The organism is Aeromicrobium sp. PE09-221 (assembly GCF_002174305.1).
Classification (GTDB): domain Bacteria; phylum Actinomycetota; class Actinomycetes; order Propionibacteriales; family Nocardioidaceae; genus Aeromicrobium.
In genome coordinates this window covers 113150-158608 of sequence record NZ_MIJB01000010.1, presented here as the reverse complement: position 1 = coordinate 158608, position 45459 = coordinate 113150, and the positions used below count along the sequence as shown (strand labels likewise).

Annotated in this window: 46 protein-coding genes (1 of these 46 running past the window's edge); 31 read left to right on the top strand and 15 right to left on the bottom strand. The window is 66.4% G+C overall.

Annotated elements, in window-relative coordinates; translation table 11 throughout:
• The first annotated feature begins 358 nt into the window (after positions 1–358).
• From BHE97_RS06720 to BHE97_RS06695, 5 genes are all read left to right on the top strand, one after another.
• Complete coding sequence (locus BHE97_RS06720) at positions 359–604, top strand: DUF2892 domain-containing protein (protein ID WP_087623256.1); 246 nt, start codon at positions 359–361, stop codon at positions 602–604.
• The gene (locus BHE97_RS06715; RefSeq protein ID WP_087623255.1) at positions 601–906 is read left to right on the top strand and encodes a hypothetical protein; all 306 of its coding nucleotides are present in this window, start codon (positions 601–603) and stop codon (positions 904–906) included. Before BHE97_RS06720 ends, BHE97_RS06715 begins: the two co-directional genes overlap by 4 nt.
• 110 nt (positions 907–1016) lie before the next feature.
• Positions 1017–1517, top strand: coding sequence for an ArsR family transcriptional regulator (locus tag BHE97_RS20610; RefSeq protein WP_343286113.1), 501 nt, complete (start codon positions 1017–1019; stop codon positions 1515–1517).
• Between the two features lie 666 nt (positions 1518–2183).
• The gene (locus tag BHE97_RS19720) at positions 2184–2402 is read left to right on the top strand and encodes a hypothetical protein (protein ID WP_140400004.1); all 219 of its coding nucleotides are present in this window, start codon (positions 2184–2186) and stop codon (positions 2400–2402) included.
• 507 nt (positions 2403–2909) lie between these two features.
• A complete protein-coding gene (locus tag BHE97_RS06695) occupies positions 2910–4103 on the top strand; it encodes an ArsO family NAD(P)H-dependent flavin-containing monooxygenase (RefSeq protein WP_236757561.1) in 1194 nt (397 codons plus the stop codon).
• Positions 4104–4110: 7 nt separating this feature from the next.
• On the opposite strand, the gene BHE97_RS06690 is transcribed toward BHE97_RS06695, so the two are convergent.
• The 3 genes from BHE97_RS06690 to BHE97_RS06680 are packed head-to-tail and all read right to left on the bottom strand — an operon-like array spanning position 4111 to position 6662.
• The gene (locus BHE97_RS06690; protein WP_236757560.1) at positions 4111–4632 is read right to left on the bottom strand and encodes a GNAT family N-acetyltransferase; all 522 of its coding nucleotides are present in this window, start codon (positions 4630–4632) and stop codon (positions 4111–4113) included.
• Positions 4633–4686: 54 nt separating this feature from the next.
• Positions 4687–5304 carry an arsenate reductase ArsC gene (locus BHE97_RS20360; RefSeq protein WP_236757559.1) on the bottom strand — a complete coding sequence of 206 codons (618 nt, stop codon included), beginning with the start codon at positions 5302–5304 and terminating at the stop codon, positions 4687–4689.
• 17 nt (positions 5305–5321) lie between these two features.
• A complete protein-coding gene (locus BHE97_RS06680; RefSeq protein WP_087623249.1) occupies positions 5322–6662 on the bottom strand; it encodes an FAD-dependent oxidoreductase in 1341 nt (446 codons plus the stop codon).
• A gap of 90 nt (positions 6663–6752) precedes the next feature.
• Here BHE97_RS06680 and BHE97_RS06675 point away from each other — a divergent pair, with 90 nt between their 5' ends.
• Positions 6753–7100, top strand: coding sequence for a metalloregulator ArsR/SmtB family transcription factor (locus BHE97_RS06675; protein ID WP_087623248.1), 348 nt, complete (start codon positions 6753–6755; stop codon positions 7098–7100).
• Between the two features lie 2 nt (positions 7101–7102).
• On the opposite strand, the gene trxB is transcribed toward BHE97_RS06675, so the two are convergent.
• From trxB to arsB, 3 genes are read right to left on the bottom strand one after another with little or no spacing between them, the layout of a single operon-like run.
• On the bottom strand, positions 7103–8053 hold the full coding sequence (gene trxB / locus BHE97_RS06670; protein ID WP_087623247.1) for a thioredoxin-disulfide reductase: 951 nt from the start codon (positions 8051–8053) through the stop codon (positions 7103–7105).
• Positions 8046–8465 carry an arsenate reductase ArsC gene (locus BHE97_RS06665; RefSeq protein WP_087623246.1) on the bottom strand — a complete coding sequence of 140 codons (420 nt, stop codon included), beginning with the start codon at positions 8463–8465 and terminating at the stop codon, positions 8046–8048. The genes trxB and BHE97_RS06665 overlap by 8 nt, the downstream gene beginning before the upstream one ends.
• Positions 8458–9564, bottom strand: coding sequence for an ACR3 family arsenite efflux transporter (arsB, locus tag BHE97_RS06660; RefSeq protein ID WP_087623245.1), 1107 nt, complete (start codon positions 9562–9564; stop codon positions 8458–8460). The genes BHE97_RS06665 and arsB overlap by 8 nt, the downstream gene beginning before the upstream one ends.
• Positions 9565–9741: 177 nt before the next feature.
• Between arsB and BHE97_RS06655 the strand changes: the two genes are divergently transcribed.
• On the top strand, positions 9742–10113 hold the full coding sequence (locus BHE97_RS06655) for a metalloregulator ArsR/SmtB family transcription factor (RefSeq protein WP_087623244.1): 372 nt from the start codon (positions 9742–9744) through the stop codon (positions 10111–10113).
• Positions 10114–10274: 161 nt separating this feature from the next.
• Here the strand turns inward: BHE97_RS06655 and BHE97_RS06650 are convergent, their stop codons facing one another.
• From BHE97_RS06650 to BHE97_RS06640, 3 genes are all read right to left on the bottom strand, one after another.
• Positions 10275–10502 (bottom strand): helix-turn-helix domain-containing protein, encoded by a 228-nt coding sequence (locus tag BHE97_RS06650; protein WP_087623243.1) that lies wholly within the window; start codon positions 10500–10502, stop codon positions 10275–10277.
• A 761-nt stretch (positions 10503–11263) separates the two neighbouring features.
• Positions 11264–11941, bottom strand: a complete 678-nt coding sequence (locus BHE97_RS06645; RefSeq protein WP_236757558.1) for a DUF305 domain-containing protein — start codon at positions 11939–11941, stop codon at positions 11264–11266.
• Positions 11942–12202: 261 nt separating this feature from the next.
• On the bottom strand, positions 12203–12604 hold the full coding sequence (locus BHE97_RS06640) for a four-helix bundle copper-binding protein (protein WP_087623271.1): 402 nt from the start codon (positions 12602–12604) through the stop codon (positions 12203–12205).
• A 190-nt stretch (positions 12605–12794) separates the two neighbouring features.
• Between BHE97_RS06640 and BHE97_RS06635 the strand changes: the two genes are divergently transcribed.
• A complete protein-coding gene (locus BHE97_RS06635) occupies positions 12795–13601 on the top strand; it encodes a M56 family metallopeptidase (protein WP_087623242.1) in 807 nt (268 codons plus the stop codon).
• A 668-nt stretch (positions 13602–14269) separates the two neighbouring features.
• Positions 14270–14410 carry a hypothetical protein gene (locus tag BHE97_RS20605; RefSeq protein ID WP_236757557.1) on the top strand — a complete coding sequence of 47 codons (141 nt, stop codon included), beginning with the start codon at positions 14270–14272 and terminating at the stop codon, positions 14408–14410.
• Between the two features lie 110 nt (positions 14411–14520).
• Here BHE97_RS20605 and BHE97_RS06625 read toward each other — a convergent pair whose 3' ends face one another.
• Genes BHE97_RS06625 through BHE97_RS06615 form a run of 3 tightly spaced genes read right to left on the bottom strand, consistent with a single transcriptional unit; the run spans position 14521 to position 15976 of the window.
• Positions 14521–14730: a hypothetical protein gene (locus BHE97_RS06625; RefSeq protein WP_087623240.1), complete on the bottom strand. Its 210-nt coding sequence runs from the start codon at positions 14728–14730 to the stop codon at positions 14521–14523.
• Positions 14727–15635 carry a cation diffusion facilitator family transporter gene (locus tag BHE97_RS06620; protein WP_087623239.1) on the bottom strand — a complete coding sequence of 303 codons (909 nt, stop codon included), beginning with the start codon at positions 15633–15635 and terminating at the stop codon, positions 14727–14729. Before BHE97_RS06620 ends, BHE97_RS06625 begins: the two co-directional genes overlap by 4 nt.
• Entirely contained in the window at positions 15635–15976 is a 342-nt protein-coding gene (locus BHE97_RS06615) for a metalloregulator ArsR/SmtB family transcription factor (RefSeq protein ID WP_087623270.1), read from the bottom strand. The genes BHE97_RS06620 and BHE97_RS06615 overlap by 1 nt, the downstream gene beginning before the upstream one ends.
• A gap of 124 nt (positions 15977–16100) precedes the next feature.
• Here BHE97_RS06615 and BHE97_RS06610 point away from each other — a divergent pair, with 124 nt between their 5' ends.
• The 5 genes from BHE97_RS06610 (at position 16101) to BHE97_RS06590 (ending at position 20757) form a co-directional block, all read left to right on the top strand.
• Positions 16101–17159, top strand: coding sequence for an NAD(P)/FAD-dependent oxidoreductase (locus tag BHE97_RS06610; RefSeq protein ID WP_087623238.1), 1059 nt, complete (start codon positions 16101–16103; stop codon positions 17157–17159).
• 115 nt (positions 17160–17274) lie between these two features.
• Positions 17275–17634, top strand: coding sequence for a metalloregulator ArsR/SmtB family transcription factor (locus BHE97_RS06605; protein WP_087623237.1), 360 nt, complete (start codon positions 17275–17277; stop codon positions 17632–17634).
• Complete coding sequence (locus BHE97_RS06600) at positions 17631–19553, top strand: cation-translocating P-type ATPase (protein WP_087623236.1); 1923 nt, start codon at positions 17631–17633, stop codon at positions 19551–19553. Before BHE97_RS06605 ends, BHE97_RS06600 begins: the two co-directional genes overlap by 4 nt.
• Positions 19553–20158: a cadmium resistance transporter gene (locus BHE97_RS06595; RefSeq protein ID WP_087623235.1), complete on the top strand. Its 606-nt coding sequence runs from the start codon at positions 19553–19555 to the stop codon at positions 20156–20158. The genes BHE97_RS06600 and BHE97_RS06595 overlap by 1 nt, the downstream gene beginning before the upstream one ends.
• A complete protein-coding gene (locus BHE97_RS06590; protein ID WP_087623234.1) occupies positions 20155–20757 on the top strand; it encodes a signal peptidase II in 603 nt (200 codons plus the stop codon). Before BHE97_RS06595 ends, BHE97_RS06590 begins: the two co-directional genes overlap by 4 nt.
• A 393-nt stretch (positions 20758–21150) precedes the next feature.
• Here BHE97_RS06590 and merA read toward each other — a convergent pair whose 3' ends face one another.
• Complete coding sequence (gene merA / locus BHE97_RS06585) at positions 21151–22575, bottom strand: mercury(II) reductase (RefSeq protein ID WP_087623233.1); 1425 nt, start codon at positions 22573–22575, stop codon at positions 21151–21153.
• Positions 22576–22686: 111 nt separating this feature from the next.
• Between merA and BHE97_RS06580 the strand changes: the two genes are divergently transcribed.
• From BHE97_RS06580 to BHE97_RS06570, 4 genes are all read left to right on the top strand, one after another.
• Entirely contained in the window at positions 22687–23076 is a 390-nt protein-coding gene (locus BHE97_RS06580) for a heavy metal-responsive transcriptional regulator (protein WP_087623269.1), read from the top strand.
• Positions 23077–23182: 106 nt separating this feature from the next.
• Positions 23183–23317: a hypothetical protein gene (locus tag BHE97_RS20960; RefSeq protein ID WP_272896902.1), complete on the top strand. Its 135-nt coding sequence runs from the start codon at positions 23183–23185 to the stop codon at positions 23315–23317.
• 2 nt (positions 23318–23319) lie between these two features.
• Positions 23320–23499: a hypothetical protein gene (locus tag BHE97_RS06575; RefSeq protein ID WP_087623232.1), complete on the top strand. Its 180-nt coding sequence runs from the start codon at positions 23320–23322 to the stop codon at positions 23497–23499.
• 95 nt (positions 23500–23594) lie between these two features.
• Positions 23595–25727, top strand: a complete 2133-nt coding sequence (locus BHE97_RS06570; protein WP_087623231.1) for a heavy metal translocating P-type ATPase — start codon at positions 23595–23597, stop codon at positions 25725–25727.
• A gap of 716 nt (positions 25728–26443) precedes the next feature.
• Here the strand turns inward: BHE97_RS06570 and mobF are convergent.
• Positions 26444–29986 carry a MobF family relaxase gene (mobF, locus tag BHE97_RS06560; RefSeq protein ID WP_201791335.1) on the bottom strand — a complete coding sequence of 1181 codons (3543 nt, stop codon included), beginning with the start codon at positions 29984–29986 and terminating at the stop codon, positions 26444–26446.
• A gap of 376 nt (positions 29987–30362) precedes the next feature.
• On the opposite strand from mobF, the gene BHE97_RS06555 reads away from it, so the two are divergent.
• The 13 genes from BHE97_RS06555 (at position 30363) to BHE97_RS06495 (ending at position 42576) form a co-directional block, all read left to right on the top strand.
• Positions 30363–30950 carry a hypothetical protein gene (locus BHE97_RS06555; RefSeq protein WP_236757556.1) on the top strand — a complete coding sequence of 196 codons (588 nt, stop codon included), beginning with the start codon at positions 30363–30365 and terminating at the stop codon, positions 30948–30950.
• Between the two features lie 422 nt (positions 30951–31372).
• Positions 31373–31882 (top strand): hypothetical protein, encoded by a 510-nt coding sequence (locus BHE97_RS20600; protein ID WP_236757555.1) that lies wholly within the window; start codon positions 31373–31375, stop codon positions 31880–31882.
• A 28-nt stretch (positions 31883–31910) separates the two neighbouring features.
• A complete protein-coding gene (locus BHE97_RS06545) occupies positions 31911–32585 on the top strand; it encodes an SAF domain-containing protein (RefSeq protein WP_087623227.1) in 675 nt (224 codons plus the stop codon).
• Positions 32586–32628: 43 nt separating this feature from the next.
• Complete coding sequence (locus BHE97_RS06540; RefSeq protein WP_236757554.1) at positions 32629–33354, top strand: hypothetical protein; 726 nt, start codon at positions 32629–32631, stop codon at positions 33352–33354.
• Positions 33351–34829 (top strand): ATPase, T2SS/T4P/T4SS family, encoded by a 1479-nt coding sequence (locus tag BHE97_RS06535; protein WP_087623225.1) that lies wholly within the window; start codon positions 33351–33353, stop codon positions 34827–34829. The genes BHE97_RS06540 and BHE97_RS06535 overlap by 4 nt, the downstream gene beginning before the upstream one ends.
• Positions 34826–35674 carry a type II secretion system F family protein gene (locus tag BHE97_RS06530; RefSeq protein ID WP_087623224.1) on the top strand — a complete coding sequence of 283 codons (849 nt, stop codon included), beginning with the start codon at positions 34826–34828 and terminating at the stop codon, positions 35672–35674. The genes BHE97_RS06535 and BHE97_RS06530 overlap by 4 nt, the downstream gene beginning before the upstream one ends.
• Positions 35671–36576, top strand: a complete 906-nt coding sequence (locus BHE97_RS06525) for a type II secretion system F family protein (protein ID WP_087623223.1) — start codon at positions 35671–35673, stop codon at positions 36574–36576. Before BHE97_RS06530 ends, BHE97_RS06525 begins: the two co-directional genes overlap by 4 nt.
• Before the next feature lie 24 nt (positions 36577–36600).
• Positions 36601–36783, top strand: a complete 183-nt coding sequence (locus tag BHE97_RS06520) for a hypothetical protein (RefSeq protein ID WP_087623222.1) — start codon at positions 36601–36603, stop codon at positions 36781–36783.
• Positions 36752–37159: a TadE/TadG family type IV pilus assembly protein gene (locus tag BHE97_RS06515; RefSeq protein WP_087623221.1), complete on the top strand. Its 408-nt coding sequence runs from the start codon at positions 36752–36754 to the stop codon at positions 37157–37159. Before BHE97_RS06520 ends, BHE97_RS06515 begins: the two co-directional genes overlap by 32 nt.
• Positions 37156–37581 carry a TadE family protein gene (locus BHE97_RS06510; protein ID WP_087623220.1) on the top strand — a complete coding sequence of 142 codons (426 nt, stop codon included), beginning with the start codon at positions 37156–37158 and terminating at the stop codon, positions 37579–37581. Before BHE97_RS06515 ends, BHE97_RS06510 begins: the two co-directional genes overlap by 4 nt.
• Positions 37578–38003, top strand: a complete 426-nt coding sequence (locus BHE97_RS06505; protein ID WP_087623219.1) for a pilus assembly protein TadG-related protein — start codon at positions 37578–37580, stop codon at positions 38001–38003. The genes BHE97_RS06510 and BHE97_RS06505 overlap by 4 nt, the downstream gene beginning before the upstream one ends.
• Positions 38000–41083, top strand: a complete 3084-nt coding sequence (locus BHE97_RS06500) for a LysM peptidoglycan-binding domain-containing protein (protein WP_087623218.1) — start codon at positions 38000–38002, stop codon at positions 41081–41083. Before BHE97_RS06505 ends, BHE97_RS06500 begins: the two co-directional genes overlap by 4 nt.
• A gap of 197 nt (positions 41084–41280) precedes the next feature.
• Positions 41281–42576: a hypothetical protein gene (locus BHE97_RS06495; protein ID WP_140399999.1), complete on the top strand. Its 1296-nt coding sequence runs from the start codon at positions 41281–41283 to the stop codon at positions 42574–42576.
• 197 nt (positions 42577–42773) lie between these two features.
• On the opposite strand, the gene BHE97_RS06490 is transcribed toward BHE97_RS06495, so the two are convergent.
• Positions 42774–45459, bottom strand: the 3' portion of a protein-coding gene (locus BHE97_RS06490) for a hypothetical protein (protein WP_087623216.1). It continues 749 nt past the right edge of the window; only the last 2686 of its 3435 coding nucleotides appear in the window; its start codon lies beyond the right edge, outside the window — the gene reads right to left on this strand; it ends in the stop codon at positions 42774–42776.

Sequence of the window (45459 nt, the reverse complement as noted above, 5' to 3'; positions counted from 1 at the left end):
GGGTGGTGGTGGGGGGGTGGGGGTGTAGAGGGGGCAGGGCGTTGGGGTGGTTCGGGCCAGTGTGCGCCCTTCCGGGCTTCGTCACCGGCCCCGCCATCGGCAACGGGGGCCCGGGCCCGTGTTCCCGGTCGGGCCGTTGTTCCGGAGCGAGCCCGAGGGTCACCACGGCTGACGACCCTCGCCCCGACGCCAGCTGCTGCGTGTCCCGGAAACCCAACGGTCGACATGGCACCCCCCCCCCCCCCCCCGAGCGCTTCTTCAACGAACCTTCACGAGACAACGCCGGTCACCTTTATCGCGCGGCGAGAACATCGAATTGGACCGGACATCGGCGGTCGACCAAGAGTTGGAGGAGATCATGAGTAAGCGGTGGAGCATCAACATCACCCCTGCCGAACGCGTCGCTCGAGTGGTCGTCGGAACGCTCGGCACCGTTGCCGGAATCGTGCTGCTGGCCGGCGCCTCATCCACCTGGGCTGTCGTCCTCGAACTGCTGTTGGTGGCGGCAGGCCTCGACCTCATCGTCACCGGAGCGCTCGGACACTGCCCGCTGTACGCCAAACTCGGGCACATGCCCGCCTCCCTGAAAGGAAGAACATCATGAGTACGCCAAACGACATGGATCACGGTGCGCGCGGCGATGGGCACGCGGGGCACCATCCGCGGGAGACCTCGCCCACTTCCGAGACCCACCAAGGCGGGCACGAGTCCGACAGCGTCGGCCACGGGACACATCGTGGTCACGGTTTGATGATGATCATCTGCTGCGTTCCTATGTTGCTCATCGCCGGCCTGCTGTTCCTGACCGGTGTTGCGGGTACCAACCTGGTCGTTGCCGCGCTCCTGTGCACCGCGATGATGGCGGCCATGACGTTCGCCATGCCCGGGGGGCACGACCACAGGTGACACGGACCTCCAGACCGCACGTGAGGGACGTCAGCCGAGCTGAGCCGCAGCACAACATCGGGACCGGTCACCACTGCCGGGCGTAGGCCAACGCGGCTCCCCGTCCATACTTGGATTTGGCTACCCTCGCCGGGCAAGACGCGGACTGCTGCAACCCGCTCACAGCGGCACCAATAGCTCACGAGGACGCGGCCAGTTCGCGCGCAAGTTCAAGGCGCTCGCCGATCCCGCGAGTCCGGCTGCTCACGCTCTGCGACATCACCGAGCCCGTCGGACTGAGCCAGCCCACGGTCTCGCACCACCTCAAGATCCTCGTCGAGGCCGGACTCCTCGCCCGCGAACAGCGGGGCACCCTGGGCCTTCTACTCCAACGCCCCCCGTTTCTTCGGGCTCCTCGCCGAGGTGCTGCACGACCCCACCGCACGCGACACGGAAGCCCTCACCACCTCCTGAACGGGGCCGCACGACCACGGCCCGAATCGCGCCGACTTCGTTGCCACAGGCCCGCCTTGCTGCGACTCCGTCGCCGCAGTAGATCTATCCCCACCAATCGCGACCGCGCTCAGGCGATCTACGCACCACTTCTGGGGGACCGTCGGCCCAGGGGCTAAGACGCCAGACCGCCAGGAATCCGACGAGGGCTGGCGGGGACCGAACTCAGGCGTGGCGGGCTCGAAGCCGAGCGTCTGGACCGCTCCGGTGCAGGAAATGACGGCCCGACATTCCCAGGAGGATCGGCATTGCGACGAGGACCTCTCCGACATTTCCGATGGTCGGCACGCGAGACGATCAGGGGCACTCGCCGCATTCCGAATATCGCGACCCAGACGAACTTCTGCGAGTTCCAGAAGAAGAGGATGGCCAAGAGGTTCACCCAGCCAGGTCCGCTGGACTCAACGATCACGGCACAAAAACTCGACGCGTGGAGGTACCCGATTGAGAGCATGAGCCCGATGGGAATGGCCCAAGTGCTGCCGTGCGGCGAGCGAAGCCAGGCAACGGCGATGTTGGTGGGCGCGACGTGCCGCAGGTACCGGTGAATGGCGGCGCTTGTCCGGAGCGACAAAGTGATCATGAGTCAACTCGTTCGGTGTGGGTGACTCAACTTTCCGGCCCCCACCGACGATGCGCGTCTGCAGGACGTCGATCTGTGGATAAGTCGGGATGGGCCGACCCTGCGGCTCTTAGCGGGACCTCTCGCGGACTGCGATTCGTGGATCTACGACTGGCGAAACGTCGCAGGCTTCGTCGGAGATGGTGCGTGCGCGCCTGATCGCATGAGCGGCTCGGGCGTGGTCAAGTCGCTGGGCGTCGGAGCGAGCGTCGCCCAGAACGGCACTCGAGTCGACGGCATATCGGTCTCGATAGGCGACCACGGTGCGAAGTTCCTGGAGCCATCGTTCGAGCCGCTGGTCCCCGGCCGGGGGTGTACCGAGGCGCTTGAGCCAGGCTTCCTGTTGCGCGAGCGCCGCTTCGGCGAGTGCCGATACGCGTGACTCGATGAGGTGTTGACGTTGAATCAGCGCGTTGGCCATGTCGGGTGCCATCGCTCCGCTTGCGCGGGGTACGCATCACGGCCACCGGAGACTCCCTGAGGTCGGCCAGCCACATGGTGGCGAGCCGGGCGAAGCTGGTGTCACCGGTGATGTCATCGAACTCGCCGTGCATCCGGAGACTTGGCCATTCTGCGTCTCTTTCGGTACCGGGAATTCCACTGGAATTCCCGGTACCTCACGGTCGGGCTGACAGGATTTGAACCTGCGACCCCCTGTCGAGTCCGCGCTCCATACGAGCAAGGACGTTGGGTACCGAGAACCACGGAAATCCCTCCAATGGTGGGGGGATCCCTCTGGGTCACTTCCGACGATACCCGACTGCCCACAACGAACGCTGGGCCAATCAGGCCAGATAACGGCCACCGGAACGTAGGCCCGTCCCACCTGACAACGTCAGACGGGACAGAATCGCAGGAGCGAACGACCGGCTGCGCCTACGCGGCGTTGATGAGTCCGAAACCAGCAACGGAGGTCACGGTGGAGAGCCAGCGGATGGGAGCGTCCTCACGAGACGACTCCCCCTCTGAGACCGCTAGTGCAAAGGCGCGAGAGGTCGAGGTGGCCGTGATCGGTGGCGGTCAGGCCGGGCTCGCGACGGGGTTCTACCTACGCCGCGCGGGCATGGTCCCGGGGCGTGACTTCGTCATCCTCGACGCTGCCGATCGGCCCGGTGGAGCATGGCCCCGGACGTGGGACGGGCTCCGGTTGTTCTCACCGGCGGGCTTCTCCTCGCTCCCGGGATGGATGATGCCGGCGTGGGACGACGCGACCCGTGGCTTTCCGCCGCGGAACCACGTGGTGGACTACCTGACCCGGTACGAGGAGCGCTACGAGCTGTCGGTGTTGCGCCCGTGCCATGTGGAGTCCGTGACGCGCCTTGATGCTGACCCCCGCGGGTCGCTCGGGGTCGTCGCCGGTGACCTCGCGGTGGCTGCTCGATCCGTGGTCTCGGCCACCGGCACCTGGGAGCGACCGTTCTGGCCGGTCTACCCGGGCGCTGCGGCGTTCGCCGGCCGGCAGCTGCACGCCGCCGACTATCGCAGGCCTGACGAGTTCGCCGGGCAGCACGTCGTGGTGGTGGGCGGCGGCAACTCCGCGGCCCAGATCCTCGCGGAGGTCTCCACGGTGGCTGCCACGACGTGGGTGACCAGCCGTCCGCCCAGGTTCCTGGCCGACGAGGTGGATGGAAGGGTGCTGTTCGAGACGGCCAGCGCCCGCGTCAAGGCGCTGGCCGAGGGGCGCGAGCACAGCGGTGTGGCGGGGCTCGGGGACATCGTCATGGTGGCGAGCGTGAAGGACGCCAGAGAACGCGGCGTGTTAGAGGCGCGTCCGATGTTCGACCGGCTCAGCACCGACGGCGTCGCGTGGGCCGATGGCACGGAGCAACCGTGTGACACGGTCATCTGGTGCACCGGCTTCCGACCGGAGCTCCGCCACCTACGACCGTTGGGCCTGCGCCTCGAGGGTGGACGGATCGCTGTCGGAGGCACCTCCAGGACGCAGGCGATCGGCGAGCCGCGGCTGTTCCTGGTGGGATACGGAGATTGGACCGGACCGGCCTCGGCAACTCTGGCTGGCGTCGGCCCAACGGCTCGGTCGACAGCGGCCGCCATCACCGGGACACGCGGGCGGCAGGCGTGACCGTCGCTCAGTCGATGCCCGCGACCTGAGTCCGGCGCTCGACCAGGACGGTGTCCCGCCATCTGCCCGCGGCGGGACCGACGACGGCCTTCGCGACGCGGGTCCGGGTGCCGATGGTCCGGAAGCCGTGCCGTTCGTGAAGGCGAAGGCTCGCCGTGTTCTCGGGGAAGATGCTCGACTGGATGGTCCAGATGCCCGCGTCCTCCGTGGACCCGATGAGCGCTTCGAGGAGCAGACCGCCGATCCCCCCGCCGTGCGCTTGCGGCGCGACGTAGATCGAATGCTCGACCACACCCGCGTACACGGGTCTGCTGGACACCGGCGAGCAGGCGGCCCACCCGGCCACCGCCCCGGAGGCGTGCACCGCCACGAGACGGTGGTCGGGAAGCCGTGAGGAGTCGAACGACTCCCAGGTCGGGACCACTGACTCGAAGGTCGCGTGTCCGGCGTCGATGCCGGCTGCGTAGATGGCCTCCACCTGTGGCCAGTCCTCGGGAGTCATCCCGAGAATCGCGATGTCGTCTCTCACTCCCCCTGGTGGCCCGTGGCCCGAGACCGCCCGCTGACAGGCGCCCCCCGGTTCTCAGATGGCGAGGTCACGGAGCAGATCCGTGACACGACGCTGGATGTCGTCCCGGATGTCTCGTGCCTCTTCGATCGTGGCACCCTCGGGGTCCGAGACGTCCCAGTCCTCGTACCGCTTGCCGGGGAAGTAGGGGCACTCGTCGCCGCAGCCCATGGTGACGATGACGTCCGCAGCGTGCAGGACGTCGTCGGAGAGCGGCTTCGGATACGCCTCGGCCAACTCGATGCCGCGCTCGGCGAGCACCTGGACCGCCAGAGGATTGATCTCGCCCGTGGGCCGGGACCCGGCCGAACGCACGTGCACCTTGCCCGGCGCCAGGTGCGCGGCGATGGCGGCGGCGATCTGTGAGCGTCCAGCGTTCTGCACGCAGACGAACAGGAGCTCGGGAACCTTCTTCGCGATCAGTCCCTTCGTCTGGGCCGAGGCCGTCAAGAGTTCGCGAGCGTAGCGACTGACGAGCAGCGGGACGTGCCGTGCGATCTTCGCGTCGGTCAGCAGCGACTCGGCTGCGCGATCGACGAATTCCCTGACTTCGTCGAGCGCGAACGTGCCTTGGTGCTCGTAGGCGATCTCCGCCGCGATCGCCTCTCGGTTCAACTCGTGCGATGGTTCCACTGTCCTGCCTCCTTGGCTCATGGGGTGGTCGGGCTGCCGAGCGGGATGAGCTCGGGCGCAGCGGGGGCGGCGCAGCAGCTCCCGCCCTCGGCGCTCTCGTCGTCGAAGAGTCCGGCACCACCGCAGACGCCCGTGTCGGGGAGGGTCAGCTCCACGCGTTCCGCGGCTTCGTGGTCGCCGGCGATGGCCGCTACGACCGAACGCGTCTGCTCGAAGCCGGTCAGCGCGAGGAAGGACGTCGCACGACCGTAGGACTTCATGCCGACCAGGAAGAACCCGCTCTCGGGCTGGGCGAGCTGCTTGGCGCCGTGCGGGTAGACGGTGCCGCAGGAGTGCTCGTTCGGGTCGATCAGCGGCGCCAGCTCGCGAGGTGCCTGCAGCACCGGATCGAGGTCCAGTCGCATTTCCGACAGCATCTGCAGGTCGGGGCGGAAGCCGGTCAGGACGACCACTTCGTCCACGTCGGTGACGATCTGTCCGTCGAAGGACTCGATGGTCAGCCTGTCGTCGTCCTCCCGCGAGACGCGCGATGTCCGGAAGCCCTTCATCATCGTCACGGGTCCGGATTCGACTGCTGCCTGGGCCTGCTGACCGAGCTCACCCCGCGCCGGCAGCTCGTCCTGGCCGCTGCCGGCGAACGCCTCCCCCACGCTCGCGCGCCGGACGAGCCAAGTGATGCGCGTCTCGGGCGCCGTCCCGGCCAGGGCGGTGAGCCCGATCAGCGCGCCCTTCGCCGAGGCGCCCGTCCCAGCCACGACGACGTGCTTTCCGGCGTAGCGGTCGAGCTCTTCGGCGTTGCCGAGGTCCGGGATCCGGTAGGAGATGCGGTCCGTCGTCTCGTGCTCGCCGATGGCCGGGACGCCGTCCCCGCCGAGCGGGTTGGGACCGCTCCAGGTGCCGGAGGCGTCGATCACCGCACGGGCGGTGAGGTGCTCGGCCCCAAGGGGCGTGGTGACGTGGACGGTGAACGGGGCCTCGTCGCGACCCGAGCTCACCAAGCGGTCGCGCGACTGCTTGGCCACGGCCTTCACCGTCGTGTTGAAGCGGACCGAGCCACCGAGCGCATCGGCCAGGGGCTGGAGGTAGCCGGCCGCCCAGTCCGCCCCCGTGGGGTAGCGCTTCGGGTCAGGCGGGTTCCAGCCGGCGTCCGCCAGGACCTTCTCGGCAGCGGGGTCGATCAGCTCGGACCACGCGGAGAAGAGCCGCACGTGGCCCCATTCCCGGACAGCCGCACCTGCGGCGTCTCCCGCCTCCAGGACGATGAAGTCCACTCCACGGCCACGCAGGTGGGCGGCGGCGGCAAGGCCGGCGGGGCCCGCACCGATCACGACGACGGGTAGGTCGGAAAGCTCAGACATCAGGACGCTCCTCGCGTACATTGACGATTGTCGATGCCTCGACTGTAGCGGCTCATTGAAGAATGTCAATGAACGATCTAGGGTGGCGTCATGGCCACCGAACTCACCGTGCTGGAACCGGTCTCCACGAGCTGCTGCTCCCCCGTCACCGGCGGCGTCCTGAGCGATGCGGAGGCCACAAGCCTCGCCGCCCGGTTCAAGGCGATGGGCGACCCGAGCCGCCTTCGACTGCTGTCCCTCATCGCCGCCACCGAGACCGGTGAAGCGTGTGTCTGCGACCTGAACGAGTCGCTCGACCTGAGCCAAGGGACGGTCAGCCACCACCTGGGGATCCTCGTCAAGGCCGGACTGCTGACCCGGACCAAGCGCGGCCAGTGGTCCTTCTACGCCCTCGTCCCCGGCGCAATGGCTACCCTCGCCCGTGCGCTGGACGCCTGACGCTAGGCGTTCACCAAGCCCGCCTCGATGTCGGCCAGGAAGCGCTCGGCGTCCAGGGCGGCCTGGCAGCCGGTGCCGGCAGCCGTGATCGCCTGGCGGTACGTGTGGTCCACGAGGTCGCCCGCGGCGAAGACGCCGCGCAGGTTGGTGGCGGTGGAGCCGGGCTGGACGAGGACGTAGCCCTCGTCGTCGAGGTCGACCTGGCCGGTCAGCAGCTCGGAGCGCGGGTCGTGGCCGATCGCGATGAACAGGCCGCTGACGTCGAGACGGCGGGTCTCACCCGTCTGGGTGTCGCGCAGCGTGACGCCCTCGAGGATGCCGTCGCCGTGGATCTGGTCGACGGCGCTGTTCCACGCGAACTCGAGCTTGTCGTTGGCGTAGGCGCGGTCGGCCATGATCTTGCTGGCGCGCAGCTCGTCGCGACGGTGGATCAGGGTGACCTTGTCGGCGAAGCGGGTGAGGAACAGCGCCTCCTCGACCGCGGAGTCGCCGCCACCGACGACCGCGATGTCCTTGCCGCGGAAGAAGAAGCCGTCACACGTGGCACACCAGCTGACGCCGTGGCCCGAGAGCGCGTCCTCGCCCTCGATGCCGAGCTTGCGGTAGCCCGAGCCCATCGCGAGGATCACCGCGTGCGCACGGTAGGTGTTGCCGTTGGCCAGCGAGACGGTCTTGATGTCGCCGGTGAGGTCGACCGAGGTGACGTCGTCGGACACCAGCTCGGCGCCGAAGCGGTCGGCCTGGGCGCGCAGGTTGTCCATCAGGGCCGGGCCCATGATGCCGTCCGGGAAGCCGGGGAAGTTCTCCACGTCGGTGGTGTTCATCAGCGCGCCACCAGCGGTGACCGAGCCCTCGAACACGAGCGGCTCGAGGTTGGCACGGGCGGCGTAGATGGCAGCGGTGTACCCGGAGGGGCCGGAGCCGATGATGATGACGCTGCGGACGTCAGACACGGTTCGCCCCCTCGGGCGACAAGGAGGCGATGAGCTCCTCGATTCGGCTGCGGATCTCGTCACGGATCGGGCGCACCGCGTCGATGCCCTGACCGGCCGGATCCTCCAGGACCCAGTCCTCGTAGCGCTTGCCCGGGAAGTACGGGCACTCGTCGCCGCAGCCCATCGTGATGACGACGTCGGAGGCCTTCACGGCGTCCTCGGTGAGCTTCTTGGGCTGCTCTCCGGCGATGTCGATGCCGACCTCGCGCATCGCCTCGACGGCGACCGGGTTGATCTGGTCTCCGGGCATCGAACCGGCGGAGCGGACGTCGATGCGATCGCCGGCCAGCGCGGTCAGGAAGCCGGCGGCCATCTGGGATCGTCCGGCGTTGTGGACGCAGACGAACAGCACGGAGGGACGATCAGACATGCGGTGCTCCTTGGTCGGAGGTGGTGGAGGGAGTGAAGAACTTGCGGGCCCAGAGCGCGACATAGACGAGCCCGACGAGAACGGGGACCTCGATCAGCGGCCCGACCACACCGGCGAGCGCCTGGCCGGAGGTGACGCCGAACGTGCCGATCGCGACTGCGATCGCGAGCTCAAAGTTGTTCCCGGAGGCGGTGAACGCCAGGGTGGCCGTCTTGGCGTAGCCGAGGTCGAGCACCTTGCCGAGCACCATCCCCAGGACGAACGTGATCGTGAAGTAGGCCAGCAGCGGCAGCGAGATGCGCACGACGTCGAACGGCTGGCTCGTGATCGCGTCGCCCTGCAGGGCGAACAGGACCACGATGGTGAAGAGCAGGCCGTAGAGCGCCCAGGGTCCGAGCCGGGGAAGGAACGTGTCCTCGTACCACTCACGTCCCTTCGCCTTCTCCCCGATCGTGCGGGTCAGGAATCCGGCGACGAGCGGGATGCCCAGGAAGACCAGCACGCTCCCGGTGATGGACCAGAACGAGAACTCGGCCGACGTCGTCTCCAGACCCAGCCATCCCGGCAGCGTCTGCAGGTAGAACCAGCCGAGCGCTCCGAAGGCAAACACCTGGAAGACGGAGTTGACGGCGACGAGCACCGCTGCGGCCTCACGATCTCCGCACGCCAGGTCGTTCCAGATCAGCACCATCGCGATGCAGCGCGCGAGGCCGACGATGATCAGGCCGGTGCGGAACTCCGGCAGGTCCGGCAGCATCAGCCAGGCGAGGGCGAACATGAGTGCCGGCCCCAGGATCCAGTTCATGAACAACGAAGCACCGAGCAGCTTGTGGTCCCCCGTGACGCGCTGGGTCTCGTCGTAGCGGACCTTCGCCAACACCGGGTACATCATCACGAGCAGGCCGATCGCGATCGGCAACGACACCGAGCCGATCTTCACCGAGTCCAGCGCCTCGTCCAGTCCGTCGACCGTGCGACCGAGAACCAGGCCCAGCGCCATCGCCAGGATGATCCACACCGGCAGGAAGCGGTCCAGTCGCGACAGGTGGGCGACGACTTCGGTTTCGGATCTTCTGTCTGCAGCGGGTGCGGACGTCACGTGCGGCTCCTCGAGGACCTCAGTCCTCCATCGACGGTTGTCTATCTAGAAGGAGCCTACCCCGCGTTGCCGGTCGACCTTCCCATGCCGGATGAACGCCCGGTGAACTGTTCCGATCAGATCGACACCCCGCGACCTTGGCCGTTCCCCCTTGCCGAATGGGGACATACTGGGCCCATGGCAACCCCCAACGGACAGGACGCCAGCTGCTGCATCCCGCTGACGGCCGCTCCGATCACTCCGGACGACGCGACCGAGCTGTCACGCAAGTTCAAGGCTCTCGCCGACCCCACGCGCGTGCGGCTGCTCTCACTCGTGGCGGCGCACGAGGGCGGCGAAGCGTGCGTCTGCGACATCACCGAGCCCGTGGGTTTGAGCCAGCCGACGGTGTCCCACCATCTGAAGATCCTCGTCGAGGCGGGACTGCTCGGGCGCGAGCAGCGAGGCACGTGGGCGTTCTACTCCGTGGTCCCCGGGGCACTGGGCCACCTGTCCGACGTACTGCGGGACCCCACCGCTCGCGACGCGCAAAATCTGGTCACCACCTGACCCTCTCGTGGAGGCGTGGCGTCCTGGACGCCTGCGCGCTCCTTGAAGCCCGCAGCAGGTTCAGCCGCCGATCGCATTGGGCCACCGAAGCGATGGTTTCGTAGGCGATGGACCCGTAGGTGCCGATCGCAAGGCATGGCTTGGTCACCGTCGGGCTCCCCTCAGCCAGTGGCCGCGTTGGTCCCGCTGCTCAGCTCGCGCTGGTCGGCGAGCCACTGCTGCACGTCGCTGACGAAGTAGCGCAGTTGCCGGCCGACGCGGATGGGACAGGGTCCGCGTCCGACGCGGCGCCAGTCGTAGAGGGTGCGGATCGGGACGTCGAGGTAGGCCGAGAGTTCCTCGACGCTCATCATCGGTTCCAGTGCGGAAGGGGTGTGGGTGTCGTTCATGCCGGATAGGTGTGCGCACTCGACCGCGCCACTCGGTCACGCACGGTGACGAACCGAACGGAACGTGGAAGCAGCGGGAGGGCGGTCCTGGCGTCCAATGTGGACACAAAAGTGGACACTTGACGATCTGTGATCAAATCCGGTACCGGGAATTCCGCTGGAATTCCCGGTACCTCACGGTCGGGCTGACAGGATTTGAACCTGCGACCCCCTGACGAAGCCGAACTCCACCCGAGCCCACACGCTTGGTACCGAGAATTACGGAATTCCCTCTAATGGTAGGGAGGATTCCCTTGTGTCTCTACCGACAGTACCCGAATACCGGCGAAAGGTGACGGGTCAATCCGGACACAAATTGGCCACTGTTAGACAGCTACGGCTCGACTACGCCATCGCGCGGGTCTTGCAGATCGACGTGAAATCCGACCCTAAATGGCCTTCGACCTCGTCTGGCAGTCAACGGTGCGCATGGGTCGGCGCGTTCTCCCATCGTGCCGCCTCGGCCGAAGACGCAAGGCGACCCGTACTGCGTCTTCGCTGATCACGACCAGCCCCGCAGTCGCGTCCGAGGGGGACCCGAACCAGAAGAACGCACGTTGGGATCTGCAGGGAAATCCGAATCCTGACGGCAATTTCACGGGACGGTCTCTTCGGTTAACTACCGTTACACCCGAAGTCCATCCCTCGGCGTGCACCGACTTGAAGTCTCTTATGGCACAGCGAAACGGGCACGGTGCCCACATGCCGCCAGGCGCATGCGGTCAAGGATGTGGGACGGCCAACAGAGCGACCGTGACGAGGGCATCGATGACATCTTCCAGATGGCTGGCGGCGGTTCCCTCAAAGCTTGGGACGGGACGCCGATCGGCCTCCTCCTGAGTGGTGGCTTGGCCGTTCTCGTCGATGTCCTCGATCAGCCAGTCCATCTCCTTGATCTCCTTGCGCTGGGCCTTGATGATCCCATCGGCGAGCTCTCGAACGCGAACGTCATCGATGTCGGCCCGCTCGCTGGTCAAGATGGCGATCGAATGGTGCGGAATCATGCCCTTCATGTACGCCCGGTCGTCGACCAACGCCTGGGAGCGTGAGAGGTACAGCCCACCTGCACACAGCAGCACCGCCACCGCAACGAGCACGAGGTTGTAGGCGCGGTTCTTGTACATCATGCTGCGCATGAACGCGAACATCACCAACGCCATGGCGCCGCCCATCAATAGCGCCATGTAGAAGCGCTCCTCGCTCCACCGCACGTGGTCAAAGGCGAAGACGTTTGAGTACATCAGGACGAACATCACCACCGTGGAGGTGGCGATCATCAGCCCGAAACGGAGGTACATTCGCCGCTCGTGCGCCTGGTCCTTCTTCGGCTCGTCAGGCTTCTGATCCCGCCCGCTGCGCTCGCTGGCGCCGGACGGCTTCTGCGTGTGATGCGATGACATGGAGATCGCCTTCCTGATGGGGTGATGGTGGCGGTTGACGTCACTCAGATTTTCCGTCAGCTGTCGTCGTCCTCGATCGGAGCGCGAGACATCGCGGTGAGATCGATATCAGAGTCTGAACGGCGTACCCCTTGCCAGTTCGGTCGGGCAAGAGACCATCGTTCGAGAGGCTCCGTCGTCTCGTTCAGCAGCGGAGAAGTCAGTACAGCCTCACCGCCTAGCCGGACCGGGTGGCACCGCAGTGTTCGTGCCCCGCACGGCTCAGAGGCTTACGATCAACTCTCGGCATGCCTGCTCGCATCGCTTGCAAACCTCAGCGCAGATGCGGCAGTGCTCGTGCATGTGCGCGTGCTTGGCGCACTCGGTGCCGCACGCCTTGCAGGCCGTCGCGCAGGCTTCCAACACCGCTTTGATTAGCGTCGCGTCAGACCCAGTTTGCCGTGAGAGGACCTTGCCGGTGGTGACGCAGATATCGGCGCAGTCGAGGTCGGTGCGAATGCACGCGGCTAGTTCAGCGGCCATCTCCTCGCTCAGGCACGCGTCGGCACACGCCGTACACGTTTGGGCACATTCGAAGCATGCGGCAATGCACTCCGCCAACTTCTCCAGGTCGAATCCGCTCAGATCCTTGGGGTGGGCCTTGAGCATCTCCTCGTGAGTCATGATTTCCTTCCCGGCGGGATCGTCCCTCTCTACGATCGGCGTCCGCCTCGTTGCGACATGAGTACCCAAGTACGCCGAGAACATTCCCGCCCTTGATGCCATCATGCCGAGCCCGTCGAACTCAACGCAGCGCCAAAAGACTTCAGAGAATCTTGAGCACACCGCTCTTGCCGAGTTCGCGAGGGCATGCGTGATCGAACTGCAACGCCAGTACGCCCACCCGGGATGGGCGACTCTCACCACCGTGAGCCTGGCGATCTTGGGCCTCCTCGCCTGGCGGATGACGTCGACACTCTGGTTTCAGCGGCGGGCCGACCTGCGCGCCCACCGCGATCACCTGGCAGACCTTGCGTTGGTGGCAGAGCCCGGACACCAAGGAGTCCTCAACGTCGACCACGAGGCCGCCGCCATCTACTGCCTCCCGGGCAATCGCCGCGCCGGAACGCACGACACCGTAGTGGTGACCACAGGTGCACGCGCAGCGCTCACTGATGCCGAGCTGGACCTCGTGCTGCGGCACGAGCACGCCCACCTGAACTCCCGGCACGCTCGACTCGTGGCACGTGCTCGGGCACTGAACCGGGCGTTCCCGCGCGTCGGCTTCTTCCGGGTGGCACACGAGCAGTTGGCACTACTCGCCGAGCTGCAGGCCGACGATGCAGTCAGAGCCGACGAGCGTAGATCGTTGGCCGGCGCCCTCTATCAGCTGGCCATCAGGAACCAGCGAATGCTCACGGCGAACGGACTCTCAGCGACCGGCTCCGATGTGATCCTGCGAGCCCGACGGCTGATGCGCCCCCATGAGCCGCTCGGACGCACCGCTCAGACGATTCTTGCCACATCCATTCTGCTTCTCGGCGCGACGCCGGTCGTCCTGTCGCTGATTCCTGGAGGCCTCAGCGAATCGCACGACTGCTGTTCCACCGCAGGCGTCGTTGCTGCGTCGGAGGCGTCGGGTTCCGGGGCGACGAGCAGTCCCTCGCCCTCCGGCCGCTGAGGAACGGCTCCTCCCCGGGTCGGGCCGCGTCCTTGCCGATGAACTATCGTTCTTAGTAGATCATCTGCACGCCAGCGTCATCGATGCCCACCTGGCCCCGATGGCTGTGCGTCGCGCCTGGACTCAAGGAATAACCGTGACCAACCCAACACAGGGCCCCGCTCTCCGCTCGATCTCGCAAGGCTCTCCCCGGCACTCGGCGGGGTACGTGGCTGGTCCGTACAGTGACCGCAGCCTTCGTTACGCTCCTCGTGCTCGCTCCTGCCGTGCCAGCACAGGCGCACACGGGCCTCATCTCGTCCGATCCGGCGGACGACTCCACCGCGCAGACGACTCCCGACCGCATTCAGTTGCGGTTCACCGACCCGATGTCCAAGGAGTTCTCCAAGGTGAGCCTCACGATCGGCACGTCACCGCAGCGAATCTTGGTATTGGATCCATCGACAAGCGGGCCGACAGTTTCGGTTGACCTTTCGGACGCAAGATTGCCGACCGCTCCCCCGGGCTCGGGCGATGTGGCGTGGGACGTGGCGTACCGAGTGATCTCAGCCGACGGGCACCCCGTGGACGGCAACGTCCGTTTCAGGGCGCCGCTTCCCCCGACCCCGAGCTCACGCGACACGAGCTCCCATGCGAGTGAGACTCCGAGGAGCGAATCCTCCTCGACCGTGGACGAGGACGGCGACGACTTCCGAACCACGGCGATTCTGATCGGCGTGGGCGTCAGCCTGTTCTTCCTGCTCCCGCTGTCGGCCTTGCTCTGGGCGATCGGGCGCGACCGGCGTCGCCAGCGGGCGACCAGCGAATGAACCCCCTCGCCTCCCCCATCAGATCCCGTCACTAAGTGACTTTGATGTGCGGTGACCTGGTCACCGATCGCGGCGTGTGGTTCCGCAGCACGACGGCGTGAGCCGTGGCTTCAGCCTTGATCGGAGGTCTGCCCAGGGACAGTCGCGCTTTCGCCGAGCCACGGCTGCTGGGCTCGCCGCATCGTCATCACGAACGACCCGAGGAGCAAGCCCACCAGTATGAACAGCCCCAGGGTGTAGATACCGGCCAGCCAGCCGATGGGTTCGCTCCCGTCCGCATTGATCCCCTGCTCCATCATGATCTCGAGTGGGATCCTCACCAGCTCACTTCCTCGCACTGCTGAGTGGGGGCCAGCTCCGTCTGCAGCGTGGCGTGCTCGATCCCATAGGTGGTGGCCAGGACTCCCTGGGCCTTGGTCAGGACCAACTGCCCGTCAGAGCCCTTCTCCACCACGAGATGCGCGGTCGCGACGTTCATACCGGAAGTGAGGGTCCAGAGGTGAAGGTCGTGCACGCCCGCGACGCCTGGGAGTGCTTCGAGCGTCTCGACCACCTCGTCCACGACGATGCCTTCAGGGACATGCTGGCCGAGGACGGCCAGCACCTGTCGGCCAAGCACCACCGCTCGTACGGCAACGAAGATGCCGATCGCGACGGCGACGAGCGTGTCCCAGATGGGCTGTCCACTGACGGCCACCAGGATGCCCGCGGCGATCACACCGACGCTTCCCGCAGCGTCGGCAACCACCTCGTAGTACGCACCCTTGACGTTCAGGGACTCGCGCGATCCCTCGCGCAGAAGCAGCATCGAGACGATGTTGACGACCAAACCGAGTGCTCCCACCACGAGCATCGTCCCGGTGGCAACCTCAGGAGCGTCGCCAATTCGACTGATCGCCTCGATGACGACATACGCCGCCACGCCGAGCATGATCAGCACGGTGAAGCCTGAGGCGAAGACCTCGGCCCGGTAGGAGCCGTAGGTCTTGCGGCCCGTGGTGTCCAGCCGCGTCGCAATCCGCGTCGCGACGAGCGCGGCCCCCAAGGCCACCACGTCGGCGGACATGTGCCCGGCATCGGAGATCAGGGCCAACGAGTTCGACATGAGGCCGAAGACCAACTCGACGAGGAAGAACGCGAACACCAGCACGAAGGTGACGGCCAAGCGCCACCGGTGGCGACCCCCGGCGTGACCTGCAGCACCGTGGCCGTGCCCCGCGCCCATCACCGATCACTCTCCACGCCGGCATCGCCGCTGACACCGTGGCCGGGATCGACTGCCAGGACGAGCTCGTGCAAGTCGCCCAGGGCGTGACCCAGCCGCTGATCGGCCAATTCGTACCGGGTGCGGCGCCCCTGCGGTACCGCGACCACCAGCCCACAACCCCGCAAGCACGCCAAGTGGTTCGAGATCGACTGTCGACTCACGTCCAGCGCTTCGGCCAGATCCGTAGGGAACGCCGGTGATTCACGCAGAGACATGAGGATTTTCGCGCGCGTGGGATCGGACAGGGCGTGACCGAACCGAGCGAGCGCATCCAGAGCGGTCGAGGCTGCAACGTTCATGAACTGATAGTACATCGAAGTCTGAATTCACTCGATTGTGTAGTCTCGGTCTCGGCGGGCACCGTAGCGCCTACTAGGTTCGATAGTAGTGGCGTCCCGTATCGCCAGCCCAGAAGGAGTCGCAGTGTCACCAACGTCCCCGCCGGAGTCGCTTCCCGTCGCCATCGTGGGGGCAGGGCAGGCGGGACTCGCGATGTCACATGCTTTGCTCGAGCGGGGTCTCCGGCCAGCCGAGGACTTCGTCGTCCTGGACGCAGGATCCGCCCAGACGCTTTCCTGGCGTCGCCGCTGGGATTCACTCACCCTGTTCACGCCGGCTTGGCACTCTCACCTTCCTGGGCTTCGGATGCCAGGGGCTCAGCGGCGCTACCCGTCATCGAAGGATGTCGCCGACTACCTCGACCTCTACCGCGCGAGCCTGGGCGTGGAGCCAAAGTGGGATACGCGCGCCATTTCCGTCCACCCACAGCGGGACGACTCCTTGGTCCTTCAAACGTCGACGGGATCGTTGCGCGCTCGCGCGGTCGTGGCGGCGACCGGGCCTTTCGCGATCCCCCAGTACCCCGGCTTCGCTAATGACACGGCCGTAGACGGAGCCAACCTCCACAGCGACGCCTACCGGAACCCTGACCAACTCCCCCGCGGTCCGGTCCTCGTCGTCGGCTCCGGAAATACCGGGATCCAGATCGCCAGGGAGCTCTCGGCTCATCGTTGTGTGTCGATCGCTCAAGGCTCTCCACAACCGCGTCTTCCGCACCGGCTGCTCGGAGTCGACCTCTTCAGGTGGCTGCAACTGACGGGGGTGCTCTCGGTGCCGTCCAACGGTCGTATTGGACGCCGCATCTCAAGCCGCGAGTTGGTGGTGGGCCCAGGCATGGTCGACCTGGCCTCGAGAGGCGTCCACCTTCTGCCTCGTGCGGTGGATGGGAACCGCGACAGGATCTCGTTCGCCGACGGCGTCGAGCGCAGATTCGAATCGGTGATTTGGGCTACTGGCTATCGAAACGGGTTCGGGTGGCTGCCCGAAGCGGTCGTCGGCGCGGACGGCACTCTTGAGGACGGACGAACTCCGATCGCGGGCTTGTACGTCCTCGGAGACTCGTGGCTTCGCAACAGGGGCTCAGCGCTTCTCGGAGGCGTGGGCGCGGACGCTCGACTGATCGCCCGGCACATCGTCCCGTAATCCGACAGACTCTCCCGAGCGCATGGGGATAGGGCCCGTTCCAGAGTCGGCGGTCACGGACATCCCACTCGGACCTCTCGTTCGAATGGTCAGCGCTCAGTGTATAGTTCAGCGAGTGCTGACCATTGCTACGCGACTCGACGTCATGAACCGTCTCGGCCGTGCCATGGCCGACCCCACGCGCTCCCGCATCCTGATGACCCTGCTCGAGGGACCGAGCTATCCCGCCGTGCTGTCGCGCGAGTTGGAGCTGACTCGCTCCAACGTCTCGAACCATCTGACGTGTCTGCGCGACTGCGGCATCGTGGTGGCTGAGGCCGAGGGTCGTCAGACACGCTATGAGATTGCCGATCCCCATCTCGCCGCCGCCCTCGTTGCCCTGGTGGACGTGACGTTGGCTGTGGACGTTCATGCGCCGTGCGTGGACTCGACGTGCACCGTTGTGGGCTGCTGCGAGACGGGAGCGGGCGCATGAGCGCGGCGTGTGGATGCGAGCACGATTCTGTCGAAACGACGGGCGAGGACTTCGAGGAGTCGGAGCGACCGTGGTGGAAGGACCGAGGAGTCATGGTGCCGGTCTTCTCGGGTCTGGCATTCCTTCTCGGTCTGATCGCCGAGCGGTCCGGGGCGGAGACGCCCGCCCTGGCGCTCTTCTGGCTCGGCCTACTGCTTGGCGCCTCGACCTTCACCCCTGCCGCGATCCGAAACCTGTTCAAGGGCAAGCTCGGGATCGGGCTGTTGATGACGATCAGCGCGATCGGCGCCGTCATTCTCGGCTACGTCGAGGAGGCCGCGGCGCTGGCCTTCTTGTACTCGATCGCGGAGGCCTTGGAGGACAAGGCGATGGACCGGGCGCGCGGAGGGCTGCGGGCGTTGCTCAAGCTCGTGCCCGAGACGGTGACGGTTCTCCGTGACGGTGTCGCGGAGCAGGTCCAAGCCAAGGATCTGGTCGTCGGCGACGTGATGATGGTCCGACCCGGCGAGCGGATCGCCACGGACGGACTCGTCCGATCAGGGCGGTCGAGCCTGGACACCTCGGCAATCACCGGCGAGTCGATCCCGGTCGAGGTCGAGCCGGGTGACCCGGTGTCAGCCGGGGCGATCAACAGTGCTGGCGCGCTGGAGATCGAGACCACTGCGGCCGGCACTGACAACTCGCTCACCACGATCGTGGAGCTGGTCGAGCAGGCGCAGGCAGAAAAGGGCGACCGCGCCCGGCTCGCCGACCGGATCGCCCGCCCCCTCGTCCCGGGGGTCCTGATCCTTGCTGCGCTCGTCGCGCTCCTCGGATCGATCCTGGGCGACCCAGACGTGTGGATCACTCGCGCCCTCGTCGTGCTGGTGGCGGCGTCGCCCTGTGCGCTGGCGATCTCCGTCCCGCTGACCGTCGTCGCCGCCATCGGTGCGGCCAGCAAATTCGGTGTGATCGTCAAATCCGGCGCGGCCTTCGAACGTTTCGGCACCGTCCGCCACGTCGCCGTCGACAAGACCGGCACTCTCACCCGCAATGAGCCTGCCGTCACCGCGGTCCTGGTGGTCGAAGGCATCACCGAGGCTCAGGGACTGGCGTGGGCTGCCGCGTTGGAGCAGCACAGCACACACCCGCTCGCTGCGGCGATTACCGCGGCCGCCCAGGACGTTCCCCTGGCCGCGGAGGTGACCGAGCAGGCGGGACACGGCATCGATGGCACCGTCGACGGGATGAAGATCACTGTCGGCAGCCCGCGCTGGCTCGACGCCGGAGAGCTCGGCGCGCGTGTCGAGGATCTGGAAATGCAGGGCATGACGGTCGTGATCGTGCACCGCGACGGCGTCCCGGTCGCGGCGATCGGCGTCCGCGACGAGCTGCGCCCCGAAGTCCCTGACGTCGTGCGCACCCTCACCGATCACCGAGTGGGCGTGACCATGCTCACCGGCGACAACGCTCGAACCGCTCGAGCTCTCGCCGCGCAGGCCGGGATCGACGATGTCCGCGCCGAGCTCCGACCCGAGGACAAGGCCGCTGCGATCACCGAGCTGTCCGAAGCGGGATCGGGATCGGTCGCCATGATCGGCGACGGCATCAACGACGCCCCGGCTCTCGCCGCCGCGGACATCGGCATCGCCATGGGAGCGACAGGCTCCGACGCGGCGATCGAGTCCGCCGACGTTGCCTTCACGGGCCATGATCTGCGCCTCATCCCGCGGGCATTCGAACACGCGCGGCGTGGACGGCGCATCATCAACCAGAACATCATCCTGTCGCTGCTGATCATCGCCGCGCTGCTTCCACTCGCACTGTTCGGTGTCTTGGGGCTGGCCGCCGTTGTGCTGGTCCACGAGATCGCGGAGGTCATCGTGATTCTCAACGGGCTGCGCGCCGCCCGCACTCCCGCGCCGCGATTGGAGGGCTGATGCTGACGACTGTCGGTTCGGCCATTGGCCTGTTCGCGGCTACCAACATCGATGACATCGTGGTGCTCACCGTGCTGTTCCTCGCCTCCCGCAATGGGAGTCCGCGCCCGTGGCAGATCGTCGGGGGGCAATACCTCGGATTCATCACGCTTGTCGCGATCAGTGTGGTCGCCGCGCTCGGCTTGACGATCGTGCCGGATCAATGGGTCGGACTGCTCGGACTTATCCCTCTCAGCATCGGCATCTGGACGCTCATCCGCGGTTTGCTTCGCAAGCGCAACGGCGAGGACAGCGATTTGACCCTCGCAGCCGGGCTCTGGAGTGTCGCCGGGATAACAATCGCCAATGGGGCTGACAACATCTCGCTCTACACGCCGATTTTTCGCACCAGCGCCCCGGCCGACGTCGCGGTCATGATTGCGGTCTTCCTCGTCCTCGTCGCCGTTTGGTGCGCCGCTGGACGACTGATCGGAACCCGCGAGGTCGTCACTGAGGCGCTGGAGCGCATCGAGCACTGGCTCGTGCCCACGGTCTTCATTGGTTTGGGCCTGTTCATCCTGATCGAGTCCGAGGTCATCACCCGGTTCTTCGAGGTCATCGGATGACTCGTCGACCGAGGGCGAGGGCGAATCAGGATTCGGCCGAAGGGGTGCGCCGTGGGGGTCGCTGGCGGTTCGCGGTGACGGCCCTCCTGCTTGGCGGGCTCGTCGTTCTTGTCGATCAGTGGACCAAGAGCTGGACCGAGAGCACCCTCATCGAGGGTGAGCGGACGCCGTTGGTTGGAAGCCTGTTCGGCCTTCAACTGGCGTACAACCCGGGCGCGGCGTTCTCCTTTGGCGAAGGGTTCACGTGGGTGTTCGCCTTGGTCTCTGTCGCCGCTGTGGTCGTCGCGACGGTTTTCGCGTTTCGCGTTCGGCAGCTCGGGTGGACGCTCGTGGTCGGTGCGCTGGGCGGAGCTGCAGCCTCTCACGCCAGCGACCGGCTGTTCCGCGAACCAGGATTCGGCCGTGGACACGTCGTGGACTTCCTTGCCTACGGCAATCTGTTCATCGGGAACTTCGCCGACATCGTGATCGTCACGGGGGCGGTGGCCGGAGCCCTCCTGATGTGGCGGGAGGAGCGTGCCCGCGAGCAGGCTTCGACTACGACGATCCTCCGCCGGCGAATTGCCGAGAACCTTCCACCCGAGGACGACACGCGCTAAGAGATTCACCGGAGCAAACCCTCGTCTCTGGTTGAGATCGGCTCAGCTCGAGAGTCACTTCCCGGGCTCGTCGTGGGCGTGCTGGCGGCCGGGCGAGCCGGCGACGAACGACCACGCCGCCGGCCGAGCGTGCGACGGGACCTTCGGCAACGCCATCGGCACGCGAGCCGTCGGCGCTGCCCTCGAGAACGGCTGGAACGCGACGAACGGGCTCAAGGCGAATGCCGAGCGTATCGGGGTCGAGTACCATCGAACGCTCGGTCAAGTCGAATTCGGCGGAGGCACCGAGATGACCGGGACAGCGGGTACGGCCAGGCCTTCCGCTGCGCGAGCGCAAGAACCGTCCGCATCGGCGGCATCGCCCTCGCCTGTGAGTACCAGTGCCGACCGCGTTCACGCGCAGCACGACAGCTGTGAGACGTCGGTGGTGAAGGCTCTTGCGGCGAGCCGGAGTCCTTCGGTCATGGTGAGATAGGGGGCCCACGCGTCGACGACTTCGGCGATGGTCTTGCCGAGCAGGTGGACTCCGGTGGCGGCGAGCTCGCCGGCGTCCTTGGCGACGGCAGTGATGCCGAGAATCTCGCTTGTGTCGGCGTTCACGACGATCTTGATGAAGCCACGGGTATCGCGGTTGACCAGTGCTCGGGGCACGTGGTGCAGCGGCAGGACGCGGCAGTCGCAGCGGATTCCCGCGCCTATCGCCTCCTTCTCGGTCGTCCCGACCGCGCCGATCGCGGGGCCGGTGAACGTCACCCGCGGCAGACGAGAGTAGTCGACGGTCCGGTCGACGTGGAGGAACGCGTTCTCGGCCACGAGGGTGCCGTGGTGGGCGGCGACGTAGACGAACTCGGGGTGCCCGGTCACGTCGCCCGCGGCCCAGATCCGCCGATTCGAGGATTGCATCCTGTCGGAGACGACCAACTCGCCGGACTCCCCTGTCTTGACTCCGACAGAGTCGAGATTGAGTCCGTCGGTGACGGGGCGGCGTCCGAGGGCTACCAGGACTTGGTCGGCGCGGAAGTCCTGCGAGACGCCGGATACGTCCGCGGTCACCACGACCAGCCCGGTCCCTGCGGCCCGGGTCACCCGGGTGGGCACCGCGCGGCGGACGACGCGGATGCCCTCATCGGCGAAGACGTCCTCAAGCGCCCAGGAGACTTCAGGCTCCTCCTTCGATGCGAGTCGGGAGCGGGCCAGCAGCGTGACCTCGGAGCCGAGTCGGGCGAACAGTTGGGCCTGCTCCAAGGCGACGTAGCCACCGCCGAGGACGAGGAGAGACCTGGGGACCTCGAGCAGCTCCATGGCCGTGGTCGAAGTCAGGTACCCCGCGCTATCCAGGCCGTCGATCGGCGGGACCCACGGTCGAGCGCCGGTTGCGACCATGTAGTGCTCGGCCTCGACGGTCGCGGCCATCCCATCGGCGGCGGTGATGTTCAGCATCGGCGCATCAGGCGAGCCCGCGAACGCGGCGACTCCCTGACGCACTTGCCAGCCGTAGGATTCAGCAACGTCGGCGTATTTCTCGCCCCGCAGCGACTCGACCAGCGCCACTTTTCCGGCGACCAGCGCGGGCATGTCGATTGGGCCCGCCGTCGTTGAGATCCCCGGGAAACGGTCCGGGGCGTCGGCGGCGGAGTACCGCGCGCCAGCCGCGGCAATGAGCGCCTTCGACGGCACGCACCCAGTGTTCACGCAGGTCCCGCCGAGCGTGCCGCGCTCGACCATCACCACCGACTTTCCCAGCGCGGTCGCGCGGATCGCCGCGGCGAACGCCCCGCCGCCCGATCCGATGATGGCAAGGTCGTACTTCGTAGGCATCGCTGCTGTCTCCTTCAACCCTTCGGTCTTCTTCTGATCTGTTCGGCCATACTTGACGTTCCAGTGCAGGGGAAGGTCAAGCGTGCTCCTGCCGAACGAGAGGTGACCGCGATGCGCATCGGGGAACTGGCCGCTGCGGCTGGGACCACTCCGAAGACTCTCCGCTTCTATGAGGAGTCGGGACTGCTGCCCCCAGCCGATCGGACGCCGTCGGGTTATCGGGACTACGCGCCCGACGCTGTCGCCCGGATCGACTTTGTTCACCGCGGCCAGGCGGCGGGACTCACCCTCGCTCAGATCCGCCAGATCCTCGACATCCGCGATGACGGCGCCGCGCCGTGTGAGCACGTGCGCGATCTGCTCGACGAGCGCCTAGCCGAGATCGAGCAGCAGATCGCTAGGCTCACCGCCCTGCATGACACTATTGCCGAACTCAGGCACGACGCCGCGCAGCCGGACCCCGACACGTGCAGTCCCGAGCAGGTCTGCCGCTACCTATAGTTCTCCGCATCGGGAAGGAGACAGACCGCGGCCGGCCACCCGGTCGCGATGCCAGCACGCCCCAGCGTCATGGCCCGCCCGATGCACGCGTGAACACCTGCAGGGCGTGACCCATCGACTCCCCGAGATGCCGCCCGCGTCCAGTCCGGACTTCGGCGCCTTAGGTGCGGACGCGAGCCTGCGCCGTCTCGTCGGCGCCCTACTCACGCATGGCCTGCTGGCCGCGGTCCTGAACTACTGATCGTGGACGACTCCACCGGGGACGTACGGATCGACAAGGACGTCAAGACCCTCGACAACGGATTCGCTGGGTTCTGGCTGCCCTTCGACATCGAAGGGGCGATGACGATCCGTTCGGACGACAAGACCGGCAGCGTCGAGTTCGACACCGAAGCCGACGCACCGACGCACCCACCTGCCTGACCACCCTTCAATTGGCTTGAGGTCCCTATACCCCCTAGGGGTATAATGGCCATATCTTGACGGCCGCGCCAAGACCGGGATCGGAAGGCACGTAGATGACCGATGAACATCACGCCCACACCAGTTCGCACTCCCACACCGACCACGGCGAGCACGCTGGACACACCGGTCACGAGGACCACGCCGGCCATGGCGACCACGACGATCACGCCGGCCATGGCGACCACGGAGGACACGGCGGTCATGGAGATCACGTCGGCATGTTCCGACGCCTGTTCTGGGGATCGCTGGCCTTGGCGGTCCCGACGGTCGTCCTCTCGCCGATGTTCGCTGATCTGGCCGGCTACTCACTGCCCGACATTCGCGGTCTCGAGTGGGTCTCCCCCATCTTGGGCACCGTCCTCTATGCCTGGTTCGGACGCCCCTTCCTCAGCGGCGCCGTTTCTGAGATCCGCTCGCGCAAGCCGGGCATGATGCTTCTGGTCGCGTTGGCGATCAGTGTCGCGTTCATCGCCTCTTGGGGCTCCACGCTCGGCCTGCTGGCACACCACCTGGACTTCTGGTGGGAGCTGGCCCTGCTGGTGTCCATCATGCTGCTGGGGCACTGGATCGAGATGCGGTCCCTCGTTCGCACCACGTCGGCGCTCGATTCGCTCGCGACCCTCCTCCCGGACGAGGCAGAGCGGGTCGAGGGCGACGACGTCGTCGTCGTCTCCCCTTCCGACTTGGGTGTTGGCGATGTCGTGGTCGTCAGACCCGGCGGGAGCGTCCCGGCTGACGGCAAGGTCGTCAGCGGTTCGGCGTCGATGGACGAGGCGATGATCACCGGCGAGTCCCGTCCCTTGCGCCGTGACGTCGGGGACCAGGTCGTCGCGGGGACGGTAGCCACCGATTCCGGGCTGCGTGTCGAGGTGACCGCGATCGGCGACGAGACCGCCATCGCCGGCATCCAACGGCTGGTCGCCGACGCCCAAGCTTCGGCGTCACGAACTCAGCGACTGGCCGACACCGCCGCCGGGTGGCTGTTCTGGTTCGCCCTCGGGTCAGCCGTGGTCACGTTCATCGTCTGGTCACTGATCGGCCTGCCGGAAGATGGTGTCACCCGGACGATCACCGTCCTTGTCATCGCCTGCCCCCACGCCCTGGGCTTGGCAATTCCCCTGGTGATCTCGATCTCGACCGAACGCGCGGCCCGAGCCGGTGTCCTGGTGAAGGACCGCCTGGAGATGGAGGCGATGCGTCACGTGGACACGGTGCTCTTCGACAAGACCGGCACCCTGACGAAGGGCCAGCCGACCGTCGCCGACGTAGAACCGACTGCCGATGGCTCACTGGACGCCGACGCCCTGCTCAGGCTGGCAGCGGCGGCCGAATCCGATTCAGAACACCCGCTGGCGAAGGCCATCGTCCGAGCCGCCAGCGACCGTGAATTGTCCGTGCCCCCGGCCGAGGAGTTCGCCTCACACCCCGCCGAAGGTGTCTCCGCCACCGTTGAGGGAGCCACCGTCAGAGTCGGCGGCCCCGCCATGCTCGAACGCACCGGACAACAGGAGCTTTCCGCCGTCGACCCGTGGCGGGATGAAGGCGCGATCATTCTGCACATCACCGTCGACGACGTCGTCGTGGGCGCTCTGCGACTGGCCGACGAGATCCGCGAGGAGTCCCGCGCCGCCGTCCAGGCACTGCACGACCGTGACGTCCAGGTCGTCATGATCACCGGCGACGCCCAAGCGGTGGCCGACTCGGTCGCAGCGGAACTGGGGATCGACCGGGTCTACGCCGGCGTCCGGCCCCAGGACAAGGCCTCCAAGGTCACCCAACTCCAAGGTGAAGGACGCCGGGTCGCGATGGTCGGTGACGGCGTCAACGACGCCCCAGCGCTCGCGCAGGCAGACGTCGGGATCGCCATCGGCGCGGGCACCGACGTCGCCATCGGATCCGCCGGGATCATCCTGGCCTCCGACGACCCGCGCTCAGTCCTGTCCGTCATCGACCTGAGCCGGGCCACCTACCGCAAGAGCGTCCAGAACCTCGCGTGGGGCGCGGGCTACAACCTCGCCGCCGTCCCACTCGCGGCCGGCGTACTCGCCCCGATCGGATTCATCCTGCCCATGTCGGTCGGAGCGGTGCTCATGTCAGCGTCCACCGTGGTGGTGGCCCTCAATGCTCAACTTCTGAGGAGGCTGGACCTGTCGCCGGCACGCAGCGCCCCCGTGCTCAGCGCGTAAGCCCAACACCACGAATCTTCAGCGAATCTTGACCTCGCTCCCCCGCCGGCCTACTACAGGCGTTTCTGGCGCGTTCGCTGAGGAGCACCGAAGAATGCTCCGTGACCAGATACCTGGATCGACGCGTACGAACCGAGTCGAATGGCTTGATGCCTCACGTGGAACGTACGCGATCGGTTGCCGAGTCTCACGATCTGCGCGCGCCACCGAACCGGATGTCCATCACTCTGACGCGGGATGACGATGCGGCCCGACATTTCCAACAGTGCGGGCGGCGCGACGAGGACCTGTCCGAGATTCCCGATGGTCGGCACGCGAAGTGATCAGCGGTACTCGACGCATTCCGAATATCGCGACCCAGACGAACTTCTGCGAGTTCCAGAAGAAGAGGATGACCAACAGGTTGACCCAGCCAGGTCCGCTGGACTCGACGATCACGGCACAGAATCTCGACGCGTGGAAGTACCCGATTGCGAGCATGAATCCGAGGGGAATCGCCCAAGTGCTGCCGTGTGGCGAACGGAGCCAGGCAACGGCGATGTTGGTGGGCGCGGTGTTCCGCAGGTACCGGTGGAACGCGGCGCTTACCCGGAGCGACAAAGTGATCATGAGTGAACTCGTTCGGTGTGTGTGATCCAGCTTCCCGGTCCCCCCGACGATGCGCGTCTGCAGGGCGCGGATCTGTGAATAAGTCGGGATGGCCGACCCTGTGGCTCTCAGTGGGACCTCCCGCGGACTGCCGTTCGTGGATCTACGGCCGGCGAAGGGTCGCAGGCTTCGTCGGAGATGGTGCGTGCGCGCCTGATCGCCTGCGCGGCTCGGGCGTGGTCGAGTCGCTGGGCGTCGGAGCGAGCGTTGCCCAGAACAACATCCGAGTCGACGGCATATCGGTCGCGATAGGCAATCACGGTGCGAAGTTCCTGGAGCCATCGTTCGAGCAACCTCCCCCCAGCCGGGGGTGTTCCGAGTCGTGTGAGCCAGCCTTTCTGTTTCGCGAGAGAAGCTTCGGCGAGCGCGGATACGCGTGTCTCGATGAGGTGCTGCCGTTGGATCAGCGCTTCGGCCATGTCGGGTGCCATCGCTCCGCTCGCGCGGGGTATCAGGCCGGCGATGAGGCGTTGGGAGTCCTTTCGGCGGTGCGTGCTCGCCTGGGCCTCGGCCTGCTGGATGCGGCTGATGAGCACGGCGCCGATGTCGTCGGCGTCGGCGAGTGTCCGCCGCGTGATGAGTCGTGGCAGCTCGCTCTCAAGGTTCAAGTTGTTTGCTTCGGCGCGGCGGAGTTCGGCGGTGAGCGGGCCGAAGGAGTCTGAGCCGAGGAGCGCTCCGAGTTGGTCGTCAGTGAGGCCGGCACTGGCGAGGAGGTCGGTCCAGCGGTCTCGTTGGGCGACGGCGGCGATCGTCTCGTACTCGGCGGCGAGTTGCGCGATCGACGTCCACCGATCCTGCTCGGTCTTGATGCTCTGGTGGGCCGAGAGTTCGGCGCCCGAATGCCGGAGGACTCCGTGAAGGATGGATCTTCCGGACACTTCGTCGCGCCCGGGAGCACTGTGGGCGTCGTCGGGTTGGTCGAGGGCGACGTAGGAAATGTTGCTGTCCCGGCCGCGGGTCATGGAGACGTAGAGGTTCTCGCGAGTCGTGGATGAGGAGACGACGACATGGGCTGTGTCGACGGTGACGCCTTGGGCGCGGTGGGCGGTGACGGCGTAGCCGAGGTCGACATTCTCGGCGACGTAGGCGGCGGGAAGGGTGACCGCGCCACCGAGTCGGACGCCGGTCCGCTCGACGTGGAGGGTGCCGTCGCGGCCGACAGCCGCGACGCGCCATCGATCCCCGTTGCGGACCCAACCGCCGCGTGCTGGTGTGAGGCGGCGGTCGTTTCGACGGGTGACAATCAGGTCGCCGACGGAGGCGTGGGTGCCGTCGCCGAGTCGGACTTCGGAGCCAGCTTCAGTGTCGCCGTCCAGGATCCGTTCGGCGCGGGCGCGACTGTTGAGTTCGACGACCGAGTGGGCGGATTCAGTGACCAAGATGCTGTCGCGGCCCGCTCGCGTGTCAGTGCGCCACCCGAGGTAGGCCGCGTCGATCATCTGCGCGGTGGATCCTTCTTGGACCCTCCCGTGCCGGACGTAGGTGTTGAGTACTTCAGTGCGACCGAAGCGCAGGTCGAGGGAGGCGGTCTTCTCCCACTCGTGGGTGAAGCGGCGCACTTCGGTCAGTGTGGGCGTGTCGTCTCGCGCTTCGACGAGGAGGCTGAAAGCTCCCCCGGCATCGACGGACTGCAGTTGTGCCCAGTCCCCGACGAGCAGGACCTTCGCCCCTTCGGCTTCGGCCAGGCCGGTGATGCGGTCGAGTGCGAGGGTGCCAGCAAGGGTGGCTTCGTCGATGATGACGAGTTGACCGGCGTGGAATTTGGTCCTGCCTTGATCGTGTTCGTAGAGCCACTTCGCGGTGTTCTCACATGCGATGCCCAAGTCGTCCTCGAGGACTTGGGCGGCGACCGCGCTGGGCGCGAGTCCGACGACGCTGCCCTTGCCGTGCTCGGCTTGCCACGCTTGTCGTAGTGCATGCATCGCTGTGGTCTTGCCGGCCCCTGCCGGACCGATGATCGCGTCGATCCGGCGTCCCGACACCGCGACCTGGGTCAAAGCTCCCGCCTGTTCCTGACTGAGCCGTCTGCCCTTCGAGTTCTTGTGGGCGAGGCGCTCGATCACACCGAGATCGACCGCCGGGGCGTTGATGTCGTGTGCGCGTGCGAGGAGTCGGTCTTCAGCGGCGAGGAGTTCGGTCGAGCTGTAGATCGTCGAGTGACGCGGACGGAAGCGTGATGTTCCGTCCGCGTGGGTGAACACCCGTGGGCTCGTCGCGAGCTCGGGCGGCGTGATCATGAGCGACTGCCGCTCCGCCGCGTCGACAATCAGCCGGACGACAGCCTCGCGGTCCTCTGTGCTGCCAAATCGCCAACCCATCGTCTGGCGGCAGGCTTCCGCCCAGAGGTTCCAGTGGCGCCAAGTCGCGCGCTTCTCGCTGACGGCACCGATGACCGAGTCGCCGAGCATGCCAATGACATTGAGGTCGATGTCGTCGGCGCGAAGGGTCCGCCGTGCTTCTCGACTGTCCGTGAGGCGACAGGCCCAAGCCAAGGAGTTCTCGTGCAGGATCTGGTCAGCACGGTCGCGCCACTCATCGGTCAGGTCGGCCAATGAACGGATGTGCTTCTCGGGTCGGGTGGCGAGCGTGGCTTGGGCTCGCAGCCTGATGACGGTTGTCTTCGAAGGCCGTTTCCCGCGAGCGTCGGTGTACTCGCCAACGAGTCGGTCCTTCTCCAGTTCGATAGCGCGTGACCGGCTAGAGAACGCCCTAATGAGGAGGTCGGGCACGTGTGCGAGTTCCCACGACGGGTTGCGGTCCTTGCCTCGCTCGCGTTGCACCCAGCCGAGGCCAAACCTGCGGGTGATCCGGTCGGCCAAAACGGCGTTGTAGTGCTCTGACATTGCCACCACACCGGCATGGAGTGGTCGGCTGTCGAGACTGCGCCAGCGCCCGTCGGCGGCAGTCTTGACCTTGTTCGAGATCACGACATGGGTATGTAGTTGTGGATCGCCGAGACGGGAGTCCCAATGGTCGAAGGTGGCGGCAATGATGCCGGCGACGTCAGCCTGCATGACAGCTCCGTTGCCTGCGTCGACCCCTCGTCGGGTCGTCGCCAACTCGCGTTCGAGAAGATCCATCACGTCGGCGACCGATGCGTGATGGGCTTCGACGATCAGCGCCTGAGTACCGGCATCGGCCACACCCCACAACACCGAGACCGACTTCGGCACACTGAACGTAAAGTCGAACCCTGCCACCGCGCGCTGCTCCCCCCTCTCGCGCTCCTCGGACTCGATCTGAGCCACCACGTCGTTGCGCTGCGGAGCCGAGAGGTCCGCGCTCAAGCCCGCTACACGCGCCGCGATCCGGTGCGCGACCGTCGCGTACTGCGGGAACGCCCGCCCAAGTTGGTCACCTGTGACCGGGTCACGGCCCATGCCGATCAGCCAAGCGAGCTGTTCACCGCTCACCGGATCACCCACGCGGAGTAGGCCGCCGCCGACTGTCGCGACGCCCGACCCGAGCCACCGACCAGGAGGCGTTCCCGCCTCGGCGTAGTAGCGCGTCATCGGCGTCGACAGGGCTCGATTGCCGTCCCCGGCGATCACGCTCTTCAGTAAGTACTTGTAGCCGTCCCCCGCCGACATGGACTTCATCGACACCGTCATCTGGTTGCCCACCTCCTGTTCATGGAGGTGTCCGCGACGAACCACAGACCCGTTTCATGCCGCCTTATCCACAGGTTGGCACCACTGAGTCGACCTCGATCTGCCAGACGTGTAACCCTCCAAACACCAGCCGCGAACACCCAGTCGGCAGGGGGCGTTCGGAACCGACGACACACCTTCGGTACAGGACTACGAATGCGGAAGGAGCAGATCAGCCATGAAAGACAGTTGCGCTTCTCGTTCCTCCGGTGGCTCAATAGGTCGTGACGGCGTCTTCACCGGTTTTCGGTGGTCGCGCCGTCTGCGTCCTCCCCGGGTCACCCGTGGAGGAAGGCAGGCATCGGGGGCGATGACGACCACACGAGGTACGCGAGTTATGGCGACGGCGGTAGTACTGCTCGTCGTCCTGGCGGCGTGTTCCGAGGACAAGGCGGCCCCCTCAGCCAGCCTATCTACCCCGACTCCTACGACGGCTGCGACCCCACGCCCACCGACGGACTCGGACGTCGCTGCGACGACCGCGACGGAACTCTTGGTGACGTACTTCGCGACCGTCGATCAGTTGAATCAAGATCCATCGACACCCATTCGAAACTTGAAGAAGGTAGCGACAAGCGTTCAGCTGACCGCGCTCCAACGGTCGATCTCGAATCGACGTCGTGATGGCGAGCACCAGACAGGCTCAACCAAGATCGCGGACTCTGAGGTTCAGACAGTCAGTCTCGACAACTCAGATCCCAAGGCAGGCAAGGTCCCCACTGTCTTCATCGATGTCTGCTGGGACGTCAGCAACGTTGACGTCGTGGACAAGGACGGCAAGTCCGTCGTCGCAGCTACCCGGCCCGACACCGGTTGGACGCGCTACACAGTCGCGAACTACGAATGGTCGAAGGACCCCGACGGCGCGTGGCGCGTCGCCGGGGGTGAAGACCTTGAGAAGTCCCCGTGTACGCCCGCGGCCTGACGCCGACCATTGTTGCCGTCATCGTCCTCACTTGCGTCGCGAGCGCCCGCGCGTTCGCAGAGCCCGAGTGTGCCCAGATCGACCCCTCTGACGGGACCTGCCTCGTAACGGTCGAAGTCCCGGGCGGCGAAGGAGAAGCTACGGATCCAGGTGACGGGCCAAGAGACACGGGGACCGGAGCGAGTTGCTACTGGGATGGGACGAAGAGCGGGATTCCGAAGCCTCCTCCGGGTCCGGTTCCGTGTAGCACCGATTTTGGGTACTGGTCGAACGCCCTGAACTGCTACGTCCGTCTCGCTGACCCGCAACCCGTCGCCGGCGATCCGGCGTGGCAGGGTCACGAGCCCGGCGACGGCAACGTCTATGAGTGCTGGCAACCGCAGACCGATCTGCAGATCCAGATCTGGTCGGCAACACCGCCGGTGAACTCGGGTGCCGGTCCGACACCGAGAGAAGTCGCCCAGATCGCCGTCGACCGGATGGGACTGCGGGCGATCGACATCGGGATCGTGCCCGAGCCTGGTCCGGATCGCATCGGGATCGTGGGGATGCCGGTCTGGATGTGGGTCGCCTCGCCGAACCAGCACAGCTGGGGACCGATCACAGCGTCTGCGTCAGCGGGCGGCATCACGATCAGCGCAACCGCACGGGTGGAGAGCATCCGCTGGGACATGGGCGACGGCACGAAGATCACGTGCCGGAACAAGGGCACGGTCTACAAGGCCGCGTTCGGGAAGTCGAAGTCGCCGACATGCGGTCACACCTATGAGACGTCGAGTGGTGGCCTGCCCGATGACAGGTTCACGGTCACCGCGACGTCGGAGTGGGTGGTGTCGTGGGAAGGCGCCGGTCAGAGCGGAGTGATCCGTCTGGACGGGTTGCAGAGGTCGGTCCGCGTGGCCGTCGGCGAAGCGCAGGTGCTCGTGCAGTAGCGAGCCTCCGGGGTGAAGGGCAGTGAACATGAGTACAGCCGTTCGTGACGACAGGACCATCGACCACGGGTCAGGGGGTCCGGCCGGACCGCCGCTCGCTCCTCCGCCCAAACTGAGGCGCCGACCTGGTCTTGTCGCAGCCGCGGTCATCTTGATCGGCTTGGGCGGGCTCCTCGGAGCGTGGGCGTGGACCGCCACCACGAACAGCACCGAGGTACTGGTGGCTCGAGTCGACGTCGCCCGCGGTTCGGTGATCGAGGCCGAGGATCTGGCCCGTGTGCAGATCAGTACCGACCCGGCGCTGGACCCGCTGCCGGGCTGGGCTCTGGACACGGTGGTCGGCAAACGCGCTGCACTCGACATCGCCGAAGGCGGCTTGGTGACACGCAGAGCGATAGCGGCGACCGTCGTCCCGGCCGACGGCGCATCGGTCGTTGGTGTCGCGGTCACGCCGGCCCAGGCCCCGTCGGAGCCGCTGCAGGTCGGCGACAACGTGCGAATTGTCGTCACGCCCCCGGCCGGCGAGGCGGCACCCGCTCAGACCCCCGCCTACAGCGCGGCCGTGGTCGTGGGCACCCGTTACTCGGAGGAAACCGGTCAGCTGGTCGTGGATGTGCAAGTCGCCGAGGGTGAAGCGGCCACGCTTGCTGCACGGGCGGCTACCGGCAATGTTGCGATCGTCCTGGACAGTCGGGAGCGTTGAGATGGCCGTCATCGTGCTCGCTTCCGCGTCGGGATCTCCCGGCGTGACGACGACCTGCTTGGGGCTGGCGTTGTGCTGGCCGCGCCCGGTGTTGCTGGTGGAGGCCGATCCAACCGGTGGTTCCGGCCTGCTGGCGGGCTACTTCCGTGGCACCCGCGAATACCGCTCGGGCGTCGTGGAGTTGGCACTCACCGGCACGGATCTTGCCGAGACTCTCGCCGAAGTTGCCGAGCCAATTGATGACACGCCCGTCTCGTTTGTCGCAGGCACCAGATCTCACACCCAAGCCCCCGCGTTGCGGGACCTGTGGGAACCGCTGTCGGTCGTCTTGGGTGACCTCGAGTCGACAGGCCAGGACGTCATCATCGACGTCGGACGGCTCGGACTGTCCGGCTCCCCCACATCCCTGCTGGACAACGCCGACCTCGTCTTGATCGTGACCAGGACGTCACTGCCCGCGCTGTCGGCCACCCGGTCGTGGGGCGACTCCGTCGCCCGGTCGCTGGTCCACTGGCGCGAACCGCAACTGCTCCTCGTCGGTGAAGGCGATCCCTACCGCGCCCGCGAGGTCACCGCGGCAGTGAAGCTCCCGGTTCTCGCAGCGCTCGCGGACGACCCGGAGTCCGCGGCGGTCCTCCACCGTGGAGCGCCGCCATCGACCAAGTTCGACTCTGCTCCCTTGGTGCGCAGCTTGAACGCAGCGGTCGCCGCGGTCCATGCGGCTATCCGGGCCCAGCGTCTCGACCTCGTGGAAGGAGTAGCGCGATGACCACCGAGCCCACCGACGGTCTGGCCGCAGACCTTCTCGAGTTGCCGCTGTTCGCCACTCCATTGCCCCTGCTGAGTGTGCCGCCCGAGCGTAACGGCCACCAGACGCTGGCGCTGCACACTTCTGACGCGGCGAGCGCCGTCACCGTCGAGTGGCCGCTGGTCGCGACGTTGCGGGCCCAGGCATCCGATCGTCTCAGCCAGGCCGTGGCGTCCGACCGCGGCCGGCTGTCCCAGACAGCGCAGCAGGAACTCGGCCGGGCGATCGTGCTGGACCTGGTCGAATCGACCCTGGCTGAACGGGTCAACGACGGCGCAGCGACGATGACCCCGATTGAGCAGGACGCGACTGCCCGCGCGGTGTTCGACTCGCTGTTTCGGCTTGGTCGGCTGCAGCCGCTGGTCGACGACGACCGGGTCGAGAACATCATCATCACCGGCCATGACCGCGTCCTGCTCGAACTCACCGATGGCAGTCTCCTCGAGGGGCCAGCCGTGGCGGACTCCGATGAGGAGCTGATCGATTTCCTCGTTTTCCTCGCGTCTCGCAGCGAGGTCAACGCGCGCGGGTTCTCCGAGGCTCAACCGCGCTTGCACCTGCGCCTCGACGGCGGTTCACGACTCGCCGCGGCGGCGTGGGTGACACCTCGACCCTCGGTGGTGATCCGCCGGCACCGGCTGATGCAGGTCACTTTGGAGGACCTCGTCGGCCGGGACATGCTTACGCCGGTTGCGGCGTCGTTTCTGCGCGCGGCGGTCCGTGCACGCAAGAGCATCGTCGTGTCCGGTAGCCAGGGCGCCGGCAAGACCACTCTGGTCCGCGCACTGTGCGCCGAGATCGACCCGCTGGAGGCTATCGGCACCTTCGAGACCGAGTACGAGTTGCACCTGCACGAACTTCCCGACCGGCACCGCATCGTGCACCCGTGGGAGGCGCGCCCCGGGTCCGGCGAACGGGGCTTGGACGGACGCCAGGCCGGCGAGTTCACCCTCGACGAGGCCTTGGTGGATTCGTTCCGGTTCAACCTGCAGCGCCAGATCGTCGGCGAGGTCCGCGGCCGGGAGATCTGGGCCATGATCAAGGCGATGGAGTCCGGCACTGGCTCGATCTCCACCACCCACGCCTCCGACGCCATTGCTGCGCTGCGCAAGCTCGTCACCTGCGCGATGGAGGCGGGCTCACACGTCACCCACGACCTGGCCACCAGCAAACTCGCTGCCACCATCGACCTCGTCGTCCATCTGGACATGACGACCGAAACCGTCGCCGGCACCTCGAAGCGACACCGCCGGGTGGCCGAGATCATCGCCGTCGACCCGGGTGAGCGCGAAACCGGCTACGCCGCCACCCACGTCTTCGCCCCCGGCCCGGACGGTGTCGCCGTCCCATCTGTCCTGCCCGACCGGTATCGGGCGCTGGCTGCCCACGGGTTCGATCTCGCGACCTACTTGACGCAGCAGGAGGTGCGGTCATGATCGTGCTCATCCCCGCCCTCGCCGGCGCCCTTGTCGTCGCCGGCGTGATCGGCCTGTTCATCGGATTACGACCGAGCGAGCGCGTTGACCGCCCGCCACGCCCGCATCGGGCCCCGCGGCTGTCCAAGCGGACGCTGCGACTGCTGCTCGCTGGCTTTGCCGCCGGAGTTCTGGCGTTCGCGATCACCGGGTGGGTGCTGGCGCTGGTGGCGACGCCGGTCGCGTTCGTCGGTCTGCCGGTCCTGCTCTCGTCGTCTTCGGCGCAACAGCGGATCGTGCGGCTCGAAGCGATGGAGGAATGGACCCGCACACTCGCCGGCGTGCTCACCGTGGGAGTCGGACTCGAACAAGCACTCGTCACGTCACTGCGTTCGACCCCGGCGGCGATCAACCCGGAGGTCACCCGTCTGGTGTCGCGGCTGCGGGCCCGGTGGAAGACCGAGGACGCCCTGCGGGCGTTCGCCGACGAGCTCGACGACGCCACCGGCGACCTCGTCGCAGCGAACCTCATCCTGGGGGCGCAACGCCGCGGCGCCGGACTGGCCAGCGTGCTGGAAGGACTCGCCGAGTCCGTCGCCGCCGACGTGCGGGCACGCCGCCAGATCGAAGCCGACCGCGCCAAACCCCGCGCCACCGCCCGCTGGGTCACCCTGATCAGCGTCGGCGTGCTGGTCGTCCTGGCGATCTCGGGCACGTACGTCGAGCCGTACCGCTCGCCCCTCGGGCAGGTCATCCTTGTCCTGCTGCTCGCCGCCTACGTCGCCACCCTCGTGTGGATGAAACGCATGGCGATCGGCCGCCCGATGCCCCGCTTCCTGGCCACCTCCGACAGGGTTGCGCCATGACCACCGGACTGCAGATGATGCTCACCGCCGGCGTACTGATCAGCCTCGGACTCATGCTGCTTGCCGTGCGGTTGCTGCCGGCCGAACCCGATCTGGTCGACGCGCTCAACCGGCTCTCACCGCAACGACGGATCAGCGTCGGCGACGAAGCCGGTGGAGCACCTCGCGGCAAGGAACGCATCGGCGTGTGGGCGATCAAACATCTCCCCCCGGTGCTGTGGGTCAGGACACCGACCCGTGAGCTCGCGTTGCTGCGGATCCCGGTCGCCCGGTTCTACGGCGACAAGCTCGCCTTCGCCGGCCTCGGCCTGCTCATCGCACCGCTGCTGGCGTTCCTGTTCGACCTGCTCGGGCTCGGCCTGCCGTTCGTGATCCCCGCGCTCGGATCCTTGGCCCTGGCGGGCGTGATGTTCTTCCTGCCGAACTACAACGCCGTCGACGACGCCCGCAAGGCCCGCATCGAATTCTCCCGCGCGCTGGGCGCCTACATCGACCTGGTCGCCCTCGAGCGCAACAACGGCGCCGGCGTGCGCCAAGCCATGGAAGCGGCCGCGAACGTCGGCGACTCGTGGGTGTTCCGCCGCCTCAGCGAGGAACTGACCCGATCGCGGTGGTCCGGCCAGCCCCCGTGGGACGCCCTCCATGCGCTGGCCGACGAACTCGGGCTCCCCGAACTGGACGACTTCGCCGACATCATGCGCCTGTCCGGCGAAGAAGGAGCCTCCGTCTACACGAACCTGCGCGCCCGATCCGCGGCCATGCGCACCGCCATGCTCGGCGACGAGATCGCCGAAGCCAACGCCATCGGCGAACGGATGACCATCCCCGGCTCCCTGCTCGGCGTCATCTTCATGGCCCTGCTCGTCACCCCAGCCCTGCTGCGGATGTTCACCAACACCTGACCCACAACGAAAGGAACACCCATCATGAGTCGACTCACCAGCCTTCTGCTCATGCTCCAGCTCGCCCTGTACCGCGACCACCGGCGCAACCGCGGATCAGTCACCACCGAGCACGTCCTGTGGGCGGTCGCCGTGATCGCTATCGTCGCCATCGCCGTCGCCGCCATCCGGGCCTATGTTCAGTCACAAGCCGGACAGATCAGCTGACCGGCCCGCCGAGCGCGGCGCGGTCACGGTCGAACTGATCATCTTGCTGCCTGCCCTGTTCGCGGTGATGTTCCTGGGCATGCAGGCCGCCCTGTTCCACCACGCCCGCGCCGTGGCGATCGCCGCTGCCCAAGAAGGCGCCCACGCGGCCGCCAGCGAGACCGGCCGCGACGTCGATGGCGTCACCGCCGCCACCGCATTCATCGCCGACGCCGGCGGAACCGACGTCCTCACCGCGTCGCGGGCGACCGCCACCCGCTCGGCCACCACGGTCTCGGTGACCGTCCGCGGACGAAGCCTCAGCGTCATCCCCGGTTGGTCACCGACCGTCACCCAATCGGCATCACTGCCCGTCGAACGGTTGACCGCGCCATGACCCCGCGTCCAGAGAGCGGCTCGGCCACGATCGAGGCCGTCATTGGGCTGCCGGCGTTCATCCTGTTCGTCGGGCTGATCATCTTCGGCGGCCGCACCGCCACCGCCCACGGAGCCGTCGAGTCCGCCGCCGCGGACGCCGCCCGCTCCGCGTCGATCTCCCGCACCAGCGACCACGCCCGCACCGACGCGCACGCCGCTGCACGCGCCAGCCTTGCCAACCAACAGATCGACTGCACCCAGATCACGGTCGAGGTCGACGTCTCCGGCTTCGCCAAACGAGTCGGCGAACCCGGCTTCGTGGACGTGACCGTCACGTGCCGCCTCGACCTGTCGGACCTGGCCGTCCCCGGCGTCCCTGGCGCCCGGACCATCCGGGCACACACCTCCAGTCCCATCGACACCTGGACGGAACGCTCATGACTGCCCGTCGCCGGCGCGAGCGCGGTTCGATCAGTCTGTGGCTCGTCACCACCACCATCGTGATGACCATCCTGGTCGGGCTGGCCGTCGACCTCGGCGGCCAAGTCCACGCCAAGCAACGCGTCCACAACCTCGCCGCCCAGGCAGCCCGAGCCGGGGGGCAACACGTGGCCGCCGCACCGGCCGCCGAAGGCCGCTACCTCGCCGTGGACACCGCCGCCGGTCGAACGGCAGCCCGAGGGTTCCTCACCGCTGCCGGGGTGAGCGGGTCGGTGTCGATTCACGGCGGCGACACCATCACCGTTCGCGTCACCGACACGTACCGGCCGAAGTTCCTGAGTCTCGTCGGCATCGGTGACCTACCCGTGACCGGCCACGCGTCAGCTCGACTCGTCCGCACCATGAGAGGGAACGAACAATGACCCGCCAACGCCTCCACGGTATTGCCGCGACCCTCGCCATCGTCGCCTTCGTTGCCGGCGTGCCCGTCCTCCTGCTGGCGATCGGAGCCACCCCCTCGGGAGACGACATCACCGGCATGCCCAGCATCCTCACCCGCCGCGACGACGGCACCCTGGCCCTGCTGCTGCTCACCATCGCCGTCTGGATCGCCTGGGCTGTCGTCGCTGCCAGCTTGGTGGCCGAGATCATCGCCCAGATTCGCGGACTCCGGATCCCGCCACTGCCCGGGCTCGCACTTCCGCAACACGCCGCCAGTCAACTCGTGACCGTCGCCGCCCTGGCCTTCATCGCCACACCCGGGGCGGTGCCCTCGATCCCGGTCCCGGCCACTCACGCCGCCGTACCGGTCCCGCGACTCGACACCGAACCTCTTACGGCCTCACCTGGTGCACCGGTCCCCCACGACACCGACCCACCGGCGACAGAACAGGTAAAGCCGGCCAAACCCACCACGACCTACACGACCGGACGGGGCGACAGCCTGTGGAAGATCGCACAGCGGGTGCTCGGCGACGGCACCCGCTACACCGAGCTGGTCGATCTCAACCGTGACGTCCTCGGCGGACGGCCCGACTTCCTCCCCATCGGGCTCGCACTGCGCGTCCCCACGTTCGACGAGACCCAGGCCGACCGGTCAACACGCAGCTACGTAGTCAAGGAAAGCGACACCCTCTGGGACATCGCCGACCGCGAACTCGGCGACCCGAAGCGCTACGGCGAGATCTTCGACGCCTCCACACATATCGCGCAGCCCCATGGCGGCCGCCTGACCGACCCAGACCTGATCGTCCCTGGGTGGACCCTGACCATCCCGGCCACAAGTCAGCCCGCCGCGCAAAGGCCGGCGACACAGAATGGCGTCGTTCCTTCCCGTCCCGATCCCGCCCCGCAAGAAGCGATCTCGCCCCGCGCACCACGATCAATCGAGCAGACGACCGAGACCGACAACTCCGCGGCACCGACAACTATTCCGGCATCCTCCGAAGTCGACGACGTCGCCTCGCCGGGGTGGCTGGTCCCGGGCCTCACGGCAGGAGGGACCGTGCTTGCCGGCTGCCTTTTCCTGGCGCTGCGAGCACATCGCCGCACCCAACTGCGCTACCGCCGCCCCGGACAGGTCCTCGCTCCGACCCCGACCGAGCTGCAGCCGACCGAGAAGACCGCTGCCGACGTGGGTGTCGGCGTCGCGGGCACTCTGGAGTTCCTCGACCGTGCCCTGCGGCATCTGGCCGCCGAGTTCGACACCAGAGACGAACCGCACCCGCAGCTGGAGCACGTCTCGCTGACTACCAGGACGCTGGACATCCACCTGGCTCAGCCCGCGACCCTGCCAGCGCCGTGGTCCGGCAGCGGACGGCAGTGGAAGCTCACCACCGACAGCGACGTCGCGGATCTCGACGTCCTGCCTCCCTACCCCCTACTCGTGAGCATCGGCCAGACCGACACGGGCGCACTCGAACTGGTCAATCTCGAGCACTTCGGCACCGTCGACCTGACCGGCGACGCCGAGCGTGTGGACGCCCTCGCACGCCACCTCGCAGCCGAGCTCGCGCTCAGTCCGTGGTCCGTCCTCGTGGAGGTCCACACCATCGGAGTCGCCTCCGAACTACACGGACTCGACGACCTCCGCCTGCACCACCACCCCGAGCCCGCAGAGATCAGACCGCTGGTCGATCAGATCCGCGCCTCGCATGCCGCCAACTCCGGAGACCCCGACCCCTTCCGCGTCATCATCGCCGCCAGCGGCATTGATCACGCTGAACTGAGCGACCTCGTCGCTGCTCCCGCCCGACGACTCGGCGTCGCCGTGGTCGCGGTGGACTCATCCGCGGCGTCCGCCGCGCTGACCGTCGAGGTGGACCCGGCGGGCCGACTCCGCATCAGAGAAGGGGACCTGGAGTTGCAGGCAGCAGGACTGACGAAGTCCGAGGCGACAACCTGCGCTGCCATCGTCGACGCTGCCCGCGGAACCCCCACCGTGCCCGCCCCGGTCTTCGAACACCCGGCCGACGACCTTCAGACCCTCATCGACCAAGCAGGAGCCGTCCGCGAGGACCTCGTCCAGCCACGTCCCTCGGGGCCCGCCGGTGACCGCTGTCTCCTACCCGGGACGACTGGGGACTACGTGGCCGCTGCCGCCACCACCGCCGAGGACGTCGCCGAACTCGCGCCGATCGTCCCGGAGCACGTGGCGGACAAGCTGATCGAAGCCGACCCTGATCTGGACCGTGACCTCGCCGCGTGGCTCGACCCTGAATGCCGTCTCCCCAAACTCACCGTCCTTGGCCCGGTGGCTCTCTTTGCCCATGGGTCGATTGCTCCTACTGACCGGCGCCGGCCAGTGCTCCTCGAACTCGCCGCATACATCGCCTTGCACCCCGAAGGAGTCGTATCGCGAGAACTCGCGGAAGTGTTCCGACGCAGCGAGTCCCGGATGCGCAACGACGTCAGGGACCTACGCGCCTGGCTCGGGTCGAGCCCCATCACCGGACTCCCGCACCTACCCGCCGGCGACGCATCCCGCCTCTACCAAGAGACCGGCACACCCGGCTACCAAATTGACGACCTCCTCGTCGACCTCGACCTGTTTCGCCGCCTCAGAGCACGCGGCCACGCCCGCGGCGCCGAAGGACTAAACGACCTACTCGCCGCTCTTCAAGTCGTCACCGGCCCACCGTTCACCCTCCCCAGCGGTCACGGATGGAGCTGGCTCTACGACGACAACCGCATCCACGAAACCGCAGCGACCGCACTGGCCGACGTCGCCCACCTCGTCGTCACGCGATCCATGTCCGAAGGCGACCTCGAGACAGCCAGGACCGCTGCACAGATCGCCTGCTCCTCGATCCCCTTCGACGAGGTATGCCATCTGGACCTCTTGAAGGTCGCGTTCGCTGAGGGACACTCTGAGGCCGCTACCGAGATGCTCGACCGCGACGTCCTCAACCGCACGGATGAGTACATTGGCACGGTCGAGCCGCCGGACCGAACCAAGACGATCACCAGCACGCCGGGCTGGCAGAAGCGCCGCACGTCTTAGCAAGCGGCCAGTTCCCCAACCCTCTCTTTCGGACGCTGCACTGAGCGTGAGGCATGGCGCATGAGCACACCAACCGTGGCGAGCGGACGAGTTTCCAGAACTTCCGCTAGCGCGCCCTGAAGACCCTAAAGTTGAACCGTGGTGAACCAACGGTCTGGCGGATCATCCAGCTCAGATGGCGGGAGCCCAGGATCGCGATGCAGCGACTAGAGGCGCTCGACAGGATCCGACAGGGGGTCGTGGGACGTTTCGAACCCGCCTTGGACCCACCTCACTCCCGCCGCCATGCAACCGGATTCCTGAAACTCAACGAAGACGCCGTCGTGGCACGCCTGCTCGGAGAGGGGTTAACCCCCAACGGCCGAGGCTTACCTCCCGACGTGAGAGCGCTGGGAGGACGAACCGAAGTTGGCAACATTCTCATGGTCGACATCCGCGGGAGAGCCCACGATGCCGGCACCATCGGCGTTGCTGAGTATCGTTCCACGGGCGTGATTGTCGATCCACGTTTGCGGGAGGTCTTGAACGACACCGTTGTCGGAGTCCGTCTTGAGTACGGAGGGCTTCCCGACTGGATCTCGAATCGGATCTATCACGACGACATCATCATGGAAGACGGCGGCTTCGTTGGCTGGCGCGCAGAACTTCGTCCCGGGCGAGGTACCGTCGCGGAGTTGGCCGAGGGGTTTTCGCTTCGGCTAAGTTCAGGATGGAGCGTCGCAGGCGAGTTCGATCGGCGAACGTTCTCTACCCCGCTTTGCGTCGCTGTCGAGTCGGACCGACGTCGACCTATCGGCGATCACCTTGTCAGGCTCGACGCCATTCACGCGCTCCTGAACATCGCTCATCGGGAGCCGGTTAAGTCCGTGGGCGGTTCAGCGAGATTGACACCGGGATCCGAATGGTGCGAGTTCTGGCAGACGGACATGATGTCCGACGACGCGGCCGCTGCAGCCAGTCAGTCTTTCCCAAATTTCGGTCTGGAAGAAATCGGCGGGATCGAAACCATCGCGAGCTGGATCGCTCTTGTCCTTAATCATCGTCGCGCCGTGACCCCACTTGTTCGACATGCGCTCGTCAGAAACCAGACGCCAGAGTCGCGGCTGTTATCGACCGCGGCGGCTATGGAGTACTGGGTGGCTGCAAATCGCCGGTCTGCGGATTGGGCTCGGAGGACGGACGAAAAGCTCCCGGCTGCCTTGGTCGGGAAGGTCCACTCAAACTGGAGGGAGTGGGTTGGGAATTCGACGGCTTGGGTGGAGCAGTTCTGGGCAGCCGATAACCATCTCAAGCACCAGCCTCAAGACGACCTTGACCCACAGGTCGTTCATACACTCGAGATCTCTGGTCGCTGGCTGTTGACGGCCGCGCTCCTAGACGAGGCATCAGGCACTAATGAACCGAGCCGACACATCTTCGGAGAATCACTCCCCCTCGGAAACCTGGGAACAATCGTTCGTGATGCGGTGGAGAAGGGTCAAGTACCGAAGTAGTCGCGAGCTCGCGCTGAACCCTCCGGCCACTCGAGGAGTTCGATCAGTACTCGCAGTTCCACACTCACGCCCCGTTCCGAAAACCTGGTGCGCCGACTCGCCTTGCACGGGGCGGGGTACCGTCAGCCGCATTTCCTGAGCGCCGATCGTCGGAACTCCTACGGAGGCGACGCCCCCGCCCGGAACGAATTTCCCCCTCACTCCTCAAGGTCGAGTTGCCGTGACGCTTTCGATACCTGTTCGTCCATGTCCACAACACCCTGTTCGCCCAGGAGGTCCATCAACCCTTGTGCCGCGTGCCTGATTGACAGATCCGGAGAACGCAACCCGTAAGCGATCACACTTGGGGCCGAGGTCACGAGCCCGTACCGTGCCAATGTCTGCGTTTCTTCAGCCTCTCCCAAGAGCTTTGACATAAGTGCCACCGCATCACCCGGGTGCGTTCGTGCTGCCTGCTCGATGTGCTCTCCAATGAAACTGCGACCCTCGAAGTCGATCCTGTCGGCAACCCGGATGAGTCGAGGAAGCCACCACGTGACGGGGAACTTTTCGCTGTGGACCCACCAGTAGAACTCCGCGAGCTCACCCGCGTCCTCGATACCCTGCTCAACGGCCAACTGCCGCGCGTCCCAGATCGCTTGAGCGCGCTCAATCAGTTCCCGACTTGGTTCGCCAGTGTGCAGGAAGCGCCAGCCCACGTGTCCCAAGACCGACGAGGCCGTTTCCGCGTCGACGCGAGCGAAATACGACTCTGTGCGCTCAGGCCACGGCGAGGAGGAGCCCCACATGGTGAGGGTCATGAGGTGATCTCCAATCACTTCGACGATCGAACGATCCGACTTCCAGCCTTCTTCCACCGGCTCGCCAGCGGCTGTGCGATCGAGGATGTCGTCGATGCTGGGCCAGAGGTCACTCAACAGTTGTGTGCTCGGAGTGTTGGTTGACAGGGCAGTAGTCACGAAGGCATCGCCCCAAGCATCGCTCGTCGAGGCACTTTCGAGCCACGAGGCTGTCCATGGTGCATCCACCCACATCATGATGCTGAGGCCTTCGCCAAGTGCAGCTGCAACAGCCAAACTCGAGTCGCGCGGATCGAGCCGACCGACGAGGGCGCTCTGGACAGCGCGGATGACCAGTTCAGAATCGAACGCTTCGCTGTGGGCGAGCTTCGCAGCCCTTGCTATGCGGATCAATGTGCGGACGACGACCGGTCGAGTCGTATTGAGCGATCTAGTCAGATGATCGCCCCCGGTTTCGTCCTCGTCGTTCGGGTCAAAGTGGTCCGTCCACTGAGCTACGAGTTCGACGGCATCCAAGAGTAGATGTGCGGGGACTCTCGTGGCCTGTCCATCGACGGCGCCTTGGATGATGCTGCACACCTGGCGCAATGGATACGTTCTCTCGAGATCCTCTTGGCTCACGAGGCCCTGAAGAACGCTGACACCACTGAAAAAGGCAGTCCATTCCAGGAGATCCGGCTCAGACCCTGCGATCTTCCGAAGCCCATCGAGGAACCGCGAGCGGTAGGGCTCGCCCAGTTCGAGAAAGGACTGCGTGTGCATGGTGAACTCACTGGGTCGAGCCTCCACGATGTCCTGGAGGGCCTCTGCTAATCCAGCCTTTGTGCCGGGCTGAGCCTCGTCAGGCTCCCAAGAACGAAGGGTTTCGAGGACGCTCTGGACAGACAAGGAGGAAAGTACATCTGCGACCGGTGGAGGTATCGCGTCAGTTGAGCTTGAGTGCCAACTACGGAAGCCAGCGTGCTCGTAATGCCCAAGGTCTGCCGCCAGTTCGGTGTGAACCTCGAGGAGGCGACCTCTGAGCGCATCGGCACCTATCGCTGACAGGAGTTCATGGCGACGCATCTGGGCGTACGCTTCCAACGCCTCCTCCTCTGATTCCCCATCCTTACGGTGCTCCACGATTCGCAGCTTGCGAGTCTCGCTGAGCGCCGGCTCTTCGTCCACGAGCGCCTCCCAGCGGCGATAGTCATCGTCACCCAGGCGGGGCAAAGTGGCAGCGGCCAACTGGGTGTACTCACGGAAACTCCATGGACGGCGAAGGAGGTCACGCCGGAGTATCCACTCGGTTGCGACCGAGAGTACGTCGGGATGGCCTTCGATCGCGGCTGACAGGGAAAACGCCGCGATCCGAATCGCTAGAGGCATTTCGTCCCGCTCAAGAGTCGCCATCGTTTGCTCGGGATCGTGGCCGGACTCCAGTTGAGCGATGGTCAGGTCCCGAAGAGCGTCTACCAACGCGTCCGCTATGTCATGGTGGCGGTAGTTCTGCTCATGGTCACTGATCGAGGGCCGCCAGATGACGCTTGAGTCCCACTCGCTCTCGAGGTCCCATGACTCGCTGATCATCTGTTCTTCACGAAGCCATGCATAGACGGTGCTAAGTAGACGTCCGTCGTCCTTCAACGCCGCAATCGTGCGCTTGAGTGCCTTTGCGTACCAATAGGCGGCGATCCCAGCCTGAACGTTCCGACGACCCCCAGCTCCTGCGCCGTCCGCACAACGCGGCCGCAGCAAAGCTTGAGCAAGTCGCATTGCAAACTTCAGCTCTCCTGCCTGCGCAAGGTGCTCGATAAGCGTCACCACGTCGAGAGCGAGCTGCGGCTCGAGCTCGCCGGAAAGACGCGAGTGAATCGCCGACACCATCGCTCGCGACTCGGAAATCGGCATCCGGAGGGCAGCTTCGATGAGCCGGACTGGCGCAGGCCAGGCTGTGTCCTTCTCGACAAGCCGAAGTAGCACCTCTCGCACCTCCGCCGGGCGATGCTGGGCCATGCGCACTAGATACTCGCCGGCAGGCCAGGGCTGCCATCGCTGCTCAGCACCCGATTGAAGCTCCTTGGGAGCATCAAGCGCACGGATG

Excerpts from the sequence above, each read along its gene's own strand:
- BHE97_RS06545 (WP_087623227.1), top strand. The coding sequence starts at position 31,911 with ATGAGTACAGCCGTTCGTGACGACAGGACCATCGACCACGGGTCAGGG.
- BHE97_RS06715 (WP_087623255.1), top strand. The coding sequence starts at position 601 with ATGAGTACGCCAAACGACATGGATCACGGTGCGCGCGGCGATGGGCAC.
- BHE97_RS06600 (WP_087623236.1), top strand. The coding sequence starts at position 17,631 with ATGAGCGCGGCGTGTGGATGCGAGCACGATTCTGTCGAAACGACGGGC.
- BHE97_RS06680 (WP_087623249.1), bottom strand. The coding sequence starts at position 6,662 with ATGTCTGAGCTTTCCGACCTACCCGTCGTCGTGATCGGTGCGGGCCCC.
- BHE97_RS06535 (WP_087623225.1), top strand. The coding sequence starts at position 33,351 with ATGACCACCGAGCCCACCGACGGTCTGGCCGCAGACCTTCTCGAGTTG.
- BHE97_RS06655 (WP_087623244.1), top strand. The coding sequence starts at position 9,742 with ATGGCAACCCCCAACGGACAGGACGCCAGCTGCTGCATCCCGCTGACG.
- BHE97_RS06495 (WP_140399999.1), top strand. The coding sequence starts at position 41,281 with ATGCAGCGACTAGAGGCGCTCGACAGGATCCGACAGGGGGTCGTGGGA.
- BHE97_RS19720 (WP_140400004.1), top strand. The coding sequence starts at position 2,184 with ATGAGCGGCTCGGGCGTGGTCAAGTCGCTGGGCGTCGGAGCGAGCGTC.
- BHE97_RS06510 (WP_087623220.1), top strand. The coding sequence starts at position 37,156 with ATGACCCCGCGTCCAGAGAGCGGCTCGGCCACGATCGAGGCCGTCATT.
- BHE97_RS06520 (WP_087623222.1), top strand. The coding sequence starts at position 36,601 with ATGAGTCGACTCACCAGCCTTCTGCTCATGCTCCAGCTCGCCCTGTAC.
- BHE97_RS06620 (WP_087623239.1), bottom strand. The coding sequence starts at position 15,635 with ATGGGCGCGGGGCACGGCCACGGTGCTGCAGGTCACGCCGGGGGTCGC.
- BHE97_RS06530 (WP_087623224.1), top strand. The coding sequence starts at position 34,826 with ATGATCGTGCTCATCCCCGCCCTCGCCGGCGCCCTTGTCGTCGCCGGC.
- BHE97_RS06515 (WP_087623221.1), top strand. The coding sequence starts at position 36,752 with ATGTTCAGTCACAAGCCGGACAGATCAGCTGACCGGCCCGCCGAGCGC.
- mobF (WP_201791335.1), bottom strand. The coding sequence starts at position 29,986 with ATGACGGTGTCGATGAAGTCCATGTCGGCGGGGGACGGCTACAAGTAC.
- merA (WP_087623233.1), bottom strand. The coding sequence starts at position 22,575 with ATGCCTACGAAGTACGACCTTGCCATCATCGGATCGGGCGGCGGGGCG.
- BHE97_RS06695 (WP_236757561.1), top strand. The coding sequence starts at position 2,910 with ATGAGTCCGAAACCAGCAACGGAGGTCACGGTGGAGAGCCAGCGGATG.
- BHE97_RS06555 (WP_236757556.1), top strand. The coding sequence starts at position 30,363 with ATGGCGACGGCGGTAGTACTGCTCGTCGTCCTGGCGGCGTGTTCCGAG.
- BHE97_RS06570 (WP_087623231.1), top strand. The coding sequence starts at position 23,595 with ATGACCGATGAACATCACGCCCACACCAGTTCGCACTCCCACACCGAC.
- BHE97_RS06580 (WP_087623269.1), top strand. The coding sequence starts at position 22,687 with ATGCGCATCGGGGAACTGGCCGCTGCGGCTGGGACCACTCCGAAGACT.
- BHE97_RS06650 (WP_087623243.1), bottom strand. The coding sequence starts at position 10,502 with ATGAACGACACCCACACCCCTTCCGCACTGGAACCGATGATGAGCGTC.
- BHE97_RS06645 (WP_236757558.1), bottom strand. The coding sequence starts at position 11,941 with ATGTCATCGCATCACACGCAGAAGCCGTCCGGCGCCAGCGAGCGCAGC.
- BHE97_RS06500 (WP_087623218.1), top strand. The coding sequence starts at position 38,000 with ATGACCCGCCAACGCCTCCACGGTATTGCCGCGACCCTCGCCATCGTC.
- BHE97_RS06590 (WP_087623234.1), top strand. The coding sequence starts at position 20,155 with ATGACTCGTCGACCGAGGGCGAGGGCGAATCAGGATTCGGCCGAAGGG.
- BHE97_RS06675 (WP_087623248.1), top strand. The coding sequence starts at position 6,753 with ATGGCCACCGAACTCACCGTGCTGGAACCGGTCTCCACGAGCTGCTGC.
- BHE97_RS06505 (WP_087623219.1), top strand. The coding sequence starts at position 37,578 with ATGACTGCCCGTCGCCGGCGCGAGCGCGGTTCGATCAGTCTGTGGCTC.
- BHE97_RS06665 (WP_087623246.1), bottom strand. The coding sequence starts at position 8,465 with ATGTCTGATCGTCCCTCCGTGCTGTTCGTCTGCGTCCACAACGCCGGA.
- BHE97_RS06615 (WP_087623270.1), bottom strand. The coding sequence starts at position 15,976 with ATGAACGTTGCAGCCTCGACCGCTCTGGATGCGCTCGCTCGGTTCGGT.
- BHE97_RS06640 (WP_087623271.1), bottom strand. The coding sequence starts at position 12,604 with ATGACTCACGAGGAGATGCTCAAGGCCCACCCCAAGGATCTGAGCGGA.
- BHE97_RS06595 (WP_087623235.1), top strand. The coding sequence starts at position 19,553 with ATGCTGACGACTGTCGGTTCGGCCATTGGCCTGTTCGCGGCTACCAAC.
- BHE97_RS06720 (WP_087623256.1), top strand. The coding sequence starts at position 359 with ATGAGTAAGCGGTGGAGCATCAACATCACCCCTGCCGAACGCGTCGCT.
- BHE97_RS06525 (WP_087623223.1), top strand. The coding sequence starts at position 35,671 with ATGACCACCGGACTGCAGATGATGCTCACCGCCGGCGTACTGATCAGC.